This window comes from Pseudomonas sp. AC169, assembly GCF_979258515.1.
In genome coordinates this window covers 2,267,223-2,321,902 of record NZ_OZ409866.1, presented here as the reverse complement: position 1 = coordinate 2,321,902, position 54,680 = coordinate 2,267,223, and the positions used below count along the sequence as shown (strand labels likewise).

Annotated in this window: 55 protein-coding genes and 1 other RNA gene (2 of these 56 cut by a window edge); 29 read left to right on the top strand and 27 right to left on the bottom strand. The window is 59.5% G+C overall.

All coding sequences use genetic code 11. The annotated features are described in order from the left end of the window. A protein-coding gene (rnk, locus tag ACZZ0G_RS10615) for a nucleoside diphosphate kinase regulator (RefSeq protein ID WP_038359156.1) crosses the window boundary here: on the top strand, positions 1-203 show its 3' portion. Its footprint begins 217 nt before the window's first position; the window shows 203 of its 420 coding nt (coding positions 218-420); its start codon lies beyond the left edge, outside the window; the stop codon is at positions 201-203. 7 nt (positions 204-210) lie between these two features. Here rnk and ACZZ0G_RS10610 read toward each other — a convergent pair whose 3' ends face one another. From ACZZ0G_RS10610 to ACZZ0G_RS10600, 3 genes are all read right to left on the bottom strand, one after another. Then, the gene (locus ACZZ0G_RS10610; RefSeq protein ID WP_463556112.1) at positions 211-3,054 is read right to left on the bottom strand and encodes a class I adenylate cyclase; all 2,844 of its coding nucleotides are present in this window, start codon (positions 3,052-3,054) and stop codon (positions 211-213) included. Positions 3,055-3,236: 182 nt separating this feature from the next. After that, complete coding sequence (locus tag ACZZ0G_RS10605; RefSeq protein ID WP_008084565.1) at positions 3,237-3,482, bottom strand: TIGR02647 family protein; 246 nt, start codon at positions 3,480-3,482, stop codon at positions 3,237-3,239. Positions 3,483-3,755: 273 nt separating this feature from the next. Then, on the bottom strand, positions 3,756-4,040 hold the full coding sequence (locus ACZZ0G_RS10600; RefSeq protein WP_463556111.1) for a hypothetical protein: 285 nt from the start codon (positions 4,038-4,040) through the stop codon (positions 3,756-3,758). Between the two features lie 123 nt (positions 4,041-4,163). Between ACZZ0G_RS10600 and ACZZ0G_RS10595 the strand changes: the two genes are divergently transcribed. Beyond that, positions 4,164-4,823: a glutathione S-transferase family protein gene (locus ACZZ0G_RS10595; protein ID WP_463556110.1), complete on the top strand. Its 660-nt coding sequence runs from the start codon at positions 4,164-4,166 to the stop codon at positions 4,821-4,823. Between the two features lie 126 nt (positions 4,824-4,949). Here ACZZ0G_RS10595 and argH read toward each other — a convergent pair whose 3' ends face one another. Further along, positions 4,950-6,344, bottom strand: a complete 1,395-nt coding sequence (gene argH, locus ACZZ0G_RS10590) for an argininosuccinate lyase (protein ID WP_007911110.1) — start codon at positions 6,342-6,344, stop codon at positions 4,950-4,952. A 471-nt stretch (positions 6,345-6,815) separates the two neighbouring features. Here argH and ACZZ0G_RS10585 point away from each other — a divergent pair, with 471 nt between their 5' ends. The 7 genes from ACZZ0G_RS10585 to ACZZ0G_RS10555 all read left to right on the top strand — a co-directional run bounded on the left by ACZZ0G_RS10585 (position 6,816) and on the right by ACZZ0G_RS10555 (position 13,206). Then, positions 6,816-7,562: a LytR/AlgR family response regulator transcription factor gene (locus ACZZ0G_RS10585; RefSeq protein WP_038359143.1), complete on the top strand. Its 747-nt coding sequence runs from the start codon at positions 6,816-6,818 to the stop codon at positions 7,560-7,562. A gap of 138 nt (positions 7,563-7,700) precedes the next feature. After that, the gene (gene hemC, locus ACZZ0G_RS10580) at positions 7,701-8,642 is read left to right on the top strand and encodes a hydroxymethylbilane synthase (protein WP_463556109.1); all 942 of its coding nucleotides are present in this window, start codon (positions 7,701-7,703) and stop codon (positions 8,640-8,642) included. Next, positions 8,639-9,400, top strand: coding sequence for a uroporphyrinogen-III synthase (locus ACZZ0G_RS10575; protein WP_463556108.1), 762 nt, complete (start codon positions 8,639-8,641; stop codon positions 9,398-9,400). Before hemC ends, ACZZ0G_RS10575 begins: the two co-directional genes overlap by 4 nt. 16 nt (positions 9,401-9,416) lie before the next feature. Then, positions 9,417-10,559 (top strand): uroporphyrinogen-III C-methyltransferase, encoded by a 1,143-nt coding sequence (locus tag ACZZ0G_RS10570; protein ID WP_463556107.1) that lies wholly within the window; start codon positions 9,417-9,419, stop codon positions 10,557-10,559. Beyond that, positions 10,556-11,794, top strand: a complete 1,239-nt coding sequence (locus tag ACZZ0G_RS10565; RefSeq protein ID WP_463556106.1) for a heme biosynthesis HemY N-terminal domain-containing protein — start codon at positions 10,556-10,558, stop codon at positions 11,792-11,794. Before ACZZ0G_RS10570 ends, ACZZ0G_RS10565 begins: the two co-directional genes overlap by 4 nt. 218 nt (positions 11,795-12,012) lie before the next feature. Next, complete coding sequence (locus tag ACZZ0G_RS10560; protein ID WP_463556105.1) at positions 12,013-12,564, top strand: disulfide bond formation protein B; 552 nt, start codon at positions 12,013-12,015, stop codon at positions 12,562-12,564. A gap of 183 nt (positions 12,565-12,747) precedes the next feature. Then, complete coding sequence (locus tag ACZZ0G_RS10555; protein WP_016985889.1) at positions 12,748-13,206, top strand: Rsd/AlgQ family anti-sigma factor; 459 nt, start codon at positions 12,748-12,750, stop codon at positions 13,204-13,206. Between the two features lie 60 nt (positions 13,207-13,266). On the opposite strand, the gene ACZZ0G_RS10550 is transcribed toward ACZZ0G_RS10555, so the two are convergent. Further along, positions 13,267-13,932: an FKBP-type peptidyl-prolyl cis-trans isomerase gene (locus ACZZ0G_RS10550; RefSeq protein WP_463556104.1), complete on the bottom strand. Its 666-nt coding sequence runs from the start codon at positions 13,930-13,932 to the stop codon at positions 13,267-13,269. Positions 13,933-14,124: 192 nt separating this feature from the next. On the opposite strand from ACZZ0G_RS10550, the gene ACZZ0G_RS10545 reads away from it, so the two are divergent. Next, positions 14,125-15,345 carry an AlgP family protein gene (locus ACZZ0G_RS10545; protein ID WP_463556103.1) on the top strand — a complete coding sequence of 407 codons (1,221 nt, stop codon included), beginning with the start codon at positions 14,125-14,127 and terminating at the stop codon, positions 15,343-15,345. Here the strand turns inward: ACZZ0G_RS10545 and ACZZ0G_RS10540 are convergent. Next, positions 15,342-15,803 (bottom strand): TIGR02444 family protein, encoded by a 462-nt coding sequence (locus ACZZ0G_RS10540; RefSeq protein ID WP_463556102.1) that lies wholly within the window; start codon positions 15,801-15,803, stop codon positions 15,342-15,344. The two genes, ACZZ0G_RS10545 and ACZZ0G_RS10540, sit on opposite strands and share 4 nt — an antisense overlap. Before the next feature lie 50 nt (positions 15,804-15,853). Between ACZZ0G_RS10540 and ACZZ0G_RS10535 the strand changes: the two genes are divergently transcribed. The 3 genes from ACZZ0G_RS10535 to rhtB all read left to right on the top strand — a co-directional run bounded on the left by ACZZ0G_RS10535 (position 15,854) and on the right by rhtB (position 19,171). After that, positions 15,854-17,764, top strand: a complete 1,911-nt coding sequence (locus ACZZ0G_RS10535) for an ATP-binding cassette domain-containing protein (protein ID WP_463556101.1) — start codon at positions 15,854-15,856, stop codon at positions 17,762-17,764. After that, positions 17,764-18,345, top strand: a complete 582-nt coding sequence (locus tag ACZZ0G_RS10530; protein WP_016985893.1) for a mechanosensitive ion channel family protein — start codon at positions 17,764-17,766, stop codon at positions 18,343-18,345. Before ACZZ0G_RS10535 ends, ACZZ0G_RS10530 begins: the two co-directional genes overlap by 1 nt. A 193-nt stretch (positions 18,346-18,538) precedes the next feature. After that, positions 18,539-19,171, top strand: coding sequence for a homoserine/homoserine lactone efflux protein (gene rhtB / locus ACZZ0G_RS10525; protein WP_463556100.1), 633 nt, complete (start codon positions 18,539-18,541; stop codon positions 19,169-19,171). Positions 19,172-19,286: 115 nt separating this feature from the next. On the opposite strand, the gene ACZZ0G_RS10520 is transcribed toward rhtB, so the two are convergent. From ACZZ0G_RS10520 to ACZZ0G_RS10500, 5 genes are all read right to left on the bottom strand, one after another. Then, a complete protein-coding gene (locus ACZZ0G_RS10520; protein ID WP_463556099.1) occupies positions 19,287-20,030 on the bottom strand; it encodes a penicillin-binding protein activator LpoB in 744 nt (247 codons plus the stop codon). A gap of 3 nt (positions 20,031-20,033) precedes the next feature. Continuing rightward, positions 20,034-20,621: a penicillin-binding protein activator LpoB gene (gene lpoB, locus ACZZ0G_RS10515; RefSeq protein WP_016772610.1), complete on the bottom strand. Its 588-nt coding sequence runs from the start codon at positions 20,619-20,621 to the stop codon at positions 20,034-20,036. Between the two features lie 36 nt (positions 20,622-20,657). After that, positions 20,658-21,032, bottom strand: a complete 375-nt coding sequence (locus ACZZ0G_RS10510) for a YcfL family putative periplasmic lipoprotein (protein ID WP_007911131.1) — start codon at positions 21,030-21,032, stop codon at positions 20,658-20,660. A gap of 15 nt (positions 21,033-21,047) precedes the next feature. After that, complete coding sequence (locus ACZZ0G_RS10505) at positions 21,048-22,442, bottom strand: COG3014 family protein (RefSeq protein WP_463556098.1); 1,395 nt, start codon at positions 22,440-22,442, stop codon at positions 21,048-21,050. A 207-nt stretch (positions 22,443-22,649) separates the two neighbouring features. Continuing rightward, positions 22,650-24,050, bottom strand: a complete 1,401-nt coding sequence (locus tag ACZZ0G_RS10500; RefSeq protein ID WP_463556097.1) for a COG3014 family protein — start codon at positions 24,048-24,050, stop codon at positions 22,650-22,652. 176 nt (positions 24,051-24,226) lie between these two features. Here ACZZ0G_RS10500 and ACZZ0G_RS10495 point away from each other — a divergent pair, with 176 nt between their 5' ends. Continuing rightward, on the top strand, positions 24,227-26,122 hold the full coding sequence (locus ACZZ0G_RS10495) for an FTR1 family protein (RefSeq protein ID WP_463556096.1): 1,896 nt from the start codon (positions 24,227-24,229) through the stop codon (positions 26,120-26,122). Positions 26,123-26,231: 109 nt separating this feature from the next. After that, on the top strand, positions 26,232-26,687 hold the full coding sequence (locus ACZZ0G_RS10490; RefSeq protein ID WP_007911138.1) for a YaiI/YqxD family protein: 456 nt from the start codon (positions 26,232-26,234) through the stop codon (positions 26,685-26,687). A gap of 130 nt (positions 26,688-26,817) precedes the next feature. Here ACZZ0G_RS10490 and elbB read toward each other — a convergent pair whose 3' ends face one another. After that, a complete protein-coding gene (elbB, locus tag ACZZ0G_RS10485) occupies positions 26,818-27,486 on the bottom strand; it encodes an isoprenoid biosynthesis glyoxalase ElbB (RefSeq protein ID WP_463556095.1) in 669 nt (222 codons plus the stop codon). Positions 27,487-27,584: 98 nt separating this feature from the next. Between elbB and ACZZ0G_RS10480 the strand changes: the two genes are divergently transcribed. Then, positions 27,585-27,710, top strand: a complete 126-nt coding sequence (locus ACZZ0G_RS10480; protein ID WP_463556094.1) for a hypothetical protein — start codon at positions 27,585-27,587, stop codon at positions 27,708-27,710. A gap of 66 nt (positions 27,711-27,776) precedes the next feature. Here the strand turns inward: ACZZ0G_RS10480 and ACZZ0G_RS10475 are convergent, their stop codons facing one another. Further along, positions 27,777-28,427, bottom strand: coding sequence for a DedA family protein (locus ACZZ0G_RS10475; protein WP_463556093.1), 651 nt, complete (start codon positions 28,425-28,427; stop codon positions 27,777-27,779). Between the two features lie 207 nt (positions 28,428-28,634). On the opposite strand from ACZZ0G_RS10475, the gene hemB reads away from it, so the two are divergent. Together hemB and ppk1 are read left to right on the top strand one after the other, a co-directional pair. Next, the gene (gene hemB, locus ACZZ0G_RS10470) at positions 28,635-29,648 is read left to right on the top strand and encodes a porphobilinogen synthase (RefSeq protein WP_397484366.1); all 1,014 of its coding nucleotides are present in this window, start codon (positions 28,635-28,637) and stop codon (positions 29,646-29,648) included. Between the two features lie 18 nt (positions 29,649-29,666). Beyond that, positions 29,667-31,892 carry a polyphosphate kinase 1 gene (gene ppk1 / locus ACZZ0G_RS10465; RefSeq protein ID WP_016985903.1) on the top strand — a complete coding sequence of 742 codons (2,226 nt, stop codon included), beginning with the start codon at positions 29,667-29,669 and terminating at the stop codon, positions 31,890-31,892. A gap of 269 nt (positions 31,893-32,161) precedes the next feature. On the opposite strand, the gene ppx is transcribed toward ppk1, so the two are convergent. The 5 genes from ppx to ACZZ0G_RS10440 all read right to left on the bottom strand — a co-directional run bounded on the left by ppx (position 32,162) and on the right by ACZZ0G_RS10440 (position 36,744). Then, positions 32,162-33,664: an exopolyphosphatase gene (ppx, locus tag ACZZ0G_RS10460; protein WP_122594582.1), complete on the bottom strand. Its 1,503-nt coding sequence runs from the start codon at positions 33,662-33,664 to the stop codon at positions 32,162-32,164. Between the two features lie 233 nt (positions 33,665-33,897). Further along, positions 33,898-34,635, bottom strand: coding sequence for an amino acid ABC transporter ATP-binding protein (locus ACZZ0G_RS10455; RefSeq protein ID WP_105704635.1), 738 nt, complete (start codon positions 34,633-34,635; stop codon positions 33,898-33,900). Then, positions 34,622-35,272, bottom strand: a complete 651-nt coding sequence (locus tag ACZZ0G_RS10450; RefSeq protein ID WP_463556092.1) for an amino acid ABC transporter permease — start codon at positions 35,270-35,272, stop codon at positions 34,622-34,624. The genes ACZZ0G_RS10455 and ACZZ0G_RS10450 overlap by 14 nt, the downstream gene beginning before the upstream one ends. Further along, positions 35,269-35,937, bottom strand: coding sequence for an amino acid ABC transporter permease (locus ACZZ0G_RS10445; protein WP_016985906.1), 669 nt, complete (start codon positions 35,935-35,937; stop codon positions 35,269-35,271). The genes ACZZ0G_RS10450 and ACZZ0G_RS10445 overlap by 4 nt, the downstream gene beginning before the upstream one ends. Positions 35,938-35,958: 21 nt before the next feature. Next, positions 35,959-36,744, bottom strand: coding sequence for a transporter substrate-binding domain-containing protein (locus ACZZ0G_RS10440; RefSeq protein WP_463556091.1), 786 nt, complete (start codon positions 36,742-36,744; stop codon positions 35,959-35,961). A gap of 256 nt (positions 36,745-37,000) precedes the next feature. Here ACZZ0G_RS10440 and ACZZ0G_RS10435 point away from each other — a divergent pair, with 256 nt between their 5' ends. From ACZZ0G_RS10435 to ACZZ0G_RS10405, 7 genes are all read left to right on the top strand, one after another. Next, positions 37,001-37,708: a FadR/GntR family transcriptional regulator gene (locus tag ACZZ0G_RS10435; RefSeq protein WP_463556090.1), complete on the top strand. Its 708-nt coding sequence runs from the start codon at positions 37,001-37,003 to the stop codon at positions 37,706-37,708. Between the two features lie 120 nt (positions 37,709-37,828). Further along, the gene (gene trxA / locus ACZZ0G_RS10430; RefSeq protein WP_003206727.1) at positions 37,829-38,158 is read left to right on the top strand and encodes a thioredoxin TrxA; all 330 of its coding nucleotides are present in this window, start codon (positions 37,829-37,831) and stop codon (positions 38,156-38,158) included. A 250-nt stretch (positions 38,159-38,408) separates the two neighbouring features. Continuing rightward, on the top strand, positions 38,409-39,668 hold the full coding sequence (gene rho, locus ACZZ0G_RS10425) for a transcription termination factor Rho (RefSeq protein WP_003229334.1): 1,260 nt from the start codon (positions 38,409-38,411) through the stop codon (positions 39,666-39,668). A 138-nt stretch (positions 39,669-39,806) separates the two neighbouring features. Beyond that, positions 39,807-41,768: an acyltransferase family protein gene (locus ACZZ0G_RS10420; protein WP_463556089.1), complete on the top strand. Its 1,962-nt coding sequence runs from the start codon at positions 39,807-39,809 to the stop codon at positions 41,766-41,768. A gap of 80 nt (positions 41,769-41,848) precedes the next feature. Then, positions 41,849-43,315, top strand: a complete 1,467-nt coding sequence (gene ubiD, locus ACZZ0G_RS10415; protein WP_077574985.1) for a 4-hydroxy-3-polyprenylbenzoate decarboxylase — start codon at positions 41,849-41,851, stop codon at positions 43,313-43,315. Beyond that, a complete protein-coding gene (locus ACZZ0G_RS10410) occupies positions 43,315-44,283 on the top strand; it encodes a CDP-6-deoxy-delta-3,4-glucoseen reductase (RefSeq protein WP_016985911.1) in 969 nt (322 codons plus the stop codon). Before ubiD ends, ACZZ0G_RS10410 begins: the two co-directional genes overlap by 1 nt. A gap of 197 nt (positions 44,284-44,480) precedes the next feature. After that, on the top strand, positions 44,481-45,149 hold the full coding sequence (locus ACZZ0G_RS10405) for a gamma-glutamylcyclotransferase (protein ID WP_463556088.1): 669 nt from the start codon (positions 44,481-44,483) through the stop codon (positions 45,147-45,149). Here the strand turns inward: ACZZ0G_RS10405 and glpT are convergent. After that, positions 45,125-46,474, bottom strand: coding sequence for a glycerol-3-phosphate transporter (gene glpT, locus ACZZ0G_RS10400; protein WP_007911178.1), 1,350 nt, complete (start codon positions 46,472-46,474; stop codon positions 45,125-45,127). The two genes, ACZZ0G_RS10405 and glpT, sit on opposite strands and share 25 nt — an antisense overlap. 222 nt (positions 46,475-46,696) lie before the next feature. Here glpT and ACZZ0G_RS10395 point away from each other — a divergent pair, with 222 nt between their 5' ends. Continuing rightward, the gene (locus tag ACZZ0G_RS10395) at positions 46,697-47,314 is read left to right on the top strand and encodes a flagellar basal body-associated protein FliL (RefSeq protein WP_463558840.1); all 618 of its coding nucleotides are present in this window, start codon (positions 46,697-46,699) and stop codon (positions 47,312-47,314) included. A gap of 186 nt (positions 47,315-47,500) precedes the next feature. Beyond that, entirely contained in the window at positions 47,501-48,112 is a 612-nt protein-coding gene (locus tag ACZZ0G_RS10390) for an energy transducer TonB (RefSeq protein ID WP_463556087.1), read from the top strand. A 41-nt stretch (positions 48,113-48,153) separates the two neighbouring features. Here ACZZ0G_RS10390 and ACZZ0G_RS10385 read toward each other — a convergent pair whose 3' ends face one another. The 3 genes from ACZZ0G_RS10385 to ACZZ0G_RS10375 form a co-directional block, all read right to left on the bottom strand. Further along, positions 48,154-48,426, bottom strand: coding sequence for a bacteriocin immunity protein (locus tag ACZZ0G_RS10385; protein WP_463556086.1), 273 nt, complete (start codon positions 48,424-48,426; stop codon positions 48,154-48,156). Beyond that, entirely contained in the window at positions 48,410-50,680 is a 2,271-nt protein-coding gene (locus ACZZ0G_RS10380; protein ID WP_463556085.1) for an S-type pyocin domain-containing protein, read from the bottom strand. Before ACZZ0G_RS10380 ends, ACZZ0G_RS10385 begins: the two co-directional genes overlap by 17 nt. Positions 50,681-50,833: 153 nt before the next feature. Further along, on the bottom strand, positions 50,834-51,811 hold the full coding sequence (locus ACZZ0G_RS10375) for an NADPH:quinone oxidoreductase family protein (protein WP_463556084.1): 978 nt from the start codon (positions 51,809-51,811) through the stop codon (positions 50,834-50,836). Between the two features lie 150 nt (positions 51,812-51,961). Here ACZZ0G_RS10375 and ACZZ0G_RS10370 point away from each other — a divergent pair, with 150 nt between their 5' ends. Then, on the top strand, positions 51,962-52,369 hold the full coding sequence (locus ACZZ0G_RS10370; RefSeq protein WP_034151993.1) for a flagellar basal body-associated protein FliL: 408 nt from the start codon (positions 51,962-51,964) through the stop codon (positions 52,367-52,369). A 141-nt stretch (positions 52,370-52,510) separates the two neighbouring features. Here ACZZ0G_RS10370 and ACZZ0G_RS10365 read toward each other — a convergent pair whose 3' ends face one another. Further along, on the bottom strand, positions 52,511-52,963 hold the full coding sequence (locus ACZZ0G_RS10365) for an EVE domain-containing protein (RefSeq protein WP_206414486.1): 453 nt from the start codon (positions 52,961-52,963) through the stop codon (positions 52,511-52,513). Between the two features lie 198 nt (positions 52,964-53,161). Between ACZZ0G_RS10365 and ACZZ0G_RS10360 the strand changes: the two genes are divergently transcribed. Further along, a complete protein-coding gene (locus tag ACZZ0G_RS10360) occupies positions 53,162-53,317 on the top strand; it encodes a hypothetical protein (RefSeq protein ID WP_090287349.1) in 156 nt (51 codons plus the stop codon). A gap of 36 nt (positions 53,318-53,353) precedes the next feature. Here the strand turns inward: ACZZ0G_RS10360 and ACZZ0G_RS10355 are convergent, their stop codons facing one another. The 4 genes from ACZZ0G_RS10355 to ACZZ0G_RS10340 form a co-directional block, all read right to left on the bottom strand. Beyond that, positions 53,354-53,959: a 5-formyltetrahydrofolate cyclo-ligase gene (locus ACZZ0G_RS10355; RefSeq protein WP_463556083.1), complete on the bottom strand. Its 606-nt coding sequence runs from the start codon at positions 53,957-53,959 to the stop codon at positions 53,354-53,356. A 79-nt stretch (positions 53,960-54,038) separates the two neighbouring features. Continuing rightward, positions 54,039-54,217, bottom strand: a non-coding RNA gene (gene ssrS / locus ACZZ0G_RS10350) — 6S RNA. 30 nt (positions 54,218-54,247) lie between these two features. Next, positions 54,248-54,565, bottom strand: a complete 318-nt coding sequence (locus ACZZ0G_RS10345) for a cell division protein ZapA (protein ID WP_034151990.1) — start codon at positions 54,563-54,565, stop codon at positions 54,248-54,250. Beyond that, positions 54,562-54,680, bottom strand: partial view of a TIGR02449 family protein gene (locus ACZZ0G_RS10340; RefSeq protein ID WP_007911197.1) — the 3' portion only. The gene runs 91 nt beyond the window's last position; the window shows 119 of its 210 coding nt (coding positions 92-210); its start codon lies beyond the right edge, outside the window; it ends in the stop codon at positions 54,562-54,564. Before ACZZ0G_RS10340 ends, ACZZ0G_RS10345 begins: the two co-directional genes overlap by 4 nt.

Sequence of the window (54,680 nt, the reverse complement as noted above, 5' to 3'; positions counted from 1 at the left end):
ACTATCACCTGACGCTGGTCTATCCCAAGGATGCCAACGCCGATGAAGGCAAGATTTCCATTCTGGCGCCGGTCGGCAGCGCATTGCTGGGCCTGAAAGTCGGTCAGCACATCGACTGGCCGGCCCCAGGTGGCAAGACCCTCAAACTGACTTTGCTTGAAGTCGAATCGCAGCCGGCCAACGGTGGCGATTTCCGCGAGTAAGCCCGCCTCAGACCTGTTCGAGCGCCTCGTTCAGGGCGCGCTCCAGGTCAGCCTTGTAGCGCAAATACAGATTGCTTGAACTCTGCCCATCACCGAGCAGGCCTGAAAGGTCGAGGTCGGTGATGTAGCAGCGATAGCGTTCGCTCTCGCGGCGCTGCTCGACAATCTCTTGGGCGACAACGCTGAACAGCTGGTCGCCATGTTCCAGCTCGCTGAATTCCCGTTGATTGCAATACAGGGTGACCTGCACTTCGCCCGGTGCGGCCTTGCCGACGATCGCCTGCACGTCGTAGAACGGCTTGTTTACCGGGGTCTGCGGTGCTGGTCGCGCTTCGACCCGTCGCGCGCGCCCCGGACCCGAAGGCAATAACTGGTAATACAACGTTTCGAGACGGGCACCCGGGCCGGCGTCCATCGGCAGCACGGCTTCGCGACGGAACAAGATCGATTGCAGGAAGCGCTGCAGCGGCACCAGCAGACTCTGCTCGTCGTGGTACGGCAAATGCTGCTGCCACAGCGCATTGAATTCATCCAATACGTACAGCTCGGCTTGCTGCTCGGTAATGCGGTAGAACACCTGAATGCACTCCGGCTGGCCCATTGGCAGGATCAGCGCAAGGTCGTGATCTTCCAGCGCCATCGGATCCAGATGCAGCGGACTGTAGCGCGGCTGTTCTTCACCGAGGTAATCAAGCAGGGCCGGCAGAGTCGCGAGGGCGACATGGTTGACTTGGCCTGGCACCAATTCCAGCACGTGATAATGCTGCTGCACTTGAATCAGGTAGCGGTGATTCAACTCGCTGAGCAACAGGTTCTGCGCAGTGTCGACGATTTCTTCGACGCGACGGGCAATGAACTGCGCGCGGTTGTGGCAGAAACAGCGCACCTTCAACGACGGCTGCAACGGCCCTCGCGGCAGATTGTTGAGGTAGTCGCGCAAACAGTCGAGGAGGGCGTGCGGGCCATCGAAGCGGCTGACCAGCACTTCGTTCCAGCTGTTGAGCGTGACTTGATCGAGAGTCAACACGAGGTTTTCCCGCACCCCGGCATAACTCAGTGAGTCGGTGCGCTCGGTGGTCATCAGGATGTTCAGGTCGCGGTGATGCTTGAGCGGGTCGACGCCGACGTTGACCAGCATCAGCACTTCGCTCGGCACGGCGGCGCGCAGCAACGGCTCTTCGGCCACGGTGGGCAAGGGCAAGGCGATGCACTGTTGCAGGCTGCCGAGCAGGTTGAACAGCTCGAATTCGCTCAGGTCGCTGGTGCCGGGATGCAGGGCCAGACGCGTGCTGCTGTCGATCACGCCGTTGCGATGACACCAGGTCAGCAACTCGAGTAACTCGCGGCTGCGCTTGATCGGCGCGAAGTGTTCCCACTCCAGTGCGGTGAGGCTGCCGTTGTACAGGCCCCACTGAGTTTGTCCCGGTTCTTTTTTGTTGCGCGACTGCACCAGTGTCAGCGTGTCTTCGGCCAGATCCGGAGCGATGCCGGGGTTGATGAACTCGACCTTGTCGGCCTTGCGTTCGAAGGCCGCGTAGAGCCGGCGGCCGAGCACATTGAGGTCACGCTTGTTGATCAGGCTGACGGTCTGCTCGGTACGGGCGAACTGGGTCAGAAAGCGATAGCTGTAGTTCAGCTCATTGACCAGCGCGCGGCGTTCGGCGCTGACCTGGCGGACTTTCCATTGGCTGCGGCTGTCGAGCAGTGTCAGTTGCCGCTGATCCCAATGCCATTCGCTGGCCAGCCGTTCCAGCAGCGAGCGCTGCCAGCTCTGCGTGCGGCTGTTGCCGGTGAGCTTGCGGTTGACCTTCAGGTACAGCGCGCGGCGCACCAGTTCCAGCCGTTCCGGTTCGTTGCGCGCGGTGAGGTATTCCTCGATGCGCCGGTACACGACCATGTACGGGTCCAGCTCATCGAGATCGAGCTGATTGGCGAACACGGCTTTTTTGAAGCGCAGGCTCAGGCACTGCACCTGCGGGTGTTCGCTGGCGTAGACCTCGGTCAGCAGCAGTTTGAGCACTGATTTGTACGGTGACTCGATGCCCTTGAACAATTGCCACAACCCGGCACCAATGAATTCTCCCGGTGGGATGGTCGCCAGATGTCCGAGGTCGAGGGTTTCGTCGGCGCGGATAAAGCGCTTGGACAGCAGGGTGTGGGTGTAAAGGTCGTAGGCGGTTTCTTCGTAAACCGGCACCAGCCACCAGATCGGCGTGCGCCCGGCCAGCCAGATTGCGGTGCGATAAAACTCGTCGAGCAGCAGATAGTGCTGGGTGGTGCCGCAGTTTTCCGAACTGAGCTGGGTGTCGCGTTCGCCTTTGACAAAGCGCACCGGGTCGATCAGAAAGAAATGCGCCTCCGCGCCCTGGCTCGCCGCCCAGGTTTCGAGTAACTGACATTTCTTGCTCAGTTCGCCGAGTTCGCTGTCGTTCAAGTCAGGCGCGTGGCAGACCCACACGTCCATGTCGCTCTGATCGGCCTGCGCCAGCGTGCCGAGGCTGCCCATCAGAAACAGACCGTGAATCGGGCGCGGTGGATTACTGCCGTGGCGCGGCTTGTAGGAGAACGAACGGGTCAGACGCTGCGCTTCAGTCAGCACGTTGGCGTCCGGCTCGTAATTCGACAGTCCGGCCGGCGTGCTGCCCGAGACATAACCCGGTAGCAGTGGATGATTAACGTGGAAGAACAGCGGCAACAGCGTCAGTACGCTTTGCTGGCGTGTCGACAACCCTTCAAGGGCACGACCGAGGCGGCCTTCATTGAGTTTGAGAAAACGCGCGCGCAGCTGGCTGAGTACCTTGCGGTCGATGCCTTCGTCCAGGTCGGGGCGGATTTCGTGGGTGCGCGTCATGTCAGCTCAAACCGGCTCGCAGGCTCGGACGTAGAGGGTCTCGGAATGTCAGGCAGTTTAGCCTTAGCGCACCGGGACTTTTAAGCTGAATTTGTTTTTTGACGTCAGATTTATATCGCGGGAGGCCGGGCAGGCCCGCGGAAATCCCGTGGCAGGAGTTCCCGTGGGCGAAGTCAGGGGGATCAGGCGGTTTCTTGCTCTCTCAGAATGGTCAGCACGGTTTGCACATTTTGTGCGGCATCGCGACCGAGGCTGGTCAGATAACCGCCATCAGGCTGATCCGTCAGGTCTTTTTCAAAGAGGCGTTTGGCGGCAGAAATATGCTTCGGGGCAGCGGTCTGATGAATTTTCAAACCTTCCTGGGAACTGTCCAGGGGAAAGAGTGCGAGGACTTCCAGTTCGGCAACCAACTCAGGGGTAAGCGACATAAGGACTCCAGACTTTCTAGGAATTGGACGACAGCGCCCCTAAGGTGAACCCGCTTTTGCGGCATGTCCAGTGCTCAGATCAGGGATTTTGTCTTGAGGCGGATTCCAGTGTAGTCGGGGCTCAGGCGCAGGGCCGATAGATGGGTGACAAATTGTGTGGGAGCGAGCTTGCTCGCGAAAGCGGTGTGTCATTCATCAATAAGTTGATTGATTAAAACGCCTTCGCGAGCAAGTCGAATCGTCGCACCGTCGCTCCCACAGGGGAATGTGTTGTTACTGCTTTTCTGGTGGTAACTCAGGCAATGAACGCAGCGCGGCTTCGTACCATTCAGTATCAAATGCGCGGTCTTCATCGAGCATCGCGTCAATTTCGTAGGCCAGCACGTGCGCCATCAGGTTGAGGATCTCTTCGCGCTCGACACCCACCAGGGTCAGCTTGTTGAAGGTCGCCTTGGCCGCTGGCGGGTTGTCGCTCTCAATCTGGTTCTCGATGGCTTCGATCAACGTAGCCTCGGTGAACTCTTCTTCGTCGTTGTCGATGTCTGTCGGCTCGCTCATGGCAGGCTCCTCAAGGAAAGGCGCCAGTTTACCCGCATTCAGCGGCGTGATGCTGCTGGCGGGATTCGCCTCGGCGATCTATAAACAGGCACTGCCCACCCCGCACGGCCTGGAGGCTATGTGATGCTCAAGCTCTACGGATTCTCAGTCAGCAACTACTACAACATGGTCAAGCTGGCGCTGCTGGAAAAAGGCCTGCCGTTCGAAGAGGTCACGTTCTATCCAGCGCAGACCCCGGAATCTCTGGCCATCAGCCCGCGCGGCAAAGTCCCGGTGCTCGGTGTGGACGCCGGTTTCATCAACGAAACAGCGATCATCCTCGAATACCTCGAACAAACCCAGAAAGGCACGCCGCTGCTGCTAGGCGATCCGTTCGAGCGTGCGCAGGTGTTGGCGATTGCCAAGGAAATCGAGCTGTACATCGAGCTGCCGGGGCGTGCCTGTTATGGCGAAGCATTTTTCGGCATGACCTTGCCGGAGGCGATCAAGGAAAAGACCAAGACTGAATTGCAGCTGGGTTTTGCAGCGCTGGGTCGGCACGGCAAGTTCGCCCCGTATGTGGCGGGCGACAGTCTGAGCATTGCCGACTTGTACTTCCTCTACAGCGTGCCGCTGGCCTGTGCGGTCGGGCAGAAACTGTTCGGAATTGATTTGCTGGAGCAGATGCCGCAGGCGAAGGCGCTGCTGGAGCGGCTTGAGCAGAATCCGCATGTGCAGAAGATTGCGGCGGACAAAGAAGCGGCGATGCCGGCGTTTTTGGCGATGATCGCTGCCAAGAAGTGAGTTATTTGCTGTTCTGAAGATCGACATTCGCGAGCAAGCTCGCTCCCACAGGGTTATGCGCTGAAACACGATTATGTGTCCGACGCAAACCTGTGGGAGCGAGCCTGCTCGCGAAGCTTTTGGCTTTTAGCGGCTGGCGATCAACGCCTGACCGCGAACTACAGCAGCCTTGACCTGTGCCGGCGCAGTGCCGCCGATATGATCGCGGGCATTCACCGAGCCTTCCAGAGTCAGCACGGCAAACACGTCCTGCTCGATCTGGTCGCTGAACTGGCGCAGTTCTTCCAGGCTCATCTCGGCCAGATCCTTGCCAGTGTCCACGCCGTACTTCACCGCGTGGCCGACGATTTCGTGGCAGTCACGGAACGGCAGGCCACGGCGTACCAGATAGTCCGCCAGATCGGTCGCGGTGGAGAAGCCACGCAGCGCCGCTTCACGCATGATCGCGTGCTTCGGTTTGATCGCCGGGATCATGTCGGCAAAGGCTCGCAACGAGTCGCGCAAGGTGTCGGCGGCGTCGAACAGCGGCTCTTTGTCTTCCTGGTTGTCCTTGTTGTAAGCCAGCGGTTGGCCTTTCATCAAAGTCAGCAGGCCCATCAGTGCGCCGAATACGCGGCCGGTCTTGCCACGCACCAGCTCTGGCACGTCAGGGTTTTTCTTTTGCGGCATGATCGAGCTGCCGGTGCAGAAACGGTCCGGCAGATCGATGAACTGGAACTGCGCGCTGGTCCACAACACCAGCTCTTCGGAGAAGCGCGACAAGTGCATCATCGCGATGCTCGCGGCCGAGCAGAATTCGATGGCGAAGTCGCGATCGGAAACGTTGTCCAGCGAGTTGCCGCCGACGGCGTCGAAACCCAGCAGTTGCGCGGTGTATTCACGGTCGATCGGGTAGGTCGTGCCGGCCAGCGCGGCGCTGCCCAGTGGCATGCGGTTGGTGCGCTTGCGGCAGTCGACCAGACGCTCGTAGTCGCGGCTGAGCATTTCGAACCAGGCCAGCATGTGGTGCCCGAAGGTCACTGGCTGCGCGGTCTGCAAGTGGGTGAAGCCCGGCATGATGCTCGCGGCTTCACGCTCGGCTTGCTCCAGCAGGCCTTTTTGCAGGCGGGTGATTTCGGCGAGGATCAGGTCGATCTCGTCACGCAGCCACAGGCGGATGTCGGTGGCGACCTGGTCGTTGCGGCTACGCCCGGTGTGGAGTTTTTTACCGGTGACGCCGATGCGGTCGGTCAGGCGTGCTTCGATATTCATGTGCACGTCTTCGAGGTCGATGCGCCAGTCGAACTGGCCGGCCTCGATTTCGCCCTGAATGGTCTTCAGGCCATCGATGATGCTGTCGCGCTCGGCATCGGTCAGCACGCCGACCTTGGCCAGCATGGTGGCGTGGGCGATCGAACCCATGATGTCGTGGCGATACAGGCGCTGGTCGAAAGTGACGGAGGCGGTGAAGCGGGCGACGAAGGCGTCGACGGGTTCACTGAAGCGGCCGCCCCAGGACTGATTGGTCTTGTCAGTGCTCATGAATTCGCTCGTATCGGCTTGAAGAAAAAAGGCGTGAAACGCTGGCGCGGATAATAACAGGGTTGCCCAGACTGTCGCTGACACCGGTCGATACGTTTTTTTCTCATTGTGTGCGCCATAGTCGGCGCAGGTGCCGGTGGATTTGCGCAAGGATATTTTTCGATTGAGCAATATCGGCCCGACGAGCGTCTACAGTAGGACATAAGGGTCGGCGCGACTGCGGATCGCGCAAAGGTCTGGCCGCCGACTATAAGAAGAGGGGGTGGGTGTTTTGTCCTTTGGCAAACCCCGTGAGAAACGCAGGAAACAGCGGGCTTTGAGCAGTACGACCCGGACACTGGCAAATATTGCTGGCCGACGTACGGCACTTTTTGGCGCTCGGGCTAGTCTTAGCGTGGATCGCGGTGACGGACGTCACTTCACCTGTCTACGCTATCCTTGTGCGAGACTCACGCAGGAATCCAGCGCAATATGAATGTCCTGATCGTTGATGACGAACCACTGGCTCGCGAGCGCCTCAGCCGAATGGTGAGCGAGCTCGAGGGTTATACAGTTCTGGAGCCCAGCGCCACGAATGGCGAAGAGGCGTTGGCACTGATCGACAGCCACAAGCCGGATATCGTGCTGCTCGATATCCGCATGCCGGGCCTCGATGGCCTGCAGGTTGCTGCCCGTCTGTGCGAACGTGAAACGCCGCCGGCCGTGGTGTTTTGCACCAGCCCCGATGAATTTGCCGTGGAAGCCCTGCAGGCCAGCGCCGTGGGCTATGTGGTGAAACCCGTGCGAACTGAACATCTGCATGACGCCCTGAAACGGGCTGAACGTCCCAATCGGGCGCAACTCTCGGCCCTGACCCGTCCTGCTGCCGAAAGCGGCAATGGCCCGCGCAGCCACATCAGCGCCCGCACCCGCAAAGGCATTGAACTGATCCCGCTGGATCAGGTGGTCTACTTTATTGCCGACCACAAATACGTGACCTTGCGCCACGAGGCCGGTGAAGTGCTGCTTGATGAGCCGCTCAAGGCCCTCGAAGACGAATTCGGCGAACGCTTTGTGCGTATCCACCGCAACGCGCTGGTCGCCCGCGACCGCATCGAACGTCTGCAACGCACGCCGCTGGGGCATTTCCAGCTGTTCCTCAAAGGCCTCAATGGTGATGCGCTGATCGTCAGCCGTCGGCACGTGGCCGGTGTGCGCAAGATGATGCAGGGCCTGTAACCCGGACATTTCCGGCGGCTCAAACTTCTTTTCACCGGGCATTGCAGGCCAGGGAGGCCGCGCCGACTCTGATTCAAGTCAAAGTGGATTTGGCTGAGCTGTTATTATCCGCCGTATCTATTCAGTACGGATTGATCCATGTCCTCTCGCGAAATCCGCATCGCCACCCGTAAAAGTGCGCTGGCCCTCTGGCAGGCCGAATACGTCAAAGCCCGTCTTGAGGCGGCCCATTCGGGCCTGCTGGTGACGCTGGTGCCCATGGTCAGTCGCGGCGACAAGCTGCTCGATTCGCCACTGTCGAAGATCGGCGGCAAGGGTCTGTTCGTCAAGGAGCTGGAAACCGCGCTGCTCGAAAACGAAGCCGACATCGCTGTTCACTCGATGAAAGACGTGCCGATGGACTTTCCTGAAGGCCTCGGTCTGTTCTGCATCTGTGAGCGCGAAGACCCGCGTGATGCTTTCGTCTCCAATACCTACGCCAGCCTCGACGCGTTGCCTGTCGGCAGCATCGTCGGCACTTCGAGTCTGCGTCGTCAGGCACAGTTGCTGACCCGTCGCCCTGATCTCGAGATTCGCTTCCTGCGCGGCAACGTCAACACCCGTCTGGCCAAGCTCGATGCCGGCGAGTACGACGCGATCATCCTCGCGGCGGCCGGTTTGATCCGTCTTGGTTTTGAAGATCGCATCACCTCGGCGATCAGCGTCGATGACAGCTTGCCAGCCGGTGGCCAGGGCGCAGTCGGTATCGAATGCCGCAGCGCCGACACTGAAATTCACGCCTTGCTCGCACCGCTGCATCACGCCGACACCACGTCGCGCGTCACCGCCGAGCGTGCTCTCAACAAACATTTGAATGGCGGCTGCCAAGTGCCGATCGCCTGCTACGCCGTGCTCGAAGGCGAGCAGTTGTGGCTGCGCGGTCTGGTTGGCGAGCCGAGTGGCGGCAAGCTGCTCAGTGCTGAAGCCCGGGCACCGCGCGCCGAAGCCGAAGCGCTCGGTGTGCAGGTTGCCGAAGACCTGTTGCGCCAAGGTGCTGCCGATATTCTCAAAGCGGTCTACGGCGAGGCAGGTCACGAGTGACCGGTTGGCGCCTGCTGCTGACGCGCCCCGCGGAAGACTGTGCGGCGCTGGCGCAGACGTTGGCCGGGCAGGGCGTTTTCAGTAGCTGTTTGCCGCTTCTGGACATTGTTCCCTTGCCGGTCTCTGAGAAGATTCGTCAGGCGATTTTGCGGTTGCCGCGTTGCAACGCGGTGATCGTGGTCAGCAAACCGGCGGCGCGCATTGCACTGGATCTGCTCGATGGTTCATCTGCGCTGGCGATGCCGTGGTTCAGCGTCGGTGCGGCGACGGCGCAGATTCTGCTGGATCACGGACTGGACGCGAACTTCCCGGTTGCCGGCGATGACAGCGAAGCCTTGCTGCAATTACCGCGTCTGCGTGAGGCGGTGAGCCAGCCCGGTGCACAGGTATTGATCCTGCGCGGTGAGGGTGGGCGAGAACTCCTCGCCGAGCGCTTGCGGGCGCTAGGTGCTAGTGTCGAGTATCTGGAATTGTATCGACGCGACCTGCCAACCTACGCGCCGCAAGAGCTGCCACGACGGATCGAAGCGGAACGCTTGAACGGGCTGGTGGTCAGCAGTGGACAGGGTTTCGAGCACCTGCGCCAAATGGCCGGCGATGTCTGGCCGACCGTCGCGCGGTTGCCGTTGTTTGTACCAAGCCCAAGGGTCGCCGAGCTGGCACGTGCCGCCGGGGCTCAAACAGTTGTGGATTGCCGCGGCGCGAGTGCCGCGGCTTTGCTGACGGCGTTGCGGGAGCATCCCGTACCCGTTTTCTAATGCAAAGGATGGATACGTGAGCGAAACAGCCTTGCCTAAAGATGACGTCCAGCCTGTGATTGAATCCCAGGTTGAAACTCCACCGCCGGCCAAAGAGCCGCGCCGAGGCAATGGACTGGCCATCGTCGCCTTGTTGCTCGGCGCCGCCGGCGTCGCGATCGGTGGCTGGGGTGTCTGGCAGGTCCGCCACCTGCAGACCAATACTCAGCAGCAGTCCGGTGAAGTGCAGGCATTGAACGATCAGGCGCAGAGTCTGAAGCTCAATGAGCAGCGTCTGACCGAGCGTCTCGCGCAGTTGCCGGGTGCCGACGAACTTGCCGAGCGCCAACGACTGGTGACGCAGATTCAGGGTGATCAACAGCGTCTCAATCAACGTCTGGAAACCGTCCTCGGCGCCAGTCGCAAGGACTGGCGCCTGGCCGAAGCCGAGCACTTGCTGCGTCTGGCCAGCCTGCGTCTGTCGGCGTTGCAGGACATCAGCAGCGCTCAGGCGCTGGTGCAGGGCGCTGACGAAATCCTCCGTGAGCAAAACGATCCCGGTTCCTTCGCCGCTCGCGAGCAAGTGGCGAAAACCTTGGTGGCGCTGCGCAGCACTGCACAACCGGATCGCACCGGTCTGTTCCTGCGTCTCGGCGCGTTGCGTGATCAGGTCATCGACCTCACCGAGCTGGCGCCGGAGTACAAGGATCGCGGCGAATCACTGCTGGGCCTGACTGCCGATGGCGATGGCGCCAGTCGTTGGGCGCAGTGGTGGGATCAGGTCTCGCGCTACATCCGTATCGATTTCAATGCCGACAAGAATGTGCGGCCGCTGCTGGCCGGGCAGAGCCTGAGTCAGGTGCGTCTGGCCTTGAGCCTGGCGCTTGAGCAGGCCCAGTGGGCAGCCCTCAACGGTCAGGCGCCGGTCTACACCCAGGCAATGGCCGAGGCGCGCGATGTCCTCAAAGGCAATTTCAACCCGGACAATCCGCAAAGCAAAGTGATGCTGGAGCAGGTCGCCGAGCTGAGCAAAGAACCGGTTACGGTTGCGACCCCGGATCTGGCCGGCACGCTGAGTGCGGTGCAAGCCTATCTTGAGCGGCGCAACGTCAACGCCGAAGAGTCGGTGAAACCCTTCGCCAAACCTGCCGCCAACACCGCGCAGGAGGCCACACCATGAAACGCCTCTATGTGATCGTGTTTCTGGTGATCGCGGCGACGGCGGCGCTGGGCTTTGCGGTGGCCCAGCATTCCGGCTACGTGCTGATTGCCTACAAGAGCTTCCGTTACGAAGCGAGCCTTTGGGCGACCCTGGCGGTGATCGCGGTGTTGTGGCTGCTGATCTGGGGCATCAAGGCGCTGGTTGAATTGATCATGACCTCCAGTGGTGTGGTCAATCCATGGTCGCGCCGCAACCGCAGTCGTCGTGTCCAGGTGGCGATCGAACACGGTCAACTGGATCTCGCCGAAGGTCGTTGGGCCAGTGCACAGCGTCATCTTTATCGAGCGGCGGAAGCCGAGCGCCAGCCATTGCTGTACTACCTCGGCGCTGCCCGTGCAGCCAACGAGCAAGGCAATTATGAAGAATGCGATCGATTGTTGGAGCGCGCGCTGGAGCGTCAGCCTCAAGCGGAACTGGCAATCGCTCTGAGCCATGCGCAACTGCAGACTGACCGTGGCGATACCGACGGTGCCTTGGTGACCCTGCAAGCGATGCATGATCGCCACCCGCACAATGCGCAGACGTTGCGCCAGTTGCAGCGCTTGTATCAGCAGCGCGGCGAATGGTCGGCGGTGATTCGTTTACTCCCTGAGTTGCGCAAGGACAAAGTCCTGCCGCGCGCCGAACTGGCTGAACTCGAGCGCCGCGCCTGGGGTGAAAACCTGTCGCTGGCCGCACAGCGTGAAGAGGATGGGAGCGTTGGCTTGCAGTCGCTCACGCGCGCCTGGGAACAGCTCACCTCGGCGCAACGTCAGGAACCACCGCTGGTGCTGGCATACGCCGAACAGCTGCGTCAGCTGGGCGCTCAGGTCGAAGCGGAGGAAGTGTTGCGCACCGCCCTCAAGCGCAAGTACGACAGTCATCTGGCCCGTCTCTACGGTCTGGTACGCGGTAGCGATCCGGCTCGTCAGTTGCAAACCGCCGAAGGCTGGCTGAAGGATCATCCGAACGATCCGAGCTTGTTGTTGACCCTCGGCCGACTGTGTCTGCAAACCAGTCTGTGGGGCAAGGCGCGTGATTATCTGGAAAGCAGCCTGCGTGTGCAGCGCAATCCGGAGGCCTGTGCGGAACTTGCGCGTCTGCTCGCACAATTGGGCGATACCGAGCGCAGCAATCAGTTATTCCAGGAAGGCCTGGGTCTGCTGGACGAGCGCCTGCTGGCCGCGCCGTTGCCGGTTCCGGCTCACGTCTGAAGTGGCGAGGGAGTTCGCTCCCTCGCTTACCTTTTGTGGCTGAAATTTCAACCCGGGGCAGTGTCCGAGGCAAATTCCTACAGCGGCCTACATCAATTCCTCTCGAACCTGTCGGGTTTTCCCTACACCTCTGGTGAACTGTCGGCAGGGCCTCGCCTTGAAAGGCTGACACGCTTTCCTCTACCGTAACCATCTGTCTCTACTGTTACGGAAAAGCCATGTCGTTGGCCTGCTCACGCTCCTTGTTCTTCATGGCTTTCACTGCGGGGGCCTTTGCTCTGGGAGCTTCCTATTATCTTGAATATGCTGTCGGTCTGACGCCATGCAGCCTGTGCCTGGTGCAGCGCCTGTTCCTCACGCTGGTGTGCGTATCCAGCGGTGTGGCGGCGGTGCATGGTCCCAAGCGTGTCGGGTTGTGGTTCTACTGGCTGTTGACCCTGGGCGCGAGCCTGGGAGGTACTACGGCGGCCTGGCGGCAGGTATTGATACAGAGCGATCCGATATTGCACCTGCTCAATTGCTCGCCAGCGCCGGAGAACCTGTTCAGTGGTCTGCCATGGATCTGTGCCCTGCAAACGATGTTTAGTGGCGGCGCCGATTGTGCGGAAATTTCCTGGACGCTGTTCGATCTGAGCATCCCGGAGTGGAGCCTGTTGTTCTTTGTCGCCATCTCGATTCTGGCCGTGTATCAAATGTTGCGGCTGGTCTGGAGTGCTCTGCAACGCCCGCTCAGCGGCGAAGCGTCGCACCCGGTGCTGCTGCGGGATTAAACACTTGTATGAACTTTATCTCCTGCGTACCTTGAAGCCATAGGCGTGCGGGCATAATCTGGCCCGCACGTGTCATTGGATTTATGTTGCTCGATGACGCTCTGCCCGGCCGACCCCCAAGCCAGAATCAGAAGAGGGGCGCGGGTGTAGAGCAGCATGACCCACAAGGGAAGAGAGATCGCCATGCTCGAAAGTTGTCAGAATGCTCAGGAACGTTGGGGTGGAGTTCATCTGCTGATCGACCGCTGGTTGCAAGAGCGTGAAGAACTGATCGGTGCCTACGACAAGCTCGGTGCGCAGCCTGAGTCGCTGTCCGAGAGCCGCAAGCCCTTGCAGGAATTCTGCGGTGTGCTGGTCGATTACGTTTCGGCCGGGCACTTCGAAATCTACGAACAGCTGACTGGCGAAGCCAAAGCGTTCAACGACAAACGTGGTCTGGAACTCGCCGAGACGATCTATCCGCGTATCGATGTCATCACCGAGAAGCTGCTCGCGTTCAACGATTTGTGCGACGAAGGCAAATGCGTTGCCGAGAAATTCAAGGAGCTCGGCGGGCTGCTGCACGAGCGCTTCGAACTCGAAGACTGTCTGATTGAAGTGCTGCACACAGCACACAAGGAAGAAGATCCGGTTCAGGCCTGAACCGCTTCCTCAGAACAAAAAAAACGGTGCGCCCAAAGCGCACCGTTTTTTATTGCCTGTTCAACTCGTCGCGCCGCGCAATTCCACTTCGAACACCAGCGGTGTGAACGGGGCGATCAGGTCGCCGGCACCGTCGGCGCCATAGGCTTGATCCGATGGAATCACCAGTCGCCATTTCGCGCCCACCGGCATGTTCTGCAACGCGGTACGCCAACCGGCAATCACGCTGTCGAGATTGAACCATTGCGGCTGCGTGTTTTGATCGAACACGGTGCCGTCGGGCAATCGACCGACATACAACACCTGCACTTTCCCATCGGGGCCGGCCTTGGTGCCGGTGCCAGGTGTCAGCTCGGTGAGCAGGATGCCATCGGCCAGTTCCTTCACGCCCGGTTTGGCTTTTTCGGCGGTGAGAAAACGCTGTTCGTTTTCCATTGCGACGTCGCTCGACGGCTGGACCGAGTGCTCGGCATTTTGCGCTTCATGATCAGCCAGAATCTGTTCGATGCGTGCTTCGCTCAGCGCTAGCGGCTTGCCTTGATAGGCTTGCTGCAAGCCATCGACCAAGGCCTGAATCTGCAACTGCGGGACCTCCTGACGCAGCCGTTCGCCGAGGCTGGCACCGAGGCTGTAGGCCAGATCGTGAGCGTCGTTCGCGGTGGTTTTTTCGTCAGCGTGAGCGGCCGAAAAAACCATGCAGAGGGATAAAAAAAAGTAGCGCGACATGGGCACACTCCGTCCTGAGATGCGGTGGATTATGCCAGCGCGAACGTCAGCAACGGTGAACTGCTTTTGCCTTCGCGCAGAACATTTTCGATTCGGTGCAACGCAACGCAATCGATACTGTCAAGATGCCCTAGCGGCGGTAACTGCAGAGGTCTAGTATGAGCCGCACTCACGTCAGCCAGGAGGTAAACCATGTCGGCCACCAAGAAGCCTGTAAACACTCCGTTGCACTTACTCCAACAACTCTCGGGCAGCTTGCTCGAGCATCTGGAAAACGCTTGCTCCCAAGCCTTGGCTGATGCTGAAAAACTGCTCGCCAAACTGGAAAAGCAACGTGGCAAGGCGCAAGAAAAGCTGCATAAATCCCGCACCAAATTGCAGGACGCAGCTGCCGCCGGCAAAGCCAAGGCACAGACCAAAGCCAAGGGCGTAGTGAAAGAACTGGAAGACCTGCTCGATGCCTTGAAGGATCGTCAGTCCGACACCCGCAGCTACATTCTGCAACTCAAGCGCGATGCCCAGGAAAGCCTGAAACTGGCCCAGGGTGTGGGTCGCGTTCAAGAAGCTGTGGGCAAAGTATTGTCGACTCGCTCGGCTAAACCAGCGGCGGTACCGGCGAAGAAAGCTGCTGCAAAACCTGCTGCAGCCAAAGCTCCAGCGAAAACTGCAGCGGCCAAACCTGCTGCAAAAACAGCGGCTAAAACCGCTGCCAAGCCTGCTGCAAAAGCACCGGTGAAAGCCGCTGCAAAACCAGCGGCCAAAGCGGCTGCAAAACCTGCAGCGAAGAAACCTGCTGCGGCAAGCGTTGCAAAACCAGCGGCTAAAACCACTGCGGCAAAACCTGCTGCGCGTACTGCCGCTGCCAAGCCGGCTACCCGTGCCGCTGCTGCTAAACCAGCCGCCAAACCAGCTGCTGCCAAAGCGGCTCCAGCGAAAACCGCCGCTGCTAAACCGGCGGCTAAAGCTGCCGCGAAGCCTGCTGCTAAACCAGCTGCTGCAAAACCCGCTGCCAAGACTGCCGCTAAACCAGCAGCAGCCAAACCTGCGGCAAAAACGCCAGCAAAAACTGCTGCCAAACCAGCCGTGAAAGCCGCCGCCAAACCGGCAGCCAAGCCAGCCGCTAAACCGGCCGCTGCTGCCAAACCAGCGACTGCTGCTGCCAAGCCTGCTGCTGCAAAACCAGCCGCCAAGCCAGCTGCAAAACCTGCCGCAAAACCCGCCGTGAAAAAGCCAGCCGCTGCCAAACCAGCTGCCGCCAAACCGGCTACCCCTCCAGCTGCCAAGCCTGCTGCGCCAGCCACTCCGGCCACACCAGCCGCCGCTGCACCAGCCGCTACTACCTCGACCCCTTCGACTGCGCCATCGCCAGCCGCTGCGTCGAGCGTCAGCAACAACCCGACCAGCGCTTCCTAAGCGCCGGTTGACGCGACGCGCAGCACTTGCAGCGCGTCGCGGTTCGGGCTGGCCGCCATGTCGGCCAATCCCTCAAGCCAGGTTTTTGAACCAGCATCGTTTCGCGTCCACTCTTGGGCCACACCCTCAAGCCGTGACAGCAACGCTCGCTCAGCCTCAAGTTCGAGTGATTTGATCTGCTCGCGCATGCCTTTCAACACCGCGTCATCCACCGCCCGCGATTTCCATTGCATGCGCAGTATTCGCAGCGGCTGCACCACGTTGATATCCCACGGCTCGGTCAGCGCCTGAAGCTGGCGGACGCGTTGTTCATCGCAGGTCACTGCGCGCTGTTCCAGCCATAAACCGCATAACAACAGGCACACATTGGCCCCCGCCGTTTGCAGTTGCAGGCAGGCGTCTTCCACACCCGGGCGGGCGTAGGTGGCAAGGGAAAAGCTCCACAGGTCAGAGGACATCGTGCTACTCGCGCCAGTTGTGAGCGAAGCTGGTAGACTCCGCCGCCATTATGATCCGACTTCAGAACCTGACTTTACAGCGTGGCCCGCAACGTCTGCTAGAAGACGCCGAGCTGACCCTGCACGCCGGCCACAAAGCCGGCCTCATCGGTGCCAACGGCGCCGGCAAATCGAGCCTGCTCGCCTTGATTCGGGGTGAGCTGCACCCCGACTCGGGTGATTGCTTCCTGCCGGCCGACTGGCGCATCGCCCACATGCGCCAGGAAATCGAGACGCTTGAGCGCCTTGCCGTCGACTATGTGCTCGATGGCGACCTGCGTCTACGCGAGGTGCAACGTGACCTCGCCGCCGCCGAAGCCGCGCACGACGGTGCCGCTCAGGCCCGCCTGCACTCGGAACTCGATAGCGCCGACGGCTACACCGCCGATGCGCGGGCGCGCAAGCTGCTTGCCGGTCTCGGTTTCACCAACGAGCAGATGGATCGTCAGGTAGGAGATTTCTCCGGTGGCTGGCGGATGCGTCTGAATCTGGCGCAGGCATTGATGTGCCCGTCGGACCTGTTGTTGCTCGACGAACCGACCAACCACTTGGATCTCGACGCCATCATCTGGCTCGAAGAGTGGCTGAAAAGCTATCCGGGCACCTTGCTGCTGATTTCCCACGACCGCGATTTCCTCGATGAAGTCGTCGATCACGTGGCCCATGTCGATCAGCGCAAAATCACCCTCTATCGCGGCGGCTACACCGCGTTCGAGCGTGCCCGTGCCGAGCGTCTGGCCCAGCAGCAACAGGCCTACGAGAAGCAGCAGGCGCAACGTGCGCACATGGAAAGCTACATCGCCCGCTTCAAGGCGCAAGCGACCAAGGCCCGTCAGGCGCAGAGCCGGATCAAGGCCCTGGAGCGCATGGAAGAGCTGTCGGCGGCCCACGTCGATTCACCGTTCGACTTCGTCTTCCGCGAGTCGAGCAAGATCTCCAGCCCGCTGATCGACCTGTCCGATGCGCGTCTGGGTTACGGCGAAAAAACCATCCTGGAGAAGGTCAAGCTACAACTGGCCCCGGGCGCGCGGATCGGCCTGCTCGGCCCGAACGGCGCGGGTAAGTCGACGCTGATCAAGAACCTCGCCGGCGAGCTGTCGCCGCTGGGCGGGCGCCTGACCCGTGGCGAGAACACCGTGGTCGGCTACTTCGCCCAGCATCAGCTCGACTCGCTGGACGCCAAGGCCAGCCCGTTGCTGCACTTGCAGCGTCTGGCGCCGACCGAGCGCGAGCAGACCTTGCGCGATTTCCTCGGCGGTTTCGACTTCCGTGGTGCACGCATTGATGAGCCGGTGCTGAATTTTTCCGGTGGCGAGAAGGCGCGTCTGGCCCTGGCGTTGATCGCCTGGGAACGCCCGAACCTGTTGCTGCTCGACGAACCGACCAACCACCTTGACCTGGAAATGCGCCTGGCGCTGACCATGGCGCTGCAGGAATTCAGCGGCGCGGTGTTGGTGGTGTCTCACGATCGACACTTGCTCAAGAGCACCACCGATAACTTCTACCTGGTCGCTGACGGCAAGGTCGAAGAGTTCGATGGCGACCTCGAAGACTACGCACGCTGGCTGGTGGAATACCGTCAGCGCAATGCGCCGGTCAGCAACACCCCAGTGAACCCTGACAAGACCGACAAGAAGGCGCAGCGTCAGGCTGCTGCTGCGTTGCGTCAGCAACTGGCCCCGCACAAGCGTGAAGCCGACAAGCTCGAAGCAGAACTGGGCAAGCTTCACGAGAAGCTGGCCAAGGTCGATGCCAGCCTTGGCGACAGCGACATCTACGAGCCGGCGCGCAAGAACGAACTGCGTGATCTGCTGGCCGAGCAGGCCAAGCTGAAGGTTCGTGAAGGCGAGCTGGAAGAGGCGTGGATGGAGGCCCTTGAGGTGCTGGAAAGCATGCAGGCGGAGCTGGAGGCGCTGTCCTGATGGAAGCGTTCAAGCTGCCGCTGCCGGCGGTGTGGGTCGAGCCGATCTGGTTCACGGTGCAGATTCTGCTGATCCTGCTGGCCGGCTACCTCACCCAGCGCTTCGTCGCCAAAGGCCTGACCCGGCTGGGCGAGCGCTATCCGTTCCCGCCGCAGTTGCTGATGCCACTGCGTGGCGTATTGCGCTGGCTGATCATGGGCAGCGCGCTGATCTTTGTACTGGAGCGCCTCGGTGTTTCGGCCACGGTGTTGTGGACGGCGCTGTCGGGGTTCGTCGCGGTGGCGGCGGTGGCGTTCTTTGCGATGTGGAGTGTGCTGTCGAATTTGCTCTGCGCGATTCTGATTTTCACGGTCGGGCCGTTTCGGTTGGGCGACATCGTTGAGTTGGTGGACACCACGGACAAGCCGGGCGTCAAAGGCCGGGTCGTGGCGATCAATCTGCTTTACACCACGTTGATCGAGGCGGAAGAGTTGGGGACTGGCAGCGCGATGGTGCAGGTGCCCAATAGTCTGTTCTTCCAGCGATCGGTGCGGCGTTGGCGCGGGACGGATGTGTTTCCGTCGAGTGGTTTCGAAAAGTGATTTCTGCGGCGTCTGATCTGGCGCCTTCGCGAGCAGGCTCGCTCCCACAATAGACCGCGATCAAATGTGGGAGCGAGCCTGCTCGCGAAGGGCCCCTCAGCAGCACCTGCAACATTCAGCAAAAAATCGGTAGTCATCCATTCAAACCCGCATTAGCTTAGGCATTTGTCACGAGCATGAGTCGAGGTGTGCGATGGAGCTTCAAACATGGCTGGCGTTTTTTGCCGCCTGCTGGGTGATCAGTCTGTCCCCGGGGGCTGGCGCCATTGCGTCGATGTCCAGCGGTCTGCAATACGGGTTCTGGCGTGGTTACTGGAACGCCCTAGGCCTGCAAATCGGTTTGGCCGTGCAGATCGCCATTGTCGGCGCCGGTGTTGGCGCGATCCTGACCGCTTCGGCCACGGCCTTTCACGCAATCAAATGGTTCGGTGTCGCTTATCTGGTGTATCTGGCCATCAAGCAATGGCGTGCGCTGCCCATGGACATGAGCGATGACGCGGCGGTGCGACCGATCGGCAAACCGCTGGCACTGGTGTTCCGTGGCTTTCTGGTGAACATCAGCAACCCCAAGGCCCTGGTCTTCATGCTGGCGGTGCTGCCGCAGTTCATCAACCCGCATGCGCCGCTGCTGATTCAGTATCTGGTGATTGGTGTGACGATGATCTGCGTCGACCTGATCGTCATGGCGGGCTACACCGGCCTGGCGTCGAAGGTGCTGCGGCTGTTGCGCACACCGCAGCAGCAGAAACGCATGAACCGCACGTTTGCCGGGTTGTTCATCGGCGCGGCGGCGTTTATGGCGACGTTGCGTAAAGCGGCGGTATAAACCTCGCGGGCATCAAAAAGGCGACCTTTGCAGGTCGCCTTTTTTTGTGGCTGGGACGCAGAGCGTCCCGGGATGCATTCCCATGCCGAGCATGGGAACGATCAGGGGCCAGTCATCAGCGCAGGATCACCGGCGCGGTATCACGCGGCAGATTGTTGCGCTGCGGTGCTTCCCGCGGCTGCTCGTAACCGCCGCCACCGAGCTGCATGCTCAGTTGCCCGGCCACGTCCTCACCCAGCGCCTTCGACACGTCACGCACCACCCGTGGGCGGTTCAGCGAGATCTTGATGTCGCGGTGGTTCACCAGTTTGGTGTCCTGTGCTTCGCCCATCGCCGTGAAGGCCGAGGTGATCTCGAAGGTCTTGGTGTTGATCAGGCTGAAGTCCGCCACCAACGTCAGGCCCAGGATTGCCGAATAGCTGTCGGTGTTCGCCAGTTCGTTGATGTCCTGAGTGAAGTCGATGTCCGACACGGTGCCGAACAGCACGTAGTCGGCGCCTTTGAAGTTGCCGGCCTTGATGCGCTTGATCACATCAAAGACGTCACCCTTGGACGACGCGGTGTACGGCGTGCCCTGCACCAGCTGGAACATGCCGGTACGCAGAATTTCACCCTTGATGTCGCCGGTGAATTTACGCAACTCGGTTTGTTCGATGTAGCTGGTCGTCGCTTCGATCTCGTTGTAGCTCGAAGAGCCGCTGGAGCTGTAGTAACCCTCGCGATGATTGCTCTGGGCCGAAACGATGTGGATGTATTGCTCCACACGTTCCTGATACGCCAGATCCGTCACTGCTACTTTCGGGGCCGCTTGCGCGCTGAACGCGCAAGCCAGGGCCATCATGCCAATCCATGCGCGCATTGATTAACGCTCCGTGGTTTTGCGGATCTCTTTTTCGTCCATCCACTCGGCCAGACCGCTTTCAACGTCGATCAGTTGCAGGCTGAATTTGTAGAAGACGTCCTTGTAGTCGCTGCTGCGCTTGACGATCGAGCTGATCGAACCTTCGATGCGGTACTTGGCGGCAACCATGTTGCCAGTTTTGGCCACGGTGCTCTTCTTGTACAGACCGCTCTGGTTTTGCAGCTTGAGCTGGTCAACCTGGCTCTGCATGGCGTTGTTGTCGCTGGCGAAGCGGGCAACACCGGTCTTCATCAGCTGAGTCTTGATGCTGGTGGTGATTTCGCGGGTATCGATGTACTCGCTGGTCTTGTTCTTCACGTCGTAGACCTGAACCACCGGACGACCCTGCAGGATGCCGGATTGGGCCAGCGAGCGGGTCATCGACTCGGCGATCATTTGCAGGTCGGTCGAACCGAATTCGTTGGTCACGGTTTCAACCGCTTTGGTGTCGCCGTAGCTGATGTTCTTGCTGCCCAGGGTCGGCGAAGTGTTGGCGCAACCGGAGGCCAGCAGGGCGATGACAGCGATGCAGGAAAAGCGTGCAAACATGGGGATGCTCTCTAAATCAGAAATAGGGTGGCAGGCTTACGGCGTCTTGATTTCCAGACGGAAGTCCACGGCTTTCGGGGTCGGGGCGATGCCTTGAATGAAGCTGGTCTGGGCGCCGTACATCATTTGGCTTTTCCACACTTCTTCTTCGGCAATCGGGAAGCCTTCCGCGCCAAGCCAGGCGAAGCGGTAGTAGAAAATCTTGTTGCTGTTGAGGGTGTTGCTCAACTGCACATTGACCGTCATGAAACCGTTTTCGCGAGCGACGCGCATGGCGCCGACGACGATGTGTTTCTGTGGACCCATGGCCACGACTTTGCTCGCGGCGCTGCCCGGCTCTGGTGGTGGCGGGGTGGCGCAGCCGCTCGCCAGCAGGGCGAGGGCGGCGACGGCGATGAGTTTGAAGCGCATGCAAAGACTCCGTTCTTAAGGTTGTTTGAGGCTGGCAACGTTGGTCGCAGCGGCACTCGGGATGACGTGTGCGGCGAGGCCACCGGCGAACACCTGGTTGCCTACGGCGCGCAGGGTGATCACTTGATAACGCTGATCGACAGTCACCTTGACCACCGAACCGCCTACAGCACTCGGCAGGGTAACCTGATGCTCACCCTTTTTCAGGCGCAGACGCACCACTTGGGTGTTGTCCGGCAGAGTACGCCACGTACGGGTATCGGCACCTTCGAGCACAGCTGAAGAAATACCGACGGCCAGACCGGCAAGCGGGTTGGTTTCGTTGATCTTTTTCTGCGCCACGCCTTTGGTGATCGCGCGCACGGTGGTGCGCAGGATGATCCCCGGCATGTCATCACGCAGGGCGCGGCGGGACATCGCTGTGGTGCTGTTGAGTGCGGTCAGTTCGACTTGCTGACCATCGACACCAATCTGCGCGAACGACGCGGTGGAGGTGTCCGGTTTGATGATCGGGAACGACAGCGGCGTGATCACCACATTGTTGGAGATCGGCAATGGCAGCGGCACGCGGATCGAGTCTCGCGAAGGCGCCAGACCGCTTTGCACCACGATCAGAATATCGCTGTCGTCGGACTTGCCCGGTTTGTCGAGATTGACCAGCGCCTGTTCCAGCAGCGGCGTGTTCGGGCGCAGTTCGGCAGCCTTGCGGTAGCCCGGTGCAGCCAGACCTTTCTCGCCCAGGGCTTCATAGACGAAACCTGACAGGTAATGGCTGAACGCACTTTGATAACTGTTCTTCAGACCGACCACTTCCGGTGCGTCGAGGCTGGCGACCGGATAACCCTGCAAGTCTTTGTACTGCGTCTTGACGCCTTCTTTCTCGGCCTCTTCTTCGCTCTTGAGGTATTCCTTGTCACGCAACTCGGCGATCACCGCTTCGCGTTCGTGAGTCTTCTTGATCGCGGTACGCGCACCGTCGAAGTCATTGACCGCCAGCAGGTTCAGGGCCATCTGCGTAGTCAACATGACTTTTTCGTAGTCGTAGCCTTCGTAGCGACGCACCTTGTCGTTGACGATGAAGCTGCCGAACTGAGCCAGGTACTTACCGGTGTCGAGCTTGACCGAGTCTTCCCACTGACCGACCACCACATCGGCGCTGTTCCAGGCATTCTGGCTGCCGGACAGGTCGCCCTTGGCGCGCAGCAACTCACCTTTCTCGAAGTAATAGAGCAGGTCTTTGTCTGGGCCGGTGTTGTTCTTTTCCAGCAGGGTCAGCGCGGCGTCGACGTTGCCGGTGGCCAGTTGCTGATTGGTCTGGGCCAGTTCGGAGTCGTAGTTGCGAAATGCCGAACAGCCGGACAGCAGAGTGACGGCGCTGAGCGCGATCAGAGTGGGGGCGCGGAATGCCATGGGGGTACTTCTTCCCTGGAGTAATACAGCCGCGGGTGCTGGTCGGGCTGGTGTGACCCATCGACAGTGGCGTTGGCCTCCTGCCAATTCCTCATGACCTGAGGAGCTTTAATGCCCGGTCGCAATAACGCGGGCGCGGCATTATAAGCAGGCGCTGATGGCTATGTAATAGCTTTTTAATTGCACTGGTTAGTTAGGTGCCATTACTTACTTCAGGTTCGACACCGCGTTACCGGCCGGCGTCCCACTGGGTTGAAATGCGCTGCCATGGGCAAATACCCGATCACCCAAGGCACGCAGGCCGATGACCTGGCGGTTCTGATCGATGCGGATTTTCAAGGGCACAGCCCCGGGCGCGTTGGGCAGGCTGATCAGGTGCTCACCTTTTTTCAAGCGCAGGCGGACAACCTGGGTGAGGTTGGGCAAGGTGCGCCAAGTCCGTGTGTCGGCCTGCTCGAAACTGTCCCAGTGCGTGACGTAGGAGGCTTTGCTCGGATCGCGTCGATTGTCCGTAGCCTGGACATCGGCGGCCAGAAATGCCCGATAGGTCGTACGCTGGATAATGCCCGGCATGTCGTCACGCAGGGTGCGCAAGGACATGTCGGTAATGCTGTTGAGCGCAATCAGGTTTTTCTGACGACCATCGATGCTCAGGTGGTTGAATGAAGGCGTCGAGGTGTCGGGCACCATGACGGGGAACGAGACATTAGCGACGATGACCTGACCGTCCGCAAGTTTCACCGGGTAGGGCACACGCACGGAACTGCGGGCCGGCGCCAGGCCGCTCTGCACGATGATCAGCACATCGCTTTCGTCTGTCTTCAGGCCAGGGTTGTCGAGGTCGCGCAATGCTTGCTGGAAAAACGCCATGTCCGGACGCAGTTCAATCGCTTGACGGTAACCGGGTGCTGCCAGATCTTTTTCACCAAGCGCTTCGTAGGTGAACCCGGCGAGATAGTGGCTGAACGCGCTTTGGTAGCCGTTTTTCAAGGCAATGACGGCGGGGGATTCCAGCATGACCACCGGGTAGCCTTGCAGATCCTTGTAATGAACGCGGGCACCGTTGGCCTTGGCCGCCTCTTCAACGCGCTCGTATTCCAGTTCCCGTTGTCGGGCGATCAACGCTTCGCGCTCGTGGGTTTTCTTGATGTCGGCACGGGCGCCGTCAAAATCGTTCTTGGCCAGTTGGTTGAGGGCCATTTGCGTGGTCAGCATGACTTTTTCGTAGTCGTAGCCATCGTAGCGGCGCAGCTTGTCATTGATGATGCTGCCCCAGTGATTGCCCATGGCGGCGAGCAACTTGTCACCGGTGGTTTCGATGGTGTCCTGGCGCTCGATGATCATCTGCTCAGCGCTGCGCCAGGTGATCTGGCTCTGCGCAAACTCGCCGCCAGCACTCAGTACGGCGCCCTTTTCGAAATAGTAGAGCAGGTCTTTTTCCGCGGCCGGATTGTTTGCTTCGATCACGGACAGGGCGCTGTCGATGTTGCCGGCCTTGAACTGGTCGGTGGTCTGTTGCAGTTCCATATCGTAATTGCGATACGCACCGCAGCCGCTCAGTTGCACAACGGCGGCGATCAACAGAAGCAAGTGCAAGCGATTGCGCATGAAAGGGGTTCATCCTTGAGCGGGTTCGCGCAGTATAGGGTGCAATAGTGGCTAAGTGATGTGTCGTTTGTATGCCGATGAATCGCGTCATGTGTGGCGCTACGTCGACAAAGCTTGAGGGAAACGCGTTCGAAGTGAACAATATGTAACTCCGTATTTCCCCTTGAGACTCCTTCATGACTGCCTCGTCCCGATTTCTGGCCTGGCTGGTGTTTCCGTTGTGCGCCCTGAGCAGCTTCAATCTGCTGGCCGACACCGTGGAAGGCGCGCCGCAAGCGCTGCACCTGCTCGATTACATCAGCGCGGATTACCCGCCGACGGTGGCGGCGGGCAACGTCGTCGATGACGCCGAATATCGCGAGCAGCTGGAATTCAGCCAAGCGCTGCAAGGCTTGATCGCCGGCATGCCGGCCAAGCCTGAAAAAGCTGCGTTGGAGCAAGGTGTCAGCGCATTGCAGGCAGCGATTACTGCGAAGCAGGAGGGAGCTGAAGTCGCCCGGCAGGCGCGGCAATTGGGTGCACAACTGGCGGTGGCGTATGAAGTCAGCCAGGCACCGATCATCACCCCCGACCCTACCCGAGGCGCCCCACTCTATGCGCAGAACTGCTCGGTGTGCCACGGCGACAGCGGCGCCGGTGACGGCCCGGCGGGGCTCGGCATGACCCCGGCACCGGCCAATCTGCGGGATGCGGCGCGGTTGGATCACTTGAGCCTTTATGCGATCTACAACACCCTCGGGCAGGGCGTTGAAGGCACCGACATGCCGGCGTTTGCCGATCAGCTCGATGATCGTCAGCGTTGGGATCTGGCGACATACATCGCCGGCTTCAGCGCCGATGCGGCGGCGGCCAAGTCCGGGAAAACCTACAACATTGCCGATCTGGCCCGTCAGACTCCGGCCGAGGTACAGGCCGCCGATGGTCCGCAAGCCGCAGCGACGTTTCGTGCGCAACGCGCGCAGCCGCCGCAGGTCAAGCGTGGCCCGGCGCAGTTGCTCGACTACACCGCCGCAACGCTGGACAAGAGCCTTGCCGCCTACCGCGCCGGTGAACACGACCAGGCATACGACCTGTCGGTCGCGGCCTATCTGGAAGGCTTCGAGCTGGTCGAGAGCTCGCTGGATAACGTCGACGCCAATGTGCGCAAGGACACTGAAAAGTCCTTGATGGCCTATCGGCAATCGTTGCAGGACGGCTTGCCGGTCGAGCAGGCCGAGCAACGTCTGGACGCGGCCAAGGCCAAACTGAAGGAATCCGCCGGGTTGCTCGGCAGCGACGGCCTGAGCTGGTCGCTGAGCTACATTTCCGGCCTGCTGATTCTGCTGCGCGAAGGTCTGGAAGCGATTCTGGTGCTGGCGGCGATCCTCGCTTTCCTGCGCAACACCGGCCAGCAATCGGCGGTGCGCAGCGTCAACGTCGGCTGGGGCCTGGCGCTGCTGGCCGGCCTCGGCACATGGGCGTTGGCGGCGTACGTCATCGATGTCAGCGGCTCGCAGCGTGAATTGCTTGAAGGCGCGACGGCGCTGTTTGCCAGTGTCATGGTCTTGTGGCTCGGCGTGTGGATGCACGACCGCCGGCATGCTGCGGCCTGGCAGGATTACATCAAGAGCAGTCTGGTCGGCGGCGGCGGGCGTTTCGGCTTCGCAATACTGGCTTTCTTCTCGGTGTACCGCGAGTTGTTCGAAGTGATCCTGTTTTACGAAACCCTGTGGCTGCAGGCCGGCCCGGCCGGACATGACGCGGTGCTTGCCGGCGGCGCGACGGCGCTGGTGCTGCTGGTCGGTCTTGCGTGGGTGATCCTGCGCGGTTCGGCGAAACTGCCGCTGACGCTGTTCTTCAGCATCAACGCGGCACTGTTGTGCGCGTTGTCGGTGGTGTTCGCCGGGCACGGCGTGAAGGCGTTGCAGGAAGCCGGGATCTTCGGCACTCGGCCGGTGGCGTTCTTTGAATTCGACTGGCTGGGGATTCATGCCGATGCGTATTCGTTGACGGCGCAGGCGGTGGCGATTCTGGCGATTGTGGTGTTGTATGGGCGCAGTTGGGTGGCAGAGAAGCGGCGGGTAGTCGCCTAGAAAGCATTCGCTGGTGCTCACATTCGCGAGCAGGCTCGCTCTCACAGGGTTTACGCGTAACCTGTGGGAGTGAGTTTGCTCGCGAAGTGCTTTTTGAGAGGTAAAGAAAATGCGTGTATGGATCGATGCCGACGCCTGCCCACGGGCGGCGAAGGATCTGGTGGTGAAGTTCGCCCTCAAGCGTCAGTTCGAAGTGGTGCTGGTGGCCGGGCAGCCGCAGATCAAACCGGGGCTGGCCATCGTTAAACTGATCGTGGTGCCGAGCGGCCCGGATGCGGCAGACGATTATCTGGTCGAGCACGCGGTCCCGGGTGAGCTGGTGATTTGCAGCGATATTCCACTGGCCGATCGCTTGGTGAAGAAGGGCGTCGCAGCGCTGGATCCGCGCGGCAAGGAGTTCGATGCGCAGAACATGGGTGAGCGGTTGGCGGTACGTAATCTGTTCACTGACCTGCGTGAACAAGGCCAGATGAGCGGTGGACCGGCGCCGTTCGGTGATCGCGAGAAGCAAGCGTTTGCCAATGCGCTGGACCGGATCCTCACCCGACTCACTCGCAAGCCGTAAGCCCTACACAAATCCCCTGTGGGAGCGAGCTTGCTCGCGAAAGCGTCAGGTCTGGCAATACGATGTTGCATGACCGACCGCATTCGCGAGCAAGCTCGCTCCCACATTTTGTTTTGCGTGCGTTCAGGGATCAGGCGTCGTTTTCGTGAGTCAGCTCGAGCACGCGGTCGACCAGTTTGTTGATCCCCGACGCCGCCTCACTGATGTTCTGCGCCAGCATGTAAGCCGGGGTCGTCACCAGTTTGCGCGCCTTGTCTTCAATGATCTCCGTCACCGCACATTCTTCGTGGGTCGCGCCCATCTTGTTCATCGCTGTGGCCGTGTCGGCGTCGTTGCCGATGGTGCAGGTCACGCCCGGGCCATAGATCTTCGCGGCCAATGCCGGCGAGATGCACATCAGACCGACGGGTTTGCCCGCTTCGGCAAACGCCTCGGCCAAGGCCAGCACCTCTGGCTGCACAGTGCAGCCAGCGCCTTCGACGGCAAAGTTCGAGAGGTTCTTCGCCGCACCAAAACCGCCTGGCACGATCAGCGCGTCGAAGTCGTCGACGTCGGCCTCGCGGATGTCCTTGATGTTGCCGCGGGCAATGCGCGCCGATTCCACCAGCACGTTGCGCGACTCAGGCATTTCTTCGCCGGTCAGGTGGTTGATCACGTGCAATTGCGCGATGTTCGGGGCGAAGCACTGCACCTGAGCGCCACGTTGGTCGAGACGCAGCAGGGTGATGACGCTCTCATGGATCTCGGCGCCGTCGTACACGCCACTGCCGGACAGGATCACTGCAACTTTTTTGCTCATGGGTTTCTCTCCAGATTCATGGCGCTAAATGTCCACTAAATTGTCGCGCGTTGCCATAGGCTCAAGTGGTGGCTGCACCTGCATGGAACGCTTTCTACATGGATCGCAACAACGGCGGGGTGTTCATTATTTGCGGCGGCCTGCTGCGTAACGTACGGGAGATTTTTGGCGTGATAACGCCGCTGGCGAACTTGAATGCGCCAGAGCAGCGAGGACAAAAGTGACGTATCTGACTGAAAGGGACGGTCAGCCCGCTGAGTGCCGGCGGGCTGTAGCAAGTCGCCAGCGAGTTATTCGGCTGGCGTTTTCGGTTCGGCAGGCTTGGACTCTTCGGCTTGATTCAGCAGTGCAGCTTTCGCGGCTTGCTCGTCGGCGTAGACCTGCCTGGCGAGACGGGCATTCTTGAAGCGGCGGCGCAGCCACAGGCCGACGCCAAGAATCAGCAGCGCGCCCAGTACCCACAACTCGTATTTCTTGATGCTGCCGAGCATGCCTTCCAGCACCGCACCGAAGTGGTAAGCGGCGGCAGCCAGTGCGGTTGCCCAGATCGCTGCACCGATGCCGTTGAGCAGCAGATAACGTCCCGGCGGATAACCCGACAGGCCGATCGCCACCGGCATCACTGTGCGCAAGCCATAAACGAAGCGGAAGCTCAGCACCCAGATGTCCGGATGCTTGCGAATGTGTTCCAGCGCGCGGTCGCCCATCATTTGCCAGCGCGGCTTGCGCGCGAGCAATTTGCGTCCGTGCTTGCGCCCCATGAAGTACCACAGCTGATCACCGGCATAGCTGCCGAAGAACGCCACCACTACCACCAGGTTAATGTCCATGTATCCACGGAACGCGAGGAAGCCTGCGAGCACCAGGATGGTTTCGCCTTCGAAGAACGTGCCGAGAAACAAGGCAAAGTAGCCAAAGTCATGCAGAAATTGTTGGAGCATTGTCTGGGTGCTGGCGAAATGAACGCGCAGCCTAACCCTTCGGACACATTCATGAAAGTGTCCAAATGTGTCTCGACGTGAACAATTCCTACACTGACAATGGAATGCGGCTACATGTCACGGGGCACACATAACTGTCATCTGTTCGTCATAATGGCCGTCTATAACTGTCACGCTCGCCCGTTTGCGCGGGCTCAGGAGTCCGCCGTGAGCTTTACCCCAGCCAATCGTTTGTTCCCCGCCACTCGCCTGCGTCGCAACCGTCGTGATGATTTTTCGCGTCGGCTGGTGCGGGAAAATGTGCTGACGGTCGATGACCTGATCCTGCCGGTGTTCGTGCTCGACGGGGAAAACCGCCGCGAAGCGGTGGCCTCGATGCCTGGGGTAGAGCGGCTGACTATCGATTTGCTGCTCGAAGAAGCGGCGAAATGGGTTGAGCTGGGGATTCCCGCGCTGGCGCTGTTCCCGGTCACTCCATCCGAACTGAAATCCCTCGACGCCGCTGAAGCCTGGAACCCCGAAGGCATCGCTCAGCGCGCCACCCGTGCCCTGCGTGAGCGTTTCCCGGAACTGGGGGTGATCACCGACGTCGCGCTTGATCCGTTCACCACCCACGGCCAGGACGGCATCCTCGACGAAGCAGGCTACGTGCAGAACGACATCACTGTCGACGCACTGGTCCGTCAGGCGCTGTCCCATGCCGAAGCCGGTGCGCAGGTGGTGGCGCCATCGGACATGATGGACGGTCGTATTCAGGCGATCCGCGAAGCGCTGGAAATTGCCGGCCACGTCAATGTGCGGATCATGGCTTATTCCGCCAAGTACGCCAGCGCCTATTACGGCCCGTTCCGCGATGCCGTCGGCTCGGCGTCGAACCTCGGCAAGGCCAACAAGGCCTCCTATCAGATGGATCCGGCCAATAGCGACGAAGCGCTGCACGAAGTCGGTGCGGACTTGTCTGAAGGCGCGGACATGGTCATGGTCAAACCGGGCATGCCGTATCTGGACATTCTTTTCCGGGTAAAAGATGCCTTCAAAGTGCCGACCTTCGTCTATCAGGTTAGCGGCGAATACGCCATGCACATGGCGGCAATCCAGAATGGCTGGTTGAGCGAGGCGGTGATTCTCGAATCACTGACCGCCTTTAAACGTGCCGGCGCTGATGGCATCCTGACTTACTTTGCTGTCCGCGCCGCTCAATTGTTACGAGAGCAGAAATAGCCCTCCCAGGAACATTCAATGAATACCGAAGGACTCACGGAAGTTGCAGTAAAAGAAGCTCAACCGGTGGTCGAGCAAATCACCGAGACCCCGCCGGAACTGGAGCCTGCGCCACCCGCGCCGGCGGCCGAACCTGCGGCGGCGGTGCCGGCGATTGCCATTCCTGGTCTGGATGACAGCAGCCTGTACATCCACCGCGAGCTCTCGCAACTGCAATTCAATATCCGCGTGCTGGAACAGGCGCTGGACGAGTCCTATCCGTTGCTGGAACGCTTGAAGTTCCTGCTGATCTTCTCCAGCAACCTCGACGAATTCTTTGAGATCCGTGTCGCTGGCCTGAAAAAACAGATCACCTTCGCCCGTGAGCAGGCCGGTGCCGATGGCTTGCAACCGCATCAGGCGCTGGCTCGCATCAGCGAGCTGGTCCACGGTCACGTTGATCGTCAGTACGCGATCCTCAACGACATTCTGCTGCCGGAGCTGGAAAAGCATCAGGTGCGCTTCATCCGTCGCCGCAACTGGACGGTCAAGCTCAAGACCTGGGTGCGCCGCTATTTCCGCGACGAGATCGCCCCGATCATCACCCCGATCGGCCTCGACCCGACGCACCCGTTCCCGTTGCTGGTGAACAAGAGCCTGAACTTCATCGTTGAGCTGGAAGGTATCGACGCCTTCGGTCGCGACTCCGGTCTGGCGATCATCCCGGCACCGCGTTTGTTGCCACGGATCATCAAGGTGCCGGAAGAAGTCGGCGGCCCCGGCGACAACTATGTGTTCCTGTCGTCGATGATCCATGCCCACGCCGATGACCTGTTCCAGGGCATGAAGGTGAAGGGCTGTTACCAGTTCCGTCTGACCCGAAACGCCGACCTCGCGCTCGATTCCGAAGACGTCGAAGACCTGGCCCGCGCGCTGCGTGGCGAGTTGTTTTCGCGTCGTTACGGCGATGCGGTGCGTCTGGAAGTTGCCGACACTTGCCCGAAACACCTCTCGGACTACTTGCTCAAGCAATTCAACCTGAGCGAGAGCGAGCTGTATCAGGTCAACGGCCCGGTCAACCTGACTCGGCTGTTCAGCATCACCGGTCTGGACAGCCATCCGGAGCTGCAATACACGCCGTTCACCCCGCAGATCCCGAAACTGCTGCAGAACAGCGAGAACATTTTCAGTGTGGTCAGCAAGCAGGACATCCTCTTGCTGCACCCGTTCGAGTCGTTTACCCCGGTGGTCGACCTGCTGCGTCAGGCCGCCAAAGACCCGCACGTTCTCGCTGTGCGCCAGACCCTATACCGCTCCGGCGCCAACTCCGAGATCGTTGATGCGCTGGTCGATGCCGCGCGTAACGGTAAGGAAGTGACGGCGGTCATCGAGCTGCGTGCGCGCTTCGACGAAGAATCCAACCTGCAACTCGCCAGCCGTCTGCAAGCGGCCGGTGCGGTGGTGATCTACGGTGTGGTCGGCTTCAAGACCCACGCCAAGATGATGCTGATTCTGCGTCGTGAGGCCGGCGAGATCGTCCGTTACGCGCACCTCGGCACGGGTAACTACCACGCCGGTAACGCCAAGCTGTACACCGACTACAGCCTGCTGACCTCCGATGACGCCTTGTGCGAAGACGTCGGCAAACTGTTCAGCCAGTTGATCGGCATGGGTAAAACCCTGCGCATGAAAAAGCTGCTGCATGCGCCGTTCACCCTGAAGAAGGGCATGCTCGACATGATTGCCCGCGAGACCCAGTTCGCCGTCGAAGGCAAACCGGCGCACATCATTGCCAAGTTCAACTCGCTGACCGATCCGAAGATCATCCGCGCGCTGTACAAGGCCAGCCAGTCGGGCGTGCGCATCGACTTGGTGGTACGCGGCATGTGCTGCCTGCGTCCGGGGATTGCCGGGGTTTCGCACAACATTCATGTGCGCTCGATCATCGGCCGCTTCCTTGAACACACGCGTGTTTTCTACTTCCTTAATGGCGGCGACGAGCAGATGTTCCTCTCCAGCGCCGACTGGATGGAGCGCAACCTCGACAAGCGTGTCGAGACTTGCTTCCCGGTGGAAGGCAAGAAACTGCTGACCCGGGTGAAAAAAGAGCTGGAGTTGTACCTGACCGACAACACCCACAGCTGGAGCTTGCAGTCGGATGGCCGTTACATCCGCAACACGCCGACGGGTAACCAGAACCCGCGGAGTGCGCAGGCGACGTTGCTGGAGCGGTTGGGCAGCCCGATTTTGCCGGTGAGCAGTTGAGGCCTTGAAGGTCAAAAGCCCCTCACCCTAACCCTCTCCCAGAGGGAGAGGGGACTGACCGGGTTGGATGTGCGAGTTACGCCGACCTGAACTACCGAGTCGAACTCAGGTTTTGAACAGCATGCGGTCGGCTCCCTTCCCCCCTCGCCCCCTTGGGGGAGAGGGCTGGGGTGAGGGGGATCGATCCAAAGCGCACCACTAAATCCAGCCGTACAGCCAATAAAAAAGGCGATCCAGAAGGATCGCCTTTTTTGCACCTGAGATTTAACTCAGTGAACCGTGAGCACAATCCCCACCCGCGTCAGCCAATCCGCCTCAAGCCCGAAATCCGCCTGAGTCAGCTGATTCTCATCCAGCCAGTTCTCCGGGAACTCCACATCCAGGGTGTTGCCCTTCGCATGCAACACCACCTGCGGCATCGCCTGGGTGCCACGAATGTGGTGGAACAGGATCGCAAAGCGCAGTAGCACGCACAGACGAATCAGCTTGTCACCGTCGTCACCGAAATCGGCAAATTTATCCTTGGGAATATTGCGGCGGTGGCCACGCACCAGCAGGGCGAGCATTTGCTGATCTTCGCGGGAGAAGCCAGCGAGGTCCGAGTGCTCGATCAAATAAGCGCCGTGTTTGTGGTAGTGATAGTGCGCAATGTCGAGGCCGACTTCGTGCACTTTCGCCGCCCAGCCAAGGAGTTCGCGCCAGATACCGTCATCCAGCTCCCAGTCCACCGCGACCTGATCGAACGCGTGCAGGGCTTTGCGTTCAACCCGTGCCGCTTGTTGCAGATCGACGTGGTAGCGCTCCATCAGCGAGGTCAGGGTGCGTTCACGCACGTCTTCGTGGTGATGACGACCGAGCAGGTCGTAGAGCACGCCTTCACGCAGTGCGCCGTCGCAGTGGTCCATGCGTTGCAGTTCGAGGGCGTCGAAAATCGCTTCGAGAATCGCCAGGCCCGCCGGGAAGATTGTCCGGCGATCAGGCTTGATGCCTTCGAAATCAATCTTGTCGACATCGCCGAGCTTGAACAGGCGCCGCTTGAGCCACGCGAGGCCTTCGGCATTCACTTCGCCAGTGCCGTGACCGCCAGCCTTCAATGCCAGGCCGATGGCGCGAATGGTACCCGAGGAGCCGATGGCTTCATCCCAGGTCAGACGGTGCAGGGCGTGTTCGATGCTCATGATCTCCAGCCGCGCCGCCGTGTACGCCTGGGCGTAGCGGGCCGGGGTGATCTTGCCGTCCTTGAAGTAGCGCTGGGTGAAGCTGACGCAGCCCATTTGCAGGCTTTCGCGCAGCAGTGGTTCGAAACGCTGGCCGATGATGAACTCGGTACTGCCGCCGCCGATATCGGCGACCAGACGTTTGCCCGGGGTGTCGGCGAGGGTGTGCGACACGCCGAGGTAAATCAGGCGCGCTTCTTCACGGCCGGAGATGACTTCCACCGGATGGCCGAGGATTTCTTCGGCGCGGTGGATGAATTCGAGGCGGTTGCGCGCTTCACGCAGGGCGTTGGTGCCGACGATGCGCACGGCGCCCAGCGGCATACCGTTGATCAGTTGGGCAAAGCGCTTGAGGCAATCGAGGCCGCGCTGCATCGATTCTTCGTTGAGCTTGCGCTCATCGTCGATGCCGGCAGCCAGTTGAACCTTCTCGCCGAGCCGCTCGAGAATGCGGATTTCGCCGTTCTGGGCCTTGGCCACGACCATGTGAAAGCTGTTGGAGCCCAGGTCGATTGCGGCGATCAGGGACAGATTCTTGGCTTGGGATTGCGGCATGGTCAGGGGGTCTCGGTCGATAACCTTGACATCGTGCCACGATCAAACGCTGGCGCCAACGCGCATGGTTCAAACCGTTGATTCAGCGCAGAAAGTCTTGAGGCCGCAGCCTGATCGTTCCCACGCTCTGCGTGGGAATGCCTCACCGGACGCTCTGCGTCCGCTTTTGGGACGCGGAGCGTCCCTGGCTGCATTCCCACGCGGAGCGTGGGAACGATCAGGATGAGGCAGATTCAGGCTGTCGCTTCGACGGTGCCAATAAAATTCGCCAGTTCCGCCGTCTGCGGATTGGCAAACAACACCTTCGGATCCCCCACCTCATGCACCTTGCCATGGTGCATGAACACCAATTTGTCGCCCACCTCGCGGGCAAAACGCATTTCATGGGTGACCATGATCAGCGTCATGCCTTCCCTGGCCAGTTGCCGCACCACGCTGAGCACTTCATTGACCAGCTCCGGGTCGAGCGCCGAGGTGATCTCATCGCACAGCAACACTTTCGGCGACATCGCCAATGCCCGGGCAATCGCCACGCGCTGTTGCTGACCACCGGACAACCGATCCGGAAACGCGTCAAACTTTTCCCCAAGGCCCACGCGTTCCAGCATCTCGCGCGCCAGTTCCGCTGCCTTGGCTTTCGGTACTTTCTGCACCACTTGCGGCGCGAGCATGACGTTTTCGCCGACGGTCAGGTGCGGGAACAGGTTGAACTGCTGAAACACCATGCCGACTTTCTGCCGCAAGCTGCGCAGATCCGCGCGGGCGGCATCAAGGTATTCGCCATCGACCTCGATCACGCCGTCATTGATCGATTCCAGACCATTAAGCGTGCGCAGCAGGGTGGATTTGCCCGAGCCGCTGCGGCCGATGATCGCCACCACCTGGCCCTCCTCGACACTGAGGTCGATGCCTTTGAGCACGTGGTGATCGCCGTAGTATTTATGCAGGGCGGAAATTCTAAGCAGAGGCATGCAGTCTCCTTTCCAGGTAGCGCGCACTGAGGGACAAGGGGTAGCAGAGCAGGAAGTAGCCGAGGGCGACGAGGCCGTAGACCATGAACGGTTCAAACGTGGCGTTGGCGAGCATGCCGCCGGTCTTGGTCAGTTCGGTGAAACCGATGATCGAGGTGACGGCGGTGCCTTTGACCACTTGCACCGAAAAACCCACGGTCGGCGCCACGGCAATGCGCAGCGCCTGCGGCAGGATCACATAGCGCAGTTGCTCCAGCGGATTGAGCGCCAGACTCGCCGAGGCTTCCCACTGGCCATTCGGGATCGACTCGACGCAACCGCGCCAGATCTCCGCCAGATAAGCGCTGGTAAACAGTGTCAGGGCAATCGCTGCGGCCATCCACGGCGAGATTTCGATCCCGGCCAAGGCCACGCCGAAGAACACCAGAAACAGCTGCATCAGCAGCGGCGTGCCCTGAAACAGCTCGATCCACGTACGAGCAATGCTGCTCGACACAGAGTTTTTTGAAATGCGCATGATCAGAATCAGCAGCCCGACGATCCCGCCGCCGATAAACGCCACCAGCGACAACGCCAGCGTCCATTGCAGGCCGACCAGCAGGTTGCGCAGGATGTCCCAGAAGGTGAAATCGCTCATGCGCGGCTCCTACTGATATAGCGGCGGCCGATCCAGTTCAGTAACTGGCGAATCAGCAGCGCCATGCACAGGTAGATCAGCGTGGTCAGGGCATAGGTTTCAAAGGCGCGGAAGTTGCGCGACTGAATGAAGTTGGCGGCGAAGCTCAGCTCTTCGGTGGCGATCTGCGAGCACACCGCAGAGCCGAGCATGACGATGATGATCTGGCTGCTCAGCGCCGGCCAGACCTTGCCCAGCGCTGGCAGCAGCACCACGTGGCGGAACGCTTCGAAGCGCGTCATCGCCAGCGCCGCTGCGGCTTCCAGCTGCCCGCGCGGAATCGCCTGAATGCCCGCACGGATAATCTCGGTCGAATAGGCGCCGAGGTTGATCACCATCGCCAGCACCGCCGCTTGCCACTCGGAAATCTGCACGCCCAGCGACGGCAAACCGAAGAAGATGAAAAACAACTGCACCAGAAACGGCGTGTTGCGGATCAACTCGACGTAGACGCCGAAAATTGCCGAGAACGGGCGGATGTTCCACGCCCGCACCAACGCCCCGACAATCCCGACGCTTACCCCAAGCAACGCGCCGATGGCCGTCAGCTCAAGGGTGAACAGCGCCCCGCGCAGCAACAGGTCGGTGTTTTCCACCACCGGCATGAAATCGAACTGATAAGCCATGAAGGTCTCCCGCGCAGTCGATCAGAGATCGGCCGGCAGCGGCTCTTTCAGCCAGGTCTGCGAATTCTTTTCCAGCGCGCCGTCAGCCTTTGCGGTGGTCAGGATGTCGTTGACCTTGGCCAGCAGCGCCGCTTCGTTCTTGTTCACGCCGACGTAGACTGGCGAATCCTTGAGCTTCACTTTCAGCGCTGGCACGCGTTTCGGGTTCTTTTCGCTGATCGCGACCATCACCACGTTGCCGCTGGCGATCAGGTCAACTTGCCCGGCGAGGTAGGCGGCGATGGTCGAGTTGTTGTCTTCGAAGCGCTTGATGGTCACGCCTTCGGGGGCGACCTTGGTCAGTTCGATGTCTTCGATGGCGCCACGGGTGACGCTGATGGTTTTGCCCTTGAGATCATCGAGGCTGGCAATGGCGGCATCTGGCGGGCCGAACACGGCGAGGTAGAACGGCGCGTAAGCCCGGGAGAAGTCGATGACTTTCTCCCGTTCGGGGTTTTTGCCGAGGCTGGAGATCACCAGATCGACTTTGCCGGTGGTCAGGAACGGGATGCGGTTGGTGCTGTTGACCGGGGTCAGTTCGAGTTTGACCTTGAGCTGATCGGCCAGCAGTTTCGCGGTATCGATGTCCAGACCGCGCGGCTTCATGTCCGGGCCGACCGAACCGAAGGGCGGGAAGTCCTGAGGCACGGCGACTTTCAGGGTGCCGCGTTTGACCACGTCGTCGAGACCGTCGGCGTGAGCGGGAGCCTGGCTGAGCAATAGAGTGGAAAACAGAGCGGCGAGGAGGGCGCTGTAACGCTTGGTCATGGACAATCTCCGGATCGGCGAGAAGTGGTTTCTGCGATCGGACAGAGCATGGGCCGTGCCAATACGCGGATTTCGTTCCGGCAGGCCGCAGTTTCAGCGGCTTTGTTCGGTCTTACTGGTCTGAACAGTCAGGTTGTTTTTCGCACTGCTATCGCGCACCGGCCTCAGTCACCGAACCCCGCTGGGGCACGACTTGCCGGACTCGGCGAATAGCTTTACAACTAGCCGCACATTGGCCTGGCGCGTCTGAAAAACCATGAATTCGATTTCCCGTGCGGTACCCGAAGTGGCGCTGCAAGCAATCCGCAAACTGATCACCGAACAAGGTTTCGGCGCGGGCGATGCCTTGCCGTCACAACGGGATCTGGCGCTGCAACTGGGCGTCAGTCGGGCGTCGTTGCGTGAGGCGTTGTCGTCGCTGAGTGCGCTGGGCGTGGTCAGTATTCAACCGGGCAAAGGCGTGTTCGTGCAGTCGCCAGTGGCGTTGTCGTCCCGCGAAAGCACACCCGGTTGGGCGTTCGCGGCGCAGGCGTCACCGCTGGACATCTTTCAATTGCGCTATGCGCTGGAAGGCTTTGCCGCAGGGCTGGCGGCAGTGACGTTAAGCACATTCGATCTGGATGCGCTGGAAGACAACGTTGCAGCAATGCGCGATCAGTTGAAGGCCGGCGACTTCGAAGCGGCGGCGAAACTGGACTTCGAATTTCACCGACGCATCCTGCTGGCCAGCGGCAATCAGGCGATGCTGAGCATTCTCACTGCCAGCGCCGAAATTTTTCTCGAGAGCCAGAAACTACCGTTCATCCGCGCCGAACGCGCCATGGAAACCTGGCAGGAACACCGCAAGATTCTCCGGGCCCTTGCGCGCCGGGCCTCGGGTGCAGCGCAAAAAGCCATGCAGGAGCACGTGCGCAACGCCGCCCTGCGCACTGGAATTTCCTTCATCGCCCCCGCCACCGCTTGACTTGAGCTATACCCAAACTCATCGAGTGCCATAGCAAGACTCAATCAACTGCGGCTTCCTGAACAGGGGAAGGGCGGCTATGATGGGCCACGTTTTTTTGCTTACAACCTGGAGAATTCCATGAGCAGCGATCTTATCAAACACGTTAGCGACGCTAGCTTCGAAGCCGACGTACTCAAGGCCGAAGGCGCTGTCCTGGTCGATTACTGGGCTGAATGGTGCGGTCCTTGCAAAATGATCGCTCCGGTTCTGGACGAGATTGCCGAGACTTACAAAGGCAAGCTGACCGTTGCCAAACTGAACATCGACGAGAACCAGGAAACTCCGGCCAAGCACGGCGTGCGTGGTATCCCGACGCTGATGCTGTTCAAGAACGGCAACGTTGAAGCGACCAAAGTCGGCGCCCTGTCGAAGTCGCAACTGGCGGCTTTCCTCGACGCCAACATCTAAGCGTCGCTGTAAAGTGCCTGAAAAAAAGCCCCGCAAATTAGCGGGGCTTTTTGCGTATTCAGGGCTAGACGCTCCGAAACTCAGGTGGTACATTCGGCCCCGCACTGGTTTCTCCATTGCCCCCTGCTAGCCGTCGCCGACGCACTCCTTTTCGAATTAGTTCGCGATCCTGTCGCCTTCTCCGCGGCGCGGCCTCATTAAGCCAAAAGCTTAATTTCCCCCCCTCCATAAATGATTACGTCATTCCTATATGAATCTGACTGAACTCAAGCAAAAGCCGATTACCGAACTGCTCGAATTGGCCGAACAGATGGGCATAGAAAATATGGCCCGTTCGCGCAAGCAGGACGTGATTTTCTCCCTGCTGAAAAAGCACGCGAAAAGCGGCGAGGAAATCTCCGGTGATGGCGTGCTGGAGATTCTCCAGGACGGCTTCGGCTTCCTGCGCTCCGCTGACGCTTCCTACCTGGCCGGCCCGGACGATATCTACGTCTCGCCAAGCCAGATCCGCCGCTTCAACTTGCGCACCGGTGACACCATCGTTGGCAAGATCCGCCCTCCGAAGGAAGGCGAGCGGTATTTCGCCCTGCTCAAGGTCGACACGATCAACTTCGATCGTCCCGAGAACGCGAAAAACAAGATTCTCTTCGAGAACCTGACCCCGCTGTTCCCGACCGTGCGCATGAAGATGGAAGCCGGTAACGGTTCCACCGAAGACTTGACCGGTCGTGTGATCGACCTGTGCGCTCCGATCGGCAAAGGCCAGCGTGGTCTGATCGTCGCACCGCCGAAAGCCGGTAAAACGATCATGCTGCAGAACATCGCAGCGAACATCGCCCGTAACAACCCTGAAGTTCATCTGATCGTGCTGCTGATCGACGAGCGTCCGGAAGAAGTGACCGAAATGCAGCGCACCGTGCGCGGCGAAGTGGTTGCCTCGACCTTCGACGAGCCGCCGACCCGTCACGTCCAGGTGGCAGAAATGGTGATCGAGAAGGCCAAGCGCCTGGTCGAGCACAAGAAAGACGTGGTGATCCTGCTCGACTCCATCACCCGTCTGGCCCGTGCCTACAACACCGTGATCCCGAGCTCCGGCAAGGTATTGACCGGTGGTGTCGATGCCCACGCCCTCGAGAAGCCGAAACGCTTCTTCGGTGCTGCACGTAACATCGAAGAAGGCGGCTCGCTGACCATTATCGCCACCGCGCTGGTTGAAACCGGCTCGAAGATGGATGAAGTGATCTACGAAGAGTTCAAGGGTACCGGCAACATGGAACTGCCTCTGGATCGCAAGATCGCCGAGAAGCGCGTGTTCCCGGCCATCAACATCAACCGCTCCGGCACCCGCCGCGAAGAGTTGCTGACTGCCGACGACGAACTGCAGCGTATGTGGATCCTGCGCAAGCTGCTGCACCCGATGGACGAAGTGGCTGCCATCGAGTTCCTGGTCGACAAGCTGAAGACGACCAAGACCAACGACGAGTTCTTCTTGTCGATGAAGCGCAAGTAATACGAAAGCTGTTTGAAAAAAGCGTCCGAAAGGGCGCTTTTTTTTGCCTTGGATTATTTGTATCTGGATTGAAGTTTGCGCGGCTGATAACTTCGCGCCTTCAAGGGATTTTGTATCCAGAACAGGTAAGGTTTTTTCATGCACACGTTTGGCAATCGCCGTGATATCGACGGATTACGGGCACTGGCGGTTATTCCCGTCGTACTGTTTCATTTCGGATTCACTACATTCAGCGGCGGTTTTGTCGGCGTTGATGTGTTCTTCGTCATTTCCGGCTTTCTGATCACCTCGATCCTGTTCCGCGAAATCAGCGCCCAGCGCTTCAGTTTCCTCGATTTCTGGGGGCGTCGTGCCCGGCGCATCCTGCCGGCATTGACCGTCGTCGTGTTGGTAACGCTGGCGTTGGGCTGGCTGTTACTGACGGCCAAAGACCTGTCTGAGCTTGGGCGCACCATTCGTTACCAGTCCCTGTTCATTTCCAACATTCTGTTCATGCGCGAAGACGGCTACTTCCAGCCCGCCTCGGAACTCAAGCCGTTGCTGCACACCTGGTCACTGGCGGTGGAGGAGCAGTACTACATCTTCTTCCCGTTGATGATGGTGTTGCTGATGCGTTATGTCCGTCATTGGCGCTGGATGTTGTTCGCTGTGCTGCTGGTGTCGTTCGGTTTGAACATTGTTTACATCGAGCGCCGACCGGAGTTTGCGTTTTTCGCCCTGCCGACCCGCGCCTGGGAGTTGCTCTGTGGAGCGATGCTGGCGGTCATGCCGGTGCCCAAGCATGTCGCGCGGCCATGGCTGCGGCAGTCTGTCGGCCTCGCCGGGCTGGCGGCGGTGCTGGTGGCGGTGTTTGCCTTCGACAAAACCACAGTGTTCCCGGGCTGGGCAGCGCTGTTGCCGGTATTGGGCACGACGGCGCTGATATGGTCAGGCGCCCAGGGCGCGACGTGGGCCGGCCGGCTGTTGAGTATGCGGGTGATGGTCTGGATCGGCTTACTGTCCTACTCGTTTTATCTGTGGCATTGGCCGGTCTACGTGTATGCCAACGCGATTTCCATCGACGGCATCCAGCCGCTGGAGGCCGTGGGCTGGATAGCCCTCGCGTTGGTCCTGGCCTGGCTGAGCCTGCGCTATATCGAACTGCCATTCCGTGAAAAGCGTGTATTCGCCAGCCGCAACTCGGTGTTGGTCGGCGGTTTGGTGTCGATCACCGTGCTGGCAATCACCGGCTCGTTGATTCGCTCGGCGGACGGCATACCGCAGCGTCTGACCGGCAAGGCGCTGGAATATGCGCAATCGCGGGAGTGGAACGCCGGGCAGTCGAAGTGCATGCATCTGAGCACGGACAAGGCGCTGACCAAATCCTGCCTTGTGGGTGGCGATCAGCATATTGCGGCGACAAAAATGTTCTGGGGCGACAGTCACGCCGCTGCATTGTTGCCGGCCATCGAAGGCAATACCGGGCGCAACGTGCAGCCGGTGTGGTTGTACAGCTTGACCGGGTGCCCGCCGATCATCGATGACCACTTGCGCCCCCAGTGCAAAGACTTCAACCAGCGCAACATGGACCGCGTCACGAGTCTGGGGATCAAGGACGTGGTGCTGGCGGCGAACTGGAGTCTGTACGTTTATGGTCGTGAAGACGGCGATGGCGATCTGCAGTTCCTGCTCGATCGCAAGGACAACCCACGCCAGGCAGAACAGCGCATGGCCGCCGCCCTCAAGGCGCAAGTGGCCAAGCTGCGTGAAGCGGGTGTGCAAGTCTGGCTGTTCAAGGAAGTGCCGCTGCAACACAAGAGCTTCATCGACCGTCTGACCAGTCTGGCGCGCATTGGCCGTTCGGCAGAAGGTCTCGGTCGCCCGCTCAGCGAACACTTGGCTCGCCAGCAGTTTTTCACGTCGTTGTTTGGCTCGATGAGCGCCGCTGATGCCGGCATTCATGTCATCGATCCGACGCCGCTGATGTGCAAGGACGGCCTGTGCGCCATCGATGTCGACGGCCACTCGCAGTACAAGGATGCCGATCATCTTTCGGACGTTGGCAGCGCCAGACTGAGCCCGTTGTTTGCGCCGTTGATGCTGGGCACCAGCGACAATTGATTGATGCCAGGCTCTGACGGGCTGCTGTTTGCCCGTCAGAGCAGGTAGGATGTACGCCTATTTTGAGGGTGCCATCGTCAATGAAATTCAAGGATCTTCGGGATTTCGTGCAGCAGCTTGAGCAGCGCGGAGAGTTGAAACGCATCCAGATTCCCGTCTCGCCGGTGCTGGAGATGACTGAGGTGTGCGACCGCACGCTGCGGGCCAAGGGCCCGGCGCTGTTGTTCGAAAAGCCGACCGGCTACGACATCCCGGTGCTCGGTAACCTGTTCGGTACTCCCGAGCGGGTGGCCATGGGCATGGGCGCCGAGTCGGTCAGCGAGCTGCGCGAAATCGGCAAGCTGCTGGCCTTCCTCAAGGAACCGGAGCCGCCGAAGGGCTTGAAAGACGCATGGTCGAAGCTGCCGATCTTCCGCAAGATCATCTCGATGGCGCCGAAAGTCGTCAAAGACGCGGTGTGCCAGGAAGTGGTCATCGAAGGCGACGACGTCGATCTGGCGATGCTGCCGGTGCAGACCTGCTGGCCTGGCGACGTCGGTCCGCTGATCACTTGGGGCCTGACCGTCACCAAAGGCCCGAACAAGGATCGTCAAAACCTCGGTATCTACCGTCAGCAAGTGATCGGCCGCAACAAGGTGATCATGCGCTGGCTCAGCCACCGTGGCGGCGCCCTGGATTATCGCGAGTGGTGCGAAAAGCATCCGGGCCAGCCGTTCCCGGTGTCCGTGGCCCTTGGCGCGGATCCGGCGACCATCCTTGGCGCCGTGACGCCAGTGCCGGACAGTCTTTCCGAATACGCTTTCGCAGGGCTCCTGCGCGGTAATCGCACCGAGCTGGTGAAGTGCCGTGGCAACGACCTGCAAGTGCCGGCCACTGCCGAAATCATCCTCGAAGGCGTGATCCATCCCGGCGAAATGGCCGATGAGGGCCCGTACGGCGACCACACCGGTTACTACAACGAAGTCGACAGCTTCCCGGTGTTCACCGTCGAGCGCATCACCCACCGGATCAAACCGATCTACCACAGCACCTACACTGGCCGTCCGCCGGATGAGCCGGCGATTCTCGGCGTGGCGCTGAACGAAGTGTTCGTGCCGATTCTGCAGAAGCAGTTCCCGGAGATCACCGACTTCTACCTGCCGCCGGAAGGCTGTTCGTACCGCATGGCCATCGTGACCATGAAGAAGTCGTATCCGGGGCATGCCAAGCGCGTGATGCTCGGTGTCTGGTCGTTTTTGCGACAGTTCATGTACACCAAGTTCGTTATCGTCACCGATGACGATATCAACGCCCGCGACTGGAACGACGTGATCTGGGCCATCACCACGCGCATGGACCCCAAGCGCGACACGGTGATGATCGACAACACGCCGATCGACTACCTCGACTTCGCCTCGCCGATCTCCGGCCTGGGTTCGAAAATGGGCCTTGATGCCACCCACAAGTGGCCGGGCGAAACCACTCGCGAGTGGGGCCGCGTGATCGTCAAGGACGACGCCGTCACCCAACGGATCGATGCCATCTGGAATCAGTTAGGAATAGATTGATGCGTGTAACCCTGCAGCCCTCCGGAGCAGTGCTCGAGATACAGCCCGGTGAGCGGATTCTCGATGGTGCGCGGCGCCTGGGCTACGAATGCCCGCAAAGCTGCCGCAACGGCAATTGTCACGTGTGTGCGGCGCTGCTGGTGGAAGGCCGCGTTGCGCAGGACGGCAAGGTGCACGACCACGGCGAGTTCTACACTTGCATAGCCGAGCCGCTGGAAGACTGCATCCTGCTGTGGGATGGCGTGCTCGCGCTGGGAGAACTGCCGGTGCGCAGCCTGTCCTGTCAGGTCATCGAATGCCGCGATGTCGGCGGCGACACCTGGCGCGTGCGTCTGCGTGCGCCGGCCGGCAAGCCACCGCGTTACCACGCCGGGCAGTACTTGATGATCGAACGCGAGAACGGCGAAAAATCGGCGTTCTCCATGGCCTCGGCACCCCACGGCGGACGCGATCTGGAAATCCATGTGCTGGCGCGCGAAGCCAGTGCACTGAGTCTGATCGAGCAGCTGCAACGCAACGCGATGGTGCGTGTCGAGCTGCCGTTTGGCGATACGCATCTGGCCGAGTTGCCTGACGGGCCGCTGGTGCTGGTCGCCGCCGGCACCGGCATGGGCCAGATTCACGCGCTGATCGAACACTGCCGCGCCAATGGCTTCAAACACCCGGTGCATCTGTACTGGGGCGTGCGTCGTCCGGAGGATTTCTATGAGATCGAGCACTGGGACGAATGGCTGAAGTTGCCCAACCTGTTCCTGCACAAAGTCGTCAGCGATCAATGCGGCTGGGAAGGGCGCTGCGGCATGCTGCACGAGGCAGTCTGTGAAGACTTCCCGGATCTGAAACCGCTGCACGTCTACGCCAGCGGCTCGCCGGCCATGGTCTACGGCACGCTCGACGCCTTGGTCGAAGCCGGGATGGACGCCCATCAAATGCGCGCGGACGTGTTCGCTTACGCTCCCCGCTCCTGAATCCGTTATAACTCTCTATATAGCCGATCGGTATTTATGTAATTGCATAAATACCGCTAGGTTATATATCAATCAGGCAATCAATTAAGAACTGTGCCATGGCACTCAAATTGCCTTAAAACATATGTGCCTTATTGTTACAGCGGTGCGTTCTATTAAGTAATTCTTCACCCGCGGGGAGCTGAACGCTATTCGCCATGAGCGCCATTGAAAACGCTTTTCTGAATTTGAATTACCCTCCGCGGCTCGATCTTGGGCCGCAGCTGACGCACGAACAACTTCTCGCTTCCATGCAATCGACCATGGCGCGCCACAAGGGCGGGCCGGTGTGGCTGTTCGCGTATGGTTCGCTGATCTGGCGGCCGGAGTGTTCGGCGGTGGAGCGGGTGCGTGGACGTGTGCACGGCTACCATCGCGGCTTGTACCTGTGGTCGCACGAGCATCGTGGTACACCGGAAATGCCCGGTCTGGTATTTGGTCTGGATCGTGGTGGTTCGTGCAGCGGCTTCGCTTATCGCTTGCCGGAAGACAATCTCGATGCCGCGCTGTATGCGCTGTGGAAACGCGAGATGCCGGTGCCATCCTATCGGCCACACTGGCTCAACTGCCGTCTCGCCGACGGTAGCCAGGTGCAGGCCTTGGGATTTGTCTTGGAGCGGCACCTGCCCAGCTATGCCGGCAACTTGCCGGATCACGTGCTGAGCCAGGTGTTCGAAAGCGCCAGCGGGCGTTACGGCACCACTCGCGATTATGTCGAGCAGACCGCCCACGCCCTGCGCAGCCACGCCATGCCAGATCGGAATCTGGAGGCGCGGCTCAAGCGCTGTAAATCACAGGCCGATCAAGCGACTGCTTCGCGGCTCTGACTGGCGACTTGCTTGTGCCACAGCGTCGGAGCCAGGAAGGCCATCGACAGTAGGCAAGCGCCCACCAACAGCACGAAACCACCGTCCCAGCCGAAATGGTCAACGGTGTAGCCCATCGCGGCACTGGCCGCGACCGAACCGCCCAGGTAACCGAACAAGCCAGTGAAGCCTGCGGCAGTGCCGGCGGCTTTCTTCGGAGCCAGTTCCAGCGCCTGCAAGCCGATCAGCATCACCGGGCCGTAAATCAGGAAGCCGATCGAGAACAGCGCGATCATGTCGACGGTCGGGTTGCCGGCCGGGTTCAGCCAGTAAACCAGGGTCGCGACGGTCACCAATGCCATGAACACCATGCCAGTCAGGCCACGGTTGCCTCGGAAGATCTTGTCCGACATCCAGCCGCACAGCAGCGTGCCCGGGATACCCGCCCATTCATAGAAGAAATAGGCCCACGAGGTTTTATCCACAGTGAAACCCTTGGCTTCTTTCAGGTAGGTCGGTGCCCAGTCCAGCACGCCGTAGCGCAGCAAGTAGACGAAGACGTTGGCCATGGCGATGTACCAGAGCATTTTGTTGCGCAGCACGTACTTGACGAAGATCTCTTTCGCGCTGAATTCGTCTTCGTGGCTGGCATCGTAGCCTTCCGGGTAATCGTTCTTGTATTTCTCGATCGGCGGCAGGCCAACCGATTGCGGGGTGTCTCGCATGGTGATGAACGCGAACACGGCCACGCCGAGCGCAACGGCTGCCGGTACGTAGAACGCCGCGTGCCAGTCGTTGAACAAGCCCATGCCGAGCAGGAACAGCGGGCCGATCAGGCCGCCGCCGACGTTATGCGCCACGTTCCATACGGACACCACGCCGCCGCGTTCCTTCTGCGACCACCAGTGCACCATGGTCCGGCCACTTGGCGGCCAGCCCATGCCTTGAGCCCAGCCATTGATGAACAGCAGGATGAACATCATGGTCACGCTGGACGTTGCCCAAGGCGCGAAACCGAAAATGAACATCACACCGGCCGAGACCAGCAGGCCGAACGGCAAGAAGTAGCGCGGGTTGGAACGGTCGGACACCAGGCCCATGAGGAATTTCGACAAGCCATAAGCAATGGCGATCGCCGACATCGCCAGGCCCAGATCACCGCGGCTATAGCCTTCGTCGATCAGGTACGGCATGGCCAGGGAGAAGTTTTTGCGCAGCAGGTAGTAACCCGCGTAGCCAAAGAAAATACCGGCGAAGATCTGCCAGCGCAGGCGTCGGTAGGTGCTGTCTATTTTTTCTTCAGGCAATGGAGCCTGATGTGCGGCAGGACGAAAGAAAGCAAACATTCAAGAGCTCCAGATTTCTTGTTTTGACTGCGGATGCGAATGTTACAGTTTCGTTACCGAAAATAGCACCGGTTCGCATCGACCAAACAGCGGAAAATGTTGGAAGTCGCGCATTCCTTTACGAACCTGTCGCTCAGCTGTAAGAACAAGGCGTTTTTGTAGCGGTCGGAGCGTTGTGTCTTAGACTCGCGATCAAGAGACCGAATGATCGCCGAGAAGAAGATGGCCCTGAAAGTTCGCATGTTGCTACCCAGATTGCTGGCTGCCGTAGCGCTCACCGTTTCGGTGCTGGCGCTGAGTTTCGCGCAGGATTCTGCGGCGCCGGGTTTGCGCAATGTCACCGTGCTGATCGTCCGTCATGCGGAAAAGCCTGAGGTGGGCCCTGAACTCAATGCCCGGGGCGAACAGCGCGCGGCGGCTTACGCGGACTATTTCACCTCGTTGCAACTGGATGACCAGACATTCACTCCTCAACGTTTGATCGCTACCGCTGACAGCCCGCAAAGCATCCGCCCGCGACAGACGCTGATGCCACTGTCCCAACGCCTGCAACTGCCGATCGAGCAGCCCTACGCCAATAACGACGTCGACAAACTGGTCAGCTCGCTGCGCAAGAATAATCAGGCGAAAACCGTGTTGATCGCCTGGCACCACAGCCACATCAACAAACTGATTGCGGCATTCGGCGGAGACGGCCCGGCACTGATCGGCCAGCCGAAATGGCCGGTCGATGTTTACGATTGGCTGATTGTTCTGCGCTTCGATGACAAGGGGCAGTTAATCCATTCGCGTAGCGAAAAGGTTCAGGAACATCTGATGCCGGGTGATATTGCAGGCTGAGTGGTAAAGGAATCCGTCAGAAGAGTTACCTCTGAGCATTCGCGTGGCGCTTTCGCCCGATTTACCGTCGTGTCTTGGGAAATGTCCTGCACCCAACGCAGAAGTTGCGCCATTCAGTTAAGTGTCATTGCTCCGTAACCTTTGTGCTGTTGCCGGGATTGGCATTCGAGCGCTAGGGGGTGGAGCATGCGGTGGATTGTGGCGTTGTTTTTGTTGGTCGTCGGTGGTGCTGCGCTGGGAGAGGTGCTTTTGATTCCTGAGGACAACCCCAGACCGGTTTATCCTCAAGCGCTGTTCAGGGCAGGGATCACAGGTGAGGTGAAGGCGCGCTTTACCGCCAGGGCGGACGGCTCGGTCAGCGAGATCAGCATCCTGAAAAGCGATCACCCCGAGCTGGCCGAGGCGGTCAGAGTCGCGCTGGTGCAGTGGCGTTTCAAGCCTTGGGCTGTTGAAGAGGGCAAGCCCGAAAAGCAGGAAGTCGTCGCGCCGATCGTCTTTCGGCTCGATCTGGATCAGCCGATTCATGTCAATCAGCAACTGAAAGTCTTGAGATGCCGAACGGTCAACGAGAATCTGGCGAATATTGCAGAGTATTCATGGATCGATTCGGCGGCGTTCGCACAAACCCGCGCCTATCTTACGAACGTCTTCCACAAGACTCAGCTGCCGGATGAACAGCGTCTGGCGATGATTGCGAAGATGAACAAGCGAGTTTCGATGATCGTGAGGAGTTGTCGAGAGAGTCCAACGCGCAAGTTTGTGAGTCTGCTGCCTGTGGAAATTCGTGAGTTGCTTTGATTCTTAGTTAGACAGCGCCACAGAGAGTGGCGCTATTTTTATTACTCTGGTTTAAAGCCAGGTTTGCCGTTTGCTAGGCGCCATTCTTTGATTTCTTCGAGCGCTCCTTCTGGGCTATCCTCGCGTCCTATTGGACGAGTTAAAACCAGCCGTTTCCTTGGATGTTCTGTTACTTTTTCAAAATGCCGCATCCGCTTTGAGGAATACTCACTATAGGCATCGCCCGAAAGACCACTGTCATTCTCGAAGAAGCTTCTTAAAAAAGTTAAGAATTCTACCTCTGTGTAATCCTCTAACTTATCTTTGAAATTCATTGTGGAGTACCTTTTTATGCAATTCTACGTGCGCTTTTGGAGTTAGGATGCTCAGGTTTTCCAGACCGTATACTTCTCCGCCATCAGCAATTCGGTGCTTGTGGTGTATTTCAATTTTCTCTCTGCCGCCGACGGTGTCCAAAGGCTCCGCATAAGGTGCTGCGCCGTTGGCCATTTGCTCCAAATCAACTTTACCGAACTGCCGCCTTAGTGACTCATCCGCTGCAACCGCTTTCCAGAAGCTTTCCCTGAATCTATCAAAATTCCTGAACTCTTGACCACGCAGCTGATCGGCAATCTGGGCAGGAACCGGCGAGCCACTTGATTGTGCCGCGCTACCCAACCAATTGTTGCCAATCACCTGCCCTGTACCTGTAGCCGTCCCCGGCTCATACCGCGGGCCGCCACGAGTGGCCATCATGTAGATCGATTCGATCCCCGACTTTATCGGAAACTCCAGGATGTAATCATCCGGTTCGTCAAAGTCGCAGGAGGGATGTTCGTCTACTCGACCTTCGATTTGTGTGACTCTCGCTCCGGGATAAATTCTGATACCTGGGTCGGTAGCCGGCAGGTCGGTGCTGTTGGATAACTCTACACCGGGCGGTGACTCAGGAGTCCAGGTCAGCGTAATCGGAATCAAGCCTTCGGTGGTGAACGTGTAAAGTTTTGTTTGGGGGTCAAGGCTGGCTTGCCTGACCCGCATTCCAAAGCTGTTTTTGGGCGACTCAAGATAAAGTTGTGTGTGTTCTCCTCGGACGGATGACACTACGCGGTGCCTGAGCCAGTATTGGAGAGCAGGTCTTCCGACTGGGGAATATTTACGCTCTGGGTAAAACTGAGACAGCGGTATGGTGACTACCACGGGATTGCGCTGTAGCTCACCGTTACCAAGTGTCGGAGTGTAGAAAACTGAAGCTAGAAAAACGCCGATTGGTCCACTGGAGAGAGCGGCGCGAAAGTCATTCAGGGAGCCGAGTGATTTAGCAAAAGAGAAAGGTGAGCCTTCATACCCGGTAATCAAACCCTCTGCGGAAGTGATGATTGGGCGAACAGCAGCACTCGCGCCGCCGATAACGGGTATTTGTACTATGTCGATTTTGTGTTTCTGGCGAATTAACGCCTTGATTTCGTTTTGGGCATTATTCAATGCGTTCCAACGGTTCTCGCTTCCCGGTACTCGATAAAAACCACCGACCTCATTCTCCGCTTTGGACACTGCGAGGTAGGCGGCATGGAGCGCTTGATACTGGTCTTTTATCCACCGCAGTTTCTCATCGATACCCTCTGGCCGGTTCTGAGAAAATTGACGCAGCTTCGAATCAAACTCGGAGGCAGCGATCGAAGCTACGATCTGCTTTCTTCTTCGCTCGGCGTTTTGTTCTGCTTTACGTTGCTTGGCTTCCTTTTGTTTCTCTTCCCACAGTGCGTCCTCTCTAGCTTCTTGTTCAGCTTGCGCAATCTGTGCAGCGACTTTGTTCGCATGCTCGGCTTCGGCCTTTGCTTGCGCAATCTGCGCCGAGACTTTGGCCGCATGCTCAGCTTCAGCTTTTGCCCGCGCAGCTTGTGCTGCCGCTTGCGCTTGCAATCTGGCAACCCGCTTTTCCTCTGCCTGGTAGGCCTGCGTTAATTGATAGGACAAGACATGAAGCCTGTGCGTCAGTTGCCTTAGCTCTTCAGCATTCCTTTGTGCTGTGTAAGCAGCTGTATAAGAGTCGGTCCATCTGTGAAGGACTTCCGCCGCGGGTAGGCGGAGGTAGGCGTCGACCAGGTCCTGCTGAGTACGAGCCAGCGGATCACTGCCATAAAATGCATTTGCTCTTGCCTGGTTACTGTTTTGCTCAAGGGTTTTTTTATGTATCAAGTAGGTTAATGCTGTTTGTTGGCGGGTAAGTGCTTCGACGGGCGGAATGCCGTGCATACCACCCAAGTTGGCAATGGTTGTAATGATCTCGGATTGAAGAGTAGCGGCAAGCTGACTGGATTTTATCTGATGATCATTAGCGATAGTTGCCTTGCTCGCTTCAATTTTTTGAATCGTTTGCGAAATGATGATGGTTTCATTGATGTCGGTGATGTCTTGGTGAGATAACTGACTGAATAAGTCTGAGCCGGTTCGGCTTCTATTTCTCGTTCGCCCAGTGCGGTCGTATCCCCCGCCCGCATTCGGTGAGTAAATTGGCGTTCTGTAAGGGTTGATTTCTGTTAGGCCTAAAGGTAAGGGCTGGCCCGGTTGCCAGTTTTGATCACTCATACAGTTACTCCTTGTGTCTGTATGTGATCAAGCTACTGTGATCTGCTGAAACGACTGCGGTATATAGTTACTACCGGTTAATAGTTATTTGTGGTAACGAAAGTTTCTAAAAAAGTAAGGCCGGATAAACCCGGCCTTACTGGTCAGAGTCCTTCAGCGCACCTGCACCACAACCTTGCCAACCGCTTTGCGCTGGCCAAGATCATTGATCGCCTGCGCTGCTTTGCTCAGCGGGTACACCTGCGATACCAGCGGTTTCAACTTGCCCTCGGCAAACCAGCCAAACAACTGTTGGAAGTTCGCCGCGTTGTCCTGCGGCTGGCGCTGGGCGAAGGAGCCCCAGAACACGCCGAGCACCGCCGCGCCTTTGAGCAGGGCGAGGTTGACTGGCAGTTCCGGAATGCGGCCACTGGCGAAACCCACCACCAGCAAGCGACCGTTCCAGGCGATGGCGCGGATGGCTTGATCGAACAGATCGCCGCCGACCGGATCGTAGATCACGTCAGCGCCCTGGCCGTCGGTGAGGCGTTTGATTTCGTCCTTCAGGCTGGCTTCGCTGTAGTTGATCAGATCATCAGCGCCGGCAGCCTTGGCCACGGCGAGTTTCTCGGCGCTGCTGGCGGCAGCAATCACGCGGGCGCCCATGGCTTTGCCGATCTCCACGGCAGCCAGGCCAACACCGCCGGACGCACCGAGCACCAGCAGGGTTTCCCCCGGTTGCAGGTGGGCGCGTTGCTTGAGGGCGTGCATCGAGGTGCCGTAGGTCATGCTGAAGGCGGCAGCGATGTTGAAGTCCATCGACGGCGGAATTGGCAGTACGTTGTAGCCGGGCACAGCGACCTGTTCGGCGAAACTGCCCCAGCCGGTCAGGGCCATGACGCGGTCGCCGACCTTGAGATGGCTGACCTTTTCCCCGACTTCGCGAACCACGCCCGCCGCTTCGCCTCCCGGCGAGAACGGGAAGGGCGGTTTGAATTGGTATTTGCCCTCGATGATCAGCGTGTCCGGAAAGTTGACCCCGGCGGCGTGCACCTCCAGCAGGATTTCGTTCTTCTTCGCGACAGGACTGGCGACGTCTTCCAGCACCAGCGATTCGGCAGGGCCGAAGGCTTTGCACAGCACGGCTTTCATCAGGGCTATTCCTTTGGGAGTGATGGCCGATAAGTGTAGGTGTGTCAGTCAACGGGTCAACGAGCATGCCCGGCCCTGATAGTCAGCCATAAGCTTGTGCTTGCGCGGCGGGTCGTTATGCTAGGCCGCAAACCGGATAAGGAGCGAATTGTGAAAGCGTGGATCATGTTGTTGCTGGCCCTGTCTCTGCCTGTGGCAGCGCTGGCCGAAGAAGCCAAAGAAGGCGAAGCGCCGAAGGTAAGCTACATCACCCTGAGCCCGCCGTTCGTGGGTAATTACGGGCTCGATGGTACGCCGAAGCTCAAGGTCTATAAGGCCGACGTGGCGCTGCGTGTGACCGGCGAAGAGTCGGCGAAACTGGTCAAGGCCAACGAACCGTTGATCCGCAATCAACTGGTGGCGCTGTTTACTCAGCAGACCACCGAGGCGATGGGCAGCATCGAAGGTAAAGAGAAGCTGCGTCAGGAAGCCTTGAAGCAGACCCAGCAAGTGATGAATGACGAGACCGGCAAGCCGGTGGTTGAAGATCTGTTGTTCAACAACCTGATCATTCAGTAAGACATTCGTTGTCCGGTCGGGCCCCATCGCGAGCAGGCTCGCTCCCACAGGGTTATTCGGTGAATGCAAAAATGTGCATCACTACAAATCCACTGTGGGAGCGAGCCTGCTCGCGAAAGCGATTTATCAGGCGCATATGAATCAGGGTTTGAGCGCTATGACAGCAGCCCACTGCTCCGCCGTCACCGGCATCACCGACAACCGCGAGCCCTTCTGCACCAACGGCATCTCCGCCAACGCCGTCTGCTGCTTCAGATAATCCAGCTTCAACACCCGGGCAAACGTCTCGACGTGCTCGACATCGATCGCACTCCAGGCATTTTTCTCCGCTGTAGCCTTCGGATCGAAGTAATGACTCTCTGGCTCCAGTGCGGTGGGATCGGGGTACGCCGCTTCGATTATTTTGCCGATACCGGCAATTCCCGGCTCCGGGCAGCTGGAATGGTAGAAAAAGAACTCATCGCCCACCGCCATCGCCCGTAGGAAATTGCGCGCCTGATAATTGCGAACCCCGTCCCAGCGCGCTTTGCCGAGCTTTTCCAGACCTTTGATCGAGAGTTCGTCGGGCTCGGACTTCATCAGCCAATAGGCCATTGTTTTTTGCTCCTGAAACGGTCATTGGGCAGGTTGTCGGGCAATTTTATGACAAACCGACAGTCGGTTGACGTCAGCGTTTGCGCGCAGGTTCACGTTGTCGCAAAATGCCGGCCTTTAAAGCTTGACGCTGCTGCACGGCCTACGAACGGAAACCGCTGCTGTCATCGTGATGATGTGCCTTGAGGGGGGCAATCGATGAAACGCAAACCGGATTTACTATGGACTTTGGTAATTTTGTTTGGCTTGGGCGTTGTGACCACCGGTTACGCGCAGAGCCTGTGGGCCAACAAGGCCGATGCGCCGATTGAAATCGCGCAACAAGTACAACAGTCGACAGCCTTCAAGCGCTGACACTGCTTTTTCGACGCCGCTGATCTGCGCGGCGTCCTATCCCGCGAAATACCACGCCTTGTCGCTGACCGTGCCTTGCAACGGCACATCCCAACTTGCCTGCGCCAAGCGTTCGACTTTCTGACATTCATGGGCCAGGCCCAGCAAAGTCGGTTTGCGCCAGTTTTTACGACGGGCCAGATACGCCAGGCTGCGATCATAGAAACCACCGCCCATCCCCAATCGTCCGCCGACATCGTCAAATCCAACCAAAGGCAACAACACCAGATTCAGCGCCCAGACTTTGCGTTGCCGGGCCAGATTTGCCCGAGGTTCGAGAATGCGGAAGCGATTGGGTTTGAGTTTCTCGCCGGGACGAATGCGCTGGAAGACCATTTTGGTGCGCGGCCAGGCGCTGAGCACCGGCAGGTACGTGGCCTTGCCCCGACGCTGCGCTTCACGCAACAGCAGGCGCGGATCGATTTCGCCGTCGGTGGGTAAATACAGAGAGATATGTTTCGCCCGGCGAAAGTGCGGGTCTTGCGCCAGTTGCCGGTACAGCCCTTTGGCAGCCTGACGTTGTTCGCTTTTGCTCAGCGAGCGGCGCGCCTTGCGCAGCAGGCGGCGGAGTTGCGGGCGGGGCAGCAGCGCGGGTTCAGTCATGGTTCGGCTTCGGCAGGTTGGACGAAAACGTACGCATAAAAAATCCGATGGCGGTTTTCACCGACATCGGATTCGAATCAGGCTCCCCGGATGAACCGCTGTCAACTTAGCCCTTGAACCCGAAAGTTCAAGGTGGAAGATGCAGTAGACTTTAAGGCTTTCCGTCTAGCGGACATGCACACCAGCCCAACGTGCAACTTCCAGGGTAGTGCGAATCGGCTCAGGGACATCGTCAACTGGCAAGCACCCCAGGGAGTGCCGCGAGTATACCGCAAGCGGCCAGTCGAATCAGCCCTTGGTGGTGTTCTGATCGTCGGCGAGCACCAGATCGACACGATCGAGCAAGTCACGCACCTGTTCACGGGTCGAACCGCTGGCCTGGATGTCCGGGCGCTCTTCTTTGTGCAAGAGGTCATGGGTGATGTTCAGCGCGGCCATCACGGCGATACGGTCGGCGCCGATGACTTTGCCGCTGCTGCGGATCTCGCGCATCTTGCCATCCAGGTAGCGCGCGGCACTGACCAGATTGCTGCGTTCTTCCTGCGGGCAGATGATCGAATACTCTTTATCGAGGATCTGCACGGTGACGCTATTGCTTGAACTCATGAGTCTTGCTCCAGGGCCTTGAGGCGCGAAATCATCGATTCGACCTTACGCCGGGCGATTTCGTTTTTTTCAATGAGGTGAGCGCGTTCCTCGCGCCAGGTTTTTTCCTGAGCTA

Excerpts from the sequence above, each read along its gene's own strand:
- ACZZ0G_RS10395 (WP_463558840.1), top strand. The coding sequence starts at position 46,697 with ATGGCCCTGAAAGTTCGCATGTTGCTACCCAGATTGCTGGCTGCCGTA.
- ACZZ0G_RS10490 (WP_007911138.1), top strand. The coding sequence starts at position 26,232 with ATGCGTGTATGGATCGATGCCGACGCCTGCCCACGGGCGGCGAAGGAT.
- ACZZ0G_RS10435 (WP_463556090.1), top strand. The coding sequence starts at position 37,001 with ATGAATTCGATTTCCCGTGCGGTACCCGAAGTGGCGCTGCAAGCAATC.
- ACZZ0G_RS10450 (WP_463556092.1), bottom strand. The coding sequence starts at position 35,272 with ATGAGCGATTTCACCTTCTGGGACATCCTGCGCAACCTGCTGGTCGGC.
- ACZZ0G_RS10360 (WP_090287349.1), top strand. The coding sequence starts at position 53,162 with ATGAAACGCAAACCGGATTTACTATGGACTTTGGTAATTTTGTTTGGC.
- ubiD (WP_077574985.1), top strand. The coding sequence starts at position 41,849 with ATGAAATTCAAGGATCTTCGGGATTTCGTGCAGCAGCTTGAGCAGCGC.
- glpT (WP_007911178.1), bottom strand. The coding sequence starts at position 46,474 with ATGTTTGCTTTCTTTCGTCCTGCCGCACATCAGGCTCCATTGCCTGAA.
- ACZZ0G_RS10510 (WP_007911131.1), bottom strand. The coding sequence starts at position 21,032 with ATGCGCTTCAAACTCATCGCCGTCGCCGCCCTCGCCCTGCTGGCGAGC.
- rhtB (WP_463556100.1), top strand. The coding sequence starts at position 18,539 with ATGGAGCTTCAAACATGGCTGGCGTTTTTTGCCGCCTGCTGGGTGATC.
- ACZZ0G_RS10355 (WP_463556083.1), bottom strand. The coding sequence starts at position 53,959 with ATGACTGAACCCGCGCTGCTGCCCCGCCCGCAACTCCGCCGCCTGCTG.
- ACZZ0G_RS10445 (WP_016985906.1), bottom strand. The coding sequence starts at position 35,937 with ATGGCTTATCAGTTCGATTTCATGCCGGTGGTGGAAAACACCGACCTG.
- ACZZ0G_RS10560 (WP_463556105.1), top strand. The coding sequence starts at position 12,013 with ATGTCGTTGGCCTGCTCACGCTCCTTGTTCTTCATGGCTTTCACTGCG.
- ACZZ0G_RS10555 (WP_016985889.1), top strand. The coding sequence starts at position 12,748 with ATGCTCGAAAGTTGTCAGAATGCTCAGGAACGTTGGGGTGGAGTTCAT.
- ACZZ0G_RS10390 (WP_463556087.1), top strand. The coding sequence starts at position 47,501 with ATGCGGTGGATTGTGGCGTTGTTTTTGTTGGTCGTCGGTGGTGCTGCG.
- ACZZ0G_RS10410 (WP_016985911.1), top strand. The coding sequence starts at position 43,315 with ATGCGTGTAACCCTGCAGCCCTCCGGAGCAGTGCTCGAGATACAGCCC.
- hemC (WP_463556109.1), top strand. The coding sequence starts at position 7,701 with ATGTCCTCTCGCGAAATCCGCATCGCCACCCGTAAAAGTGCGCTGGCC.
- rho (WP_003229334.1), top strand. The coding sequence starts at position 38,409 with ATGAATCTGACTGAACTCAAGCAAAAGCCGATTACCGAACTGCTCGAA.
- ACZZ0G_RS10540 (WP_463556102.1), bottom strand. The coding sequence starts at position 15,803 with ATGTCCTCTGACCTGTGGAGCTTTTCCCTTGCCACCTACGCCCGCCCG.
- ACZZ0G_RS10535 (WP_463556101.1), top strand. The coding sequence starts at position 15,854 with ATGATCCGACTTCAGAACCTGACTTTACAGCGTGGCCCGCAACGTCTG.
- ACZZ0G_RS10440 (WP_463556091.1), bottom strand. The coding sequence starts at position 36,744 with ATGACCAAGCGTTACAGCGCCCTCCTCGCCGCTCTGTTTTCCACTCTA.
- ACZZ0G_RS10600 (WP_463556111.1), bottom strand. The coding sequence starts at position 4,040 with ATGAGCGAGCCGACAGACATCGACAACGACGAAGAAGAGTTCACCGAG.
- elbB (WP_463556095.1), bottom strand. The coding sequence starts at position 27,486 with ATGAGCAAAAAAGTTGCAGTGATCCTGTCCGGCAGTGGCGTGTACGAC.
- trxA (WP_003206727.1), top strand. The coding sequence starts at position 37,829 with ATGAGCAGCGATCTTATCAAACACGTTAGCGACGCTAGCTTCGAAGCC.
- lpoB (WP_016772610.1), bottom strand. The coding sequence starts at position 20,621 with ATGTTTGCACGCTTTTCCTGCATCGCTGTCATCGCCCTGCTGGCCTCC.
- argH (WP_007911110.1), bottom strand. The coding sequence starts at position 6,344 with ATGAGCACTGACAAGACCAATCAGTCCTGGGGCGGCCGCTTCAGTGAA.
- ACZZ0G_RS10345 (WP_034151990.1), bottom strand. The coding sequence starts at position 54,565 with ATGAGTTCAAGCAATAGCGTCACCGTGCAGATCCTCGATAAAGAGTAT.
- ppx (WP_122594582.1), bottom strand. The coding sequence starts at position 33,664 with ATGCCGCAATCCCAAGCCAAGAATCTGTCCCTGATCGCCGCAATCGAC.
- ACZZ0G_RS10500 (WP_463556097.1), bottom strand. The coding sequence starts at position 24,050 with ATGCGCAATCGCTTGCACTTGCTTCTGTTGATCGCCGCCGTTGTGCAA.
- ACZZ0G_RS10495 (WP_463556096.1), top strand. The coding sequence starts at position 24,227 with ATGACTGCCTCGTCCCGATTTCTGGCCTGGCTGGTGTTTCCGTTGTGC.
- ACZZ0G_RS10405 (WP_463556088.1), top strand. The coding sequence starts at position 44,481 with ATGAGCGCCATTGAAAACGCTTTTCTGAATTTGAATTACCCTCCGCGG.
- ACZZ0G_RS10480 (WP_463556094.1), top strand. The coding sequence starts at position 27,585 with ATGGATCGCAACAACGGCGGGGTGTTCATTATTTGCGGCGGCCTGCTG.
- ACZZ0G_RS10420 (WP_463556089.1), top strand. The coding sequence starts at position 39,807 with ATGCACACGTTTGGCAATCGCCGTGATATCGACGGATTACGGGCACTG.
- ACZZ0G_RS10375 (WP_463556084.1), bottom strand. The coding sequence starts at position 51,811 with ATGAAAGCCGTGCTGTGCAAAGCCTTCGGCCCTGCCGAATCGCTGGTG.
- ACZZ0G_RS10595 (WP_463556110.1), top strand. The coding sequence starts at position 4,164 with ATGCTCAAGCTCTACGGATTCTCAGTCAGCAACTACTACAACATGGTC.
- ACZZ0G_RS10585 (WP_038359143.1), top strand. The coding sequence starts at position 6,816 with ATGAATGTCCTGATCGTTGATGACGAACCACTGGCTCGCGAGCGCCTC.
- ACZZ0G_RS10520 (WP_463556099.1), bottom strand. The coding sequence starts at position 20,030 with ATGCGCGCATGGATTGGCATGATGGCCCTGGCTTGCGCGTTCAGCGCG.
- ACZZ0G_RS10380 (WP_463556085.1), bottom strand. The coding sequence starts at position 50,680 with ATGAGTGATCAAAACTGGCAACCGGGCCAGCCCTTACCTTTAGGCCTA.
- ACZZ0G_RS10455 (WP_105704635.1), bottom strand. The coding sequence starts at position 34,635 with ATGCCTCTGCTTAGAATTTCCGCCCTGCATAAATACTACGGCGATCAC.
- ACZZ0G_RS10385 (WP_463556086.1), bottom strand. The coding sequence starts at position 48,426 with ATGAATTTCAAAGATAAGTTAGAGGATTACACAGAGGTAGAATTCTTA.
- ACZZ0G_RS10605 (WP_008084565.1), bottom strand. The coding sequence starts at position 3,482 with ATGTCGCTTACCCCTGAGTTGGTTGCCGAACTGGAAGTCCTCGCACTC.
- ACZZ0G_RS10475 (WP_463556093.1), bottom strand. The coding sequence starts at position 28,427 with ATGCTCCAACAATTTCTGCATGACTTTGGCTACTTTGCCTTGTTTCTC.
- ppk1 (WP_016985903.1), top strand. The coding sequence starts at position 29,667 with ATGAATACCGAAGGACTCACGGAAGTTGCAGTAAAAGAAGCTCAACCG.
- ACZZ0G_RS10505 (WP_463556098.1), bottom strand. The coding sequence starts at position 22,442 with ATGGCATTCCGCGCCCCCACTCTGATCGCGCTCAGCGCCGTCACTCTG.
- ACZZ0G_RS10565 (WP_463556106.1), top strand. The coding sequence starts at position 10,556 with ATGAAACGCCTCTATGTGATCGTGTTTCTGGTGATCGCGGCGACGGCG.
- ACZZ0G_RS10530 (WP_016985893.1), top strand. The coding sequence starts at position 17,764 with ATGGAAGCGTTCAAGCTGCCGCTGCCGGCGGTGTGGGTCGAGCCGATC.
- ACZZ0G_RS10610 (WP_463556112.1), bottom strand. The coding sequence starts at position 3,054 with ATGACGCGCACCCACGAAATCCGCCCCGACCTGGACGAAGGCATCGAC.
- ACZZ0G_RS10550 (WP_463556104.1), bottom strand. The coding sequence starts at position 13,932 with ATGTCGCGCTACTTTTTTTTATCCCTCTGCATGGTTTTTTCGGCCGCT.
- ACZZ0G_RS10545 (WP_463556103.1), top strand. The coding sequence starts at position 14,125 with ATGTCGGCCACCAAGAAGCCTGTAAACACTCCGTTGCACTTACTCCAA.
- ACZZ0G_RS10365 (WP_206414486.1), bottom strand. The coding sequence starts at position 52,963 with ATGGCCTATTGGCTGATGAAGTCCGAGCCCGACGAACTCTCGATCAAA.